This window comes from Burkholderia sp. AU30280 (assembly GCF_020420125.1).
Lineage (GTDB): Bacteria > Pseudomonadota > Gammaproteobacteria > Burkholderiales > Burkholderiaceae > Burkholderia.
The window spans coordinates 115,344-171,921 of record NZ_JAIZRY010000016.1 but is presented as its reverse complement, the minus strand read 5'-3'; the positions used below and the strand labels follow the sequence as shown (position 1 = coordinate 171,921).

The following is a 56,578-nucleotide window of genomic DNA, read 5'->3' as shown; positions in this document are numbered from 1 at the left end:
CGCGATCGACAACAATGCGGCGAGCATCGCACCGTCCGGCTTCGCGAGATCGTCGAGCACGTCGAAGTGCTGCATGCCGGGGAGCCCGACGTGGACGCTCCGCTCGCCCGCCGCTTCGCATGCGGTCGCGTACTCGCGTGCCTGCCGGACGAGTTCGGGCAATTCGGCTTCGCCGACCGCAACGACCGTCGGCGCGCCGGGGCCGATATGGCGCAACGGGCTGTACGCTTCGACCTCGTGCGCGGTGAGTTGCAGCTTGTCGTTCAGGCAGCACAGCGAGATCGGTTCGAGATCGACGAGCGGGCTGATCGCGAGCGCCGAGACGACGGCCGGATGTGCGCGGTGCACGGCCGTCAGGTGGCCGCCGGCTGAATGGCCGCTCAGGTGGATCGGCCGCTTCGCGGTGCCGAGCCCGTCGGGGTCGTTCGCGAGGTAATCGAGCAGCGCACCGATCTCGCCGACGATGCCGGTCATCGTCGCGACCGGCGCGAGCGTGTATTCGGCGAGTATCACGTCGAAGCCGCACGCGAGCGGCCCGCTTGCCGCGTAGGCGAAATCCGCTTTCGCGCAGTGCTGCCAGTAGCCGCCGTGGATGAACACGAACAGCGGCGCATCGGGCTGGCCGCACGACAGCCAGTCGAAACGCTGCGCCGGTTGCGCGCCGTAACGCAGGTCGCGCCGCACGGACGCGATGTCGTAGAACGCCGCACTGCGCGCCTGCATCGACGCGAGCAACGCGGGGAAATCGGGAACGGCCCGCGTGTTCAGATAAGCGGCGTCGAGCGCCGTGCGGTCCATGCCGCGATAGAGGATCGTCATCGGGAATTGCCTGGTTCGGGTTGCGGAAGCGCGGACGCAAGGTCCGGTGCGAAGGCGGCTTCTCAGTCGCCGATGCACGCATTATCCGCAGCGCGGCACGGGGCGGCTATCCGGAATCGGCGAGCGCGGAAACCGTCTGTCCGTTTTCGGCGGGAGATCGGCGCGGCATGCGGTCGCACCGTGATCAGGTTCGCATGCGCGAGCGTGAAGGCCCGATGCAGCCGGCGGTGCGCCGGGCGCTCAGATCAATTCGGAGATCTCGATCAGGTGCAGGCCGGGATCGCGCACGTCGACCGACCGGATCTTCCGCGTCGCGCCCGTGCGTTCGACGGGCCCTTCGACGATCGGCCCTTCGACGCGCTTCAGGTGCGCGATCACGTCGTCGAGCGGCACCGACGCGACGAAGCGATGCAGGCGCTCGCCGATCAGCTCGTGGACAACGTCGCCGCGTTCGTGGGCGGCGCGCCGCGGCATGGGGTGCGACGCACGTGGCGCATGGCATGGCGGGAGGCGATTTGAACCGCGCAAACTGAACGGCCCCGCTCGATGGCTCGAAGCGGGGCCGGCTGAATTCGGGGGCTGCTTACGCCAGCGACTCGGCACGTAACGGGTTCGTGCATCCGCCCTATCTTGCGGCCGGTTTCTGAATGCCTGATGGGCTCTACTTTAGGGAATCCGGACCGCCAACGCTGTAGGGCCAGTCTGAAACTGAATCGGACGACTGCTGAAAAAATCCGTTTCGATAGCCGCGCACCGCTATCGGCGCGAATCTCAGTACGCCGACATCTCGACGCAAGGATCGACCTTGGACGGCGAGCAGATGACCGAGTACTTGGCGCTCTCGCGCATCAGCGCTTCGCCTTCGTGCAGCGCGATCTTGATTTCGGGGTGACGCTCGTACGCGAGGAATGCCGAGCACACGACCGCGGACATCACGACGAGGGAAAACACAAATTTTTCAAGGGTTTGGAAACGTTCAGGCATGGTTCGACCTTTCTTCTAGGCCATGATTATAGCCGAAGATAAGGGTTTTCCCTATATCCCCGACCGCATGCCGGGGATCGCCGTGATCGCCCCCCTTTTCGTGGTCGTTTCGCCTGCCCGTTCGCACCGGGGGCACCGGACGGGACGCGCGAGCGTCGGCGCGTCGCTCAAGCGGGATCGCCGGGAGCGGCCGCTTCGACGGGCCGGACGGAAGACGGGCGAATGCCGACGCCGGCGGCGTCGATGCCTATCCGGTTGTGCAACATGCTGCGCTCGAACCGCTTGAACGACTCGGCGATGTGCGTGCGCAACAGCGCGACATCCCACGGTTTGATCAGGAGCTTCTGGACCGATCCGTCGCCGGGCGTGGCGGCGATCGACTGCCCTTCGCCATGGCCCGACAGCAGGATGCGCACGATGTCCGGATAGAGCGCCTTGACACGCTGCAACAGATCGATCCCGGACAGGTTCGGCATGCGGAAGTCCGACACGATCACGCCGACGCGATGTTGCGCGAGCAGGTCGAGCGCGTCGGCGGGATCGGTCGTGCCGAGAATGTCGTAGCCGTCGCGGCCCAGCGCCTGCCTGAGCGTCTGCAGGACGGCCGGGTCGCGGTCGACCACCAGCAGCGTCCGGTGCAGCAGCTCGCGCTGCCGGCAATGCTCGGGAAGCTCGGAGCCGGCGGAGAGCATGTCTGCGATTTCCGTGCCGGTGACCGGATGGCTGAAGTAATAGCCCTGCATCGCATGGCAGCGGTGCCGGTTCAGGAACGAAAGCTGTGCTTCCGTCTCCACGCCCTCGGCCACCGTCTCCATGTGCAGCGACTCCGCCATCGCGATGATCGAGCGTGTCAGCGACGCGCCTTCCGCGCTCGTGGTGACGTCGCTGAGGAACGACTTGTCGATCTTGACGACATCGATGGGCAGGTCCTTCAGGTACGACAAGCTGGAATAGCCGGTGCCGAAGTCGTCCAGCGACAGCACGACGCCGAGCGCCTTCAATTGGCGCAGCGTGTTCGCGATCGCGTTGCGGTCCTGCATCAGCACGCTTTCGGTCAACTCGAGTTCGAGCCAGGCCGGTTCCAGGCCGGTATCCCGCAGCGTCCTGCGCACCACGTCGGCCATGTTTTGCTGCCGGAACTGGCGTGCCGACAGGTTGACGGCGATCCGCAGCGGCGCATACCCGTCCCGACGCCACGCGACGGCCTGCGCACAGGCCGTGCGCAACACCCATTCGCCGATCGGCAGAATCAGCCCGGTTTCCTCGGCGATCGGGATGAAGCGGTCGGGCGGAATCACGCCGATTCCGGGGCGGCGCCAGCGAATCAGCGCCTCGACGCCGCTGATCTGGCCGGTCTTGAGATCGACCTTCGGCTGGTAGTACAGCTCCAGTTCGCCGTTCGCGACGGCCTCGTGCAGCGCGTTTTCGAGTTCGGCCTGTTCTTCCACGCGGGCGCCCAGCTCGCGCGTGTAGAAGCTGTAGCCATTTCGCCCGCGTTCCTTCGCGCAATACAGCGCGGCGTCGGCCGTCTTCAGCAGCGTCTCCGCGTCGATGCCGTCGGTCGGACAAACGCTGACGCCGATGCTCGTCGTCACGTGCAGGTCATGTCCGTCGAGCATGAACGGCGCACTGAAGGTGTTCAGGATCTTGCGAGCGACCGCGTCCGCATCCGTCGCGGTCGACAGGTTGACCAGCATCACGACGAACTCGTCGCCGCCGAGCCGCGCGACCGTGTCGCCGTCGCGCACGGCAGCCTTGAGCCGGGCCGAGACGGCTCGCAGCAGGCCGTCGCCGACCGAATGGCCGAAGGTGTCGTTGACGTGCTTGAAGCGATCCAGGTCGAGCACCATCACCGCGACCAGGTGCCCGGTGCGCCGCGCCTGCGACATCGCCTGCTCCATGCGGTCGCTCAGCAGGTTGCGATTGGGCAAGCCGGTCAGCGCATCGTGGTTGGCGAGGTATTCGATGCGCCCCTGCTGCGTCTTGCGCTCGGTGATGTCCTGCACGATGCCGCGCAGGATGATCGCGTGGTTCAGGTCGCGCCCCGCCTCCGCGTGGTGCAGCACGTGGCGCTCGGTGCCGTCCGGGTGAATCAGCCGATGCTCGAGCGAGAACGGCGCGCCCTCGGTGCGCAGGCTCGTGAACGACTGGATCAACAGCGGCTGCTCGTCGACCGGAACGGCTTGCAGCAGCCGATCGAAGGTCGGCGGCGTGCGCTCGGGGTCGAGGCCGAGGATCCGGTACAGTTCCGGCGACCAGCTGCCGTCGATCCGGCCGGCCTGATACTCCCAGTTGCCCAGATGCGCGAGCGCCTGCGCATGCGTCAGGCTGATCTCGGCGGTCGCGAGTTTTTCGAGCGTCGCGGCGGCGCGCAGCAGGTAGCGGATCCGGTAGCCGAGCAGCTTCCAGCGCATCGGCTTGGAGACGAAATCGGTCGCGCCGGCGTCGAAGGCATTGGCGATCGACGCGTCGTCGTCGTTGCCCGTGAGCATGACGATCGGCACGCGGCGGCCTTCCGGCAACGCGCGCAACCGGCGGCAACAGGCGAAGCCGTCGCCGCCGGGCATCTCGACGTCGAGCAGCACCACGGCGGGACGATGACGCAGGAACGCGTCGATGCCCTCCTGCGGCCCGGTTGCTTCCTCGACGCGAAAACCCTCCGGCTCGAGGGTTTCCACGACCAGCAGGCGCGTCATCGCATCGTCGTCGATGATCAGAATCACCGGTGCATCGACATTTTCCTCGTTCACGACCGTTCTCCTGTATTCGACCCGCCGGGATCGCCACCGCGATCGCCCGGCGGCCCGCTCAATCCTCCACCATGCGTTCCGCCGTCAATGCGGCCTGCGCGTGCTCGAATTCGGCGTCCATGCCGGCGACGAGTTCGGCTGCCGCGGCGACGTCGGCGGCGCGCGCCCGCTGCTCGATCGCCTTGCAGCGGGCCGACAGCAGGTGCGCGCCGACGTTCGCACTGCTCGATTTCAGCGTATGGGCGGCAAGCCTCAGCGCATCGGCGTCGCCCGCCACGACGGCCGCGTGCATGTCGCCGATCAGCCGCGGCGCATCCAGCGTGAACTGGTCGATGATGCGGGTCAGGATATCGGGGCGGCCCGGCCGCTGGAGCGCGCGCAATGCGTCGAGCGCCTTGCGGTCGATCACGTCGGCTTCCCCGTCCCGATCGGCGGCGGTCGCCTCGCCGGCTTCGGCGGCCGCTTCGATGCCCGCCCGGGTTACCGCGTCGCCGCTCGTGATTGCCGGCCCGGACGCCGCGCCGCGGGCATGGCGCGCGAGCATCTGCAGCAGCGCATCGCGACGGAACGGTTTTCCCAGGTAGTCGTCCATGCCGGCGGCCAAGCAGCGCTCGCGGTCGCCGCTAAGCGCGTTGGCCGTCAACGCGATGACCGGCAGACGCGGCGCGCCGGATGCCGCTTCGCGCTGCCGCAGCAGTCGCGTTGCCTCGAAGCCGTCCATCAGCGGCATCTGGCAATCCATCAGGACCACGTCGAACGCGTCGTCCGCCAGCATCGTCAGCGCCTGCCGGCCGTCTTCGGCCACGGCCACCCGATAGCCGGTGTCCTCCAGCATCGCGAGCGCGATCTGCTGGTTGACCATGTTGTCCTCGACCAGCAGCACGCGCGCGGAGCCGGCGTCGGGCGGCGGCGCCGCGTCCGGCCCGGCGTCGTCGGACACCGGCGCGGCCGACGGCAGCGGCGTCGGCCTCACGTGCATCGCCGACGCGATGGCCGTATAAAGCTCCGCGCCATGGAGCGGCTTCGTCAGCCGGGCGTCGATGTCGAGTTCGCGTGCGACCTGGATGCTGTCCATCATCTCGAACGCGGTCAGCGTGACGATCCTGAGCGCGCGCAGCGATGCGTCGTGGCGGATGTGCTGAACGAGCGAGATGCCGTCCATGCCCGGCATCCGCACGTCGACGATGGCCAGATCGAACGGCGCGCCGTCGGAGACGGCCGAGCGCAACTGCGACAGCGCGTCGTCGCCGCCGATGGCCGTCGCGACGCACAGCTGCCATTCGATCGCATGTTCGACGAGCACGCTGCGATCGGTCTCGCTGTCGTCCACGATCAGCACCTTCAATCCCGCCAGCGACGACCTCGCGCCCGCCGCGACGTCGACCACGCCGGACGCCGGCTCGAGCCGCGCGGTCACGGTAAACACCGAGCCCTTGCCGGGCGTCGATTCGAGCGTGAGCTGGCCGCCCATCATCTCGGCCAGCTGGCGGGAAATCACGAGCCCCAGCCCGGTTCCGCCGTATTTGCGCGCGGTCGAGCTGTCGGCCTGCTGGAACGGCTGGAACAACCGCGCAGCCACGTCCGGCGCGATGCCGATGCCGCTGTCGGCGATCGCGAACACGACGTGGCCGTCGTCCGCATACGACACGGCCAGCTCGACCTGCCCGCGCTCGGTGAACTTGATTGCATTGCCGATCAGGTTCGTCAGGATCTGGCGCAGCCGGACCGGGTCGCCGCGCATCCATTGCGGCACGGTATCCGTCTTGCGGAATACCAGCTCGAGCTCCTTGCGCTTCGCATTGGGCTCCAGCAGCGCGACGACATCGTCGAGCAATTGGTGCAGGTTGAAATCGATGTGCTCCAGCGTCAGCTTGCCGGCCTCGATCTTCGAAAAATCGAGTATGTCGTCGATGATGATGAGCAGCGTCTGACCGGATCGATATACGGTGTCGACGAACTTGCGTTGCTTCGACGTCAGGCGCGTGCGTTGCAGCAGCTCGGTCATGCCTAGCACGCCGTTCATCGGCGTACGGATCTCGTGACTCATCCTCGCGAGAAATTCCGACTTCGCTGAATTGGCGGTTTCGGCCGCGGCGATTGCCGCCTGCAGGTCGATGTCGCGACGCTCGATTTCGTCGAGCATCGTGTTGAAGCCGGCGATCAGGGTCGCGACTTCGTCGCGGCCCTGATGGGACATGCGCAGGGACAGGTCGCTGCCGCTGCGGATGCGGGCCATGGTGCGCGTCAGATTCCCCAGCGGGCGCGAGATCGACGTGCCGAGGCGATGACTGATCACGAGGCTGGCGATCGCGAGCAAATACGACACGGAGGCGATCATCACGATGGCGCTCGTCACCGCGCGATTGACCTGCGACACGATGCTGCGCTGCTGCAGATCGACGCGCACGGCCTCCTGTTCCGTATAGGCCGCGAGGCGATTCGCGGTCGTCTCCACGTCCGCGATGATGCGCTGCATGCTCGCGTCGTTGGACAGCATGTTCGACCTCACCGCCAGGATGCGGCGTGCGGATCCGGCCAGCTCCGCGGCCAGCGGAATCACCTCCTGCGCGCGGCTCGATTCGCGCTGCCCGCTGGCGACGAGCGCATCGCGAAGCGCGCTCGCGGCGGCGGCGAGCTTGCCGAGATTCTCCCGTGCGTCGCCGTCGGCGCGCTTGAGCGGTTCCGCGCTTTTGCTTTGCGCGACGATGCGAAGATCGGCCGCCAGCTCCTTGATGCCGCCGTTGACGACGGTCGACAGGTATCGGATCCGGGCCGCCTGCCGCTGGAGCGCGATCGTTTCGTCGAGACGCTGTCGCGCCTTGACGATCCGCAACGCGAACGGGTCGGCGATTTCCGCCAGCCTCGTGTCCAGTGCATCGAGGGATTGCCGGACCTTGTCCGCCCTGGCGTGGTAGCGCGTCGCGACGGACGGCTGAGCGAACATCCTGCCGCGCAGCGCGACAAGGCCGTCGTTGCCGTCGAGGAGGTCGGCCGCCACGCGCTCGAGCGTATTCGCGACGTCCTGCGTCGCGGCGGCTTCGAGGTTCGGCGCCGCGATCGTCAGCGCATTGCGCGCACCGTCGGTGGCCGCCTGCAGTTGCTCCCTCAGCGGGGCGAGTCGGTATCGGTTCGGCGCGGCGTCGACGCGAGCGGCAATGGCGATGATGTCCTTGACGTTCATGCGAACCTGATCGAGCGCGTGAATCGTCCCGTTGTACGCGGTGTTGGCCGCCAGCGCGTCGTTCACCGCCGCATCGGCCTGGCTGTCCAGCCGTTCGGTTTCGGCGCGGATCGTGGCCATGAATGCGTCGCCTCGTGTCTGGATGCGCTCGATCAGACGGCTTTCGGCGCCCAGCCGCGCCTCGTCCCGCAGACGCTGGCCGACGCCTTCGCTCATCGACCGCAGCATCGTGCGCAGGTCGGCGGACGGCGCGTCGCCGCCGTGCCCGTCGATCGCGCGCACGGCGGCCGTGAGGGCCGCGGTCCGCTGCAATTGCGTTTCGATCTCCGAGGTCGCCTGCTCCTGCTCGGACGCGTCTTGCGCCTGTTCGAGCCGGCTGAAATCCACCGCCAGTTCCGCGTACGCGCGCTGGAGTTCGTTGCTGCGCACCTGCAACGGCAGCGATTCGGTCGTCAGCGTGCGTACGCCGGACGCAATGCCGTGCACCGAGATCAGGCTGGCCGCGGAAATCGCCAGCGCACCCAGCAGCATCAGGCTGGTGCCGGTGACAAGCTTGGCCTTGATGTCCATGCAGCCTCCGGGATCGGGACGGCCCGCGCGCGGCCATCCGGCGGGTTATCTGGCCGATGCGTCCACGGGCGCGATGCGGCCGTGCGCGATCTCGGAGAGGAACACCGCGTTCAGCGCCTGGTGATTGTCCGCGCCCAGATCGGCGATCAGGCCGCCGAGGTCGAGATGCCTGATCGATTCGAGCGCCTGCTTCAGCGCCGCCCGGGTCGGCGACGGGCCGGCCCGCTCGAGGCCGATCAGCATGACCTTCGCGTCGATGCAGCCCTCGATGTGCACCACGCCCGCGTGTTCTCCCGGAAAGCGCTGCTCGATCAGCCGTACGCAGTCGCGGATCACTTCCCGGTCGTTCTGGGGAAGCGGCACGACCTGCGAGATCAGCGTGCCGTCCCCTTCGTCGCCGACCAGGCGCAGCAGGTCGTCGGTGCCGACGAACGATACCGATGCGAGCCGGGCCTTCAGGCCCTCGCGGCGCGCCGCGCGGATGAACGCGGCAATCGGCGTATAGGGGCCGGCCATGACGACGACGTCCGGTTGGCCGACCAGCAGCGACGCGAGGCCCGTGTCGACCGCCGTGGTCCCGCGGCGGAACGTGCCTGTCGCGACGACGTCGAGGCCATGGCGCTGCAGCGCCAGCCGCGTGCCCGCCAGCACCGCGAGCCCGAAGCCGTCGTCCTGATAGAACACCGCGAAACGTTTCGCGCCATCGTGCGCGATGAAATGGTCGACCAGCGCGCGGGTCTCGTCTTCATAGCTGGCGCGGATGTTGAAGACCTCCGGCACCACCGGCTTGCGCAGTGCCATCGCGCCGGTGAACGGGCCGACGAGCGGAATGCCGGCCTCCCGGATGATCGGCAGCACCGCGGAGGTCGTCGGCGTGCCGACATAGCCGAACAGCGCGAACACATTGCGCCGTTCGATCATCTCCAGCGTGCTGTCGATGGTTCTGTCGGGCTCGTAGCGATCGTCGCCGACCACCAGGTCGATCTTCCTGCCGTGCACGCCGCCGCGCGCGTTTGCGTCGTCGAACACGGCCTGCGCACCCGCCAGCAGCGCGCGCCCGAGGCCCGCCGAATTGCCCGATTGCGCGTTGACCATGCCAAGGCGGATCGTGCTGTCGGTCACGCCGGGCTCTGCCGCGAGGCAAGCGCCGGGGCCGATCGTCGCGGCGACGCAGGCCATGAGCGTCAGGGTCCGGCGCAACGTCGCGCGTCGCGCGTGACGGCGGATCGCGCAGCCGTGTCCGGGCTCGACGGCAGGCGCCGTCGAGCCCCGCCCGCGCCGGCCAAGGGATCGAACGATCGGCGCAAACGCCAGGCGATCGGCACGGGCAAGCGTGTGCAATACATGCGGAAACCGGGTACTGGAACACATTCGTGCGACAGACACGCTATTGCCCATGCTGGGTTCCCCCTCGCGCCGGCTTCTTGATTCTTTGATATCGGGTCGTGCCGCCGCATGCCGGACTACCGACGCGGCACGAAGCAATTAGTCATATATATAGGTTGCATCAAATGCGACTGCAAGCCGGAGGGCGAATAAACGCGGATAATCGACGGCATTGCACTTCACGTGAGGAGCGTTGTCGCGCCGAGCTGTGTTTCGTTGTGCTTTCGGAATTTCGATTCGATTTTTAATTCGCTATTTTCTTGCTGAAATTAGCGCATTCGAATCGCGATGAATACGCGCGGCAATGACGCGATTCGGGACCGCTGCAAAGACGGTATCGGCCTCCGACCTGCAACGCGGCCGGAAGCTCGCCGGTCCGGCGCGAATGTCCTGATCGCCGGAGGGGAAACCGGCGTCCGCGGCGTGCCGGAAGAAACGGCGAAATACGCGGCTACGTCACCGCGGCGCCGACGCGCCGCTCGCCGCGTTGCCGGGCCACGCCTTGCCGATTTCGTCGACCAGCGACTTCGCGGTGCCGGTCACGAGCGCCGCGTCGACGCCGGAGGTCTGCCACGAGCCGTCGGCGGCTTTCACGAAGGTCAGGTTCGCGCGCGAGGGCTTGTAGTCGGCGTTGCGCCACGTGACCACGACATCGCACGAGTACGTGCGCTCGCCGAGCTTCTTGCAGTCGCCGTCGGGCTTCGCCGACACGACATCGGCCGAGACAGGCAGCGGCTGGCCGAACAGCGCGTTCAGGCCGCCGTGGTTTTCCGCTTCGAGCGCGCGACGCACGGCGGTGTCGACGTCGCTCGATCCGGGGCCGTCGTGGAGCAGGTTGCAGGCGGCCAGCAGCGTCGATGCCCCGGCGAGTGTCAGCAGCGTGTAGAACTTCATGGGTATCCGTTATCGGGTGAACGCCGCGTAGTCTGCAACGTCCGCGTGCCGTGCGCGGTATCCATTTGTAACCAATTGCACGGATGCGCAAGCGGCGCCGCGTGCCCGGGTGTCGCCCTGGAGGTGAACAGGCCCTCGCCTATTGCCGCTCCTGCTTCACGCGGCTCACGAGCTGCGTCGGGCTCACGAACTGCAGCGCAATCACGACCCACACGAGCGTGATGGCCATGTAGATCATCGCCATCGCGTCGATCGACTGCGGCGCACGCACGCCGGTCGAGAACACCGCGTAATACAGCGCGACGACGAGCGTCTGCGTGCTCGGCCCCGCGGTGAAGAAGGTCAGCTCGAACATCCCGATCGTGCGCACCAGCACGAGCAGCCCCGCCGCGAGCATGCCGGGCACCAGCAGCGGCAGCAGCACGTGGCGGAAATAGCGCCACGTGTTCGCGCCGAAGATGCGCGCGGCGGCCTCGAGATTCGGATCGATCTGCTCGATGAACGGCGTCATCACGAGGATCATGAACGGCAGCGCCGGCACGAGGTTCGCGAGGATCACGCCGGGCAGCGTGCCCGCGAGCCCGACCTTGTACATCACGGTGGCCATCGGGATCCCGTACGTGACGGGCGGCACCATCAGCGGCAGCAGGAACACCAGCAGCGCCAGGCGCTTGCCGCGGAACTGCACGCGCGCAAGCGCGTACGCGGCCGGCACGCCGAGCGCGATCGACAGCAGCACGACCGCGCCGACGACCTCGACGGTCACCCACAGCACGCTCGCGAGCTGGAAGTCCTCCCATGCCTTCGCGTACCAGTGCAGCGTGAAGCCCTGCGGCAGCGGCGTGCCGAACCAGCGCGTCGCGACCGAATTCACCGCGACGGTCGCGATCAGCAGCATCACGTTCAACAGGAAGAACGCCATCAGCCCCCACACGAGCGCCTTCCATGCGCGGCCGGCGAGATGGCTTGTCATCTTCTGCGGTTTCCTCGCGTCGACGGGGCGCTCACCGCGCGCATCGGGCGCGTCGTGCTTCGGCGGCCACGTGCGGGCGGCATGGTGGTCGGTCGCCATCAGCCCTTGCCTCCCGTCACCGCGCCCGTATAGAAGAAGCGGCGCGCGCCGAGCATCGATGCGACCACCAGCAGTTGCACGAAGCCCATCACGATCGCGATCGCCGACGCGAGCGAATAGTCGTAGCTCTCGAACGCGGCTTCCGCCGCCGCGATCGAGATCACGCGCGTGGGCCCCGCCGGCGCGCCGAGCAGCACGGCCGACGGAAACACCGAGAACGCCTGCACGAACGACAGGCACGCGGCCATCGTCAACCCCGGCACGAGCAGCGGCAGGTAGATCCGGCGGAACTGCTGCCACGGGTTTGCGCCGAGCGTCGCGGCCGCGCGCGCGAGCGTCGGGTCGATGCCGCTGATGTACGACAGCATCAGCAGGAACGCGAACGGGAAGCCCGACACGATCAGCGACAGCAGCACACCCCAGTAGTTGTGCGTGAGCCGTACTTCGTCGGTGTACAGGTGCAGCCGCTGCAACGCCTGCGGAAACCAGCCGTTCGGCCCGAAATACGTGAGCATCCCGTCGGCGACGAGCACCGTGCCGAGCGTGACGGGAATCACGAGCAGCGTCGTGACGAACTTCTGGTACGGCGAATGGCGGCGCAGCGCGAACGCGACGGGCACCGCGATGCCGACGTTGATCAGCGTCGCCGGCACCGCGAGCTTCAGCGTGACGAGCACGGTCGGCCACATCGCGGTGTCGGTGAAGAACTGCACGTAGTTCGCGAGCGCGCCGCCGCCGTTCATCGGCTGGAACGACAGCACGAGGCCATACGCGAACGGATAGATGAACAGCGCGACGATGAACGCGAGCGCGGGCGTGACGAGCCAGGCTTTCGCGTCGCGCGGCGCGCCGGCCGGGAGCGTGCTCATGCGGCCTCCCGGGGTAACCGCGCCGCGGCCGCGCCGCTCATGTCGGCGCTCCCGGGTAGACGAGCGTGCGTGACGGCGCAACGCGCAGCCGCAGCGGCTCGCCTTCCGTGAATTCGCCGGCGACGCGCGCCCAGATCGCACCGAACGGCGTGATCGCGCGGATCAGCGAATCGCGGCCGCCGTACTCGACCGTTTCGACGGTCGCGTCGAACGTGTTGTCGCCGCCTGCGTCCGCGCGCTCGATGTCGTCGGGGCGCAGTGCGACCCAGACGTCCTTGGCGTCGAAGCCGGCCATCGGCACGCCCGCGAGTCGCACCCCGCCCGCGGCGACATTCACGTAATCGCCGGCCATCCCTTCGAGCGTGAACGGCAGCACGTTGCGATAGCCCGTGAAACGCGCGACATGCAGGTTGTGCGGGCGTGTGTAGACGTCCTTCGGCGTCGCGACCTGCTGCACGACGCCCTCCTTCATCACGACGATGCGGTCGGCCATCGACAGCGCCTCGTCCTGGTCGTGCGTCACGTAGATCGTCGCGCGTTCGAGCTGCGTGTGGATCCGGCGGATCTCGGCGCGCATCTCGATGCGCAGCTTCGTGTCGAGATTCGACAGCGGCTCGTCCATCAGCACGAGCGGCGGCTCGATCACGATCGCACGCGCGATCGCGACGCGCTGCTGCTGCCCGCCCGACAGTTGCCCCGGCAGCTTGCCCTCGTGGCCGACGAGCTGCACGAGTTCGAGCGCCTGCTGCGCGCGCCGCCGCGTTTCCTGCTTCGGCACGCCGCGCATCTTGAGGCCGAAGCCGACGTTGTCGAGCACCGACATGTGCGGAAACAGCGCGTAGTTCTGGAACACCATCCCGAAGCCGCGGCGCTCGGGCGGCAGCACGTCGATGCGCGTGTCGTCGAGCCAGATGCCGCCGCGCGTGAGCGGCTGCAGCCCCGCGATGCAGTTGAGCGCGGTCGACTTGCCGCAGCCCGACGGGCCGAGCAGCGCGATGAATTCGCCGCGCCGGATCTCGAGATCGAGCCCGTCCAGCGCGGCGACCTGCGCGCCTTGCGCATTGGTGAAGCTGCGGCACACGTCATCGAGCCGCAGCCGTTCGAAACTCTGCTTCATTGCGCGAACTCCGTCGACGCGGGCGCCGCGGCGCCCGCCGGTCCATGCGTTACTTCGACTTCTGCGAACCGATCTCGCGATCCCACTTCTGGAACGCGGCGACCATCGCCTGCGCGCCCAGCGGCTGCACGTGCGGGCGATCGGCGAGCAGCTTCGCGTACTCGGGGCGGCCGAACTTGCGGATCACCTCCTGGCTGTGCGCGGGCGCCATCTCGAGCGTCACGCCCTTCACCGCCGGGCCCGGGTAGAAGTAGCCGTCGTCGTAGGTCATCGCCTGTTGCGCCGGTTCGAGCAGGAAGTTCATCAGCTTGAACAGCACGTCGAGCTTTTCCTTCGGCACGCCCTTCGGGATCACCATGTAGTGCGCGTCGTTGACCCACGTCATGTTGTCGAATGCCTGGACCCTGAACTCGGCCGGCACGATGCCGAGTGCGCGCGGGTTGAGATCCCAGCCGGTGACGGTCACGGTCATGTCGCGCGTGCCCTCGCCGAGCTCCTTCATCACGGCCGACGTGCCGCCCGGGTAGTACGGCACGCAGTCGTTCAACGCCTTGAGGAACGCCCAGGTCTTGTCCCAGCCGTTGATCGGATCCTGCGGATTCTTGTCGCCGAGCACGTACGGCAGCCCCATCAGGAACGTGCGGCCGGGGCCCGAATTCGCCGGGCGCGCATAGATCAGCTTGTTCGGGTGCGCCTTGCACCACGCGAGCAGCTGGTCGGGCGTCTTCGGCGGATTGCCGACCTTTGCCGGGTTGTATTCGAGCAGCGGGCCGGCCGGCATGTAGGCGACTTCGAGGCCGTAGCCCTGCGCGAGATCCTGCATCTTGCGCGGGCCGGGCGCGTATCTGTCGAGCACGCCGGGGAACGCGGCCGCGTCGTCGGGCAGCAGCTTCAGCCACAGGTTCTGTTCGATGCCGGCGGCCAGCGCGTCGGTGCCCGTCAGCACGAGGTCGATGTCGGAGCGCCCCGCCGCCTGCATCGCCTTGATCTTGCCCGGCAATTGCGGCGCAGGCGCGTTCGTGAACGTGACGTTCGATACGAGGTTCGGGTTCTTGTCCCGGAAGGCCTCGATGGCCTTCTGCGTGAGTTGCAGGTTGCCCGCGACATCGACGATGTTCAGCGACACGGGGGCGGCAACGGCTGCCGCGGCCGACAGCGTGAAACCCAGGGCGAGTGCGATCCGGCGGACACGGCGAGCGATCGGGGTGGCGTTCATGTCTCCTCACTTCGGTCGGTGGATGGGACCTTTCTTTTCAGGAAATCATGACGGCGTTATACGATGTCGGTCAACAAAAAACCACGACGCGCGGGGCGGGACTTTCCCTGACAAAAACCCTTCTGCGATGGTGTGATCCAATAGGCCGAGCGGATGCCGGGTGTGTTGCGGCAGGTTGAGTGCAACGTGTTAGGACATCGTATGTTGGCGTAGGCCGGTGCGTCGGGAACGCCCGGCCAATGGCTGCGTGAGGCAGGGTTTCAACGGGACAGGGACAATTCCCAGACCGCACTGAAATATTCAGCCAGTTCCTCGCTCGTGACGCTGCCGTCGGCGACATCGACCATGAGGTCTTCGAGATCGGCAAGGCGAGGAATCGAGATACCTTGCAGCTCCATATACGTCAAGGCGCAAGTGAGGCCGGTACGCTTGTTTGCATCATTAAACACATGGCCGCGCGCGATTGCGATGGCTTAGGTCGCGGCAATACCGAACACGTCATCAAGGCCCGCGTAATGAACATGATTTTCGACGCGATGGAGAGCGGCCTCGACGCCGCCTCGCCGGCATGAGCGAAACCGCTGAGGCCGCCGAGGTCCCGGATTATCTCGTCGCGAATGGCGATGACGTAATCGAGATCCAGCAAATCAGCGGTCCTTCAGCGCGATCAGCACGTCCCGGTGTTCGGTAATGACTTTTCGTGCTGCACGCAGCACGTCGCCTTTCTCGGCTTCGGTCGAGACCTTGACCTCCGTCGTGGGGCGAATGATCGTGCGAGGTTTCAGCTCGACGCCGTACAGCGTTTTCCTTTTGGGAGCCATGACGGATTTCCGACAAAAATGATATTCATCAGCCATTTATCCCGCATTGGCATGCGGCGGCCACACTGCTGATAATCGTAGCATCCAACGAACCGCATCAGAATGTCTGCGCAGACACGCGATGGCGGCCTGTCAATCCGTCATATCGGAGCGGCTTTCGCCGAGCGCCACGACCTCGCCAATCAGCCGTTCGGCGTCATGCCACTCGCCGTAGCCGGACGCGGGGTTCAGGTGCCCGACCTCCCCCAGATCGACGAACTGGCTCCCCCACCCTGCCGCCAGCGCCTCGACGCGTTCGAAGCGCGCGAGCGGATCGTTGCGGCTCGCGGCGACGATGCTAGGAAACGGCAGCCGCTCGGTCGGCACCGGCGTCCAGCCGTTCGCGTCGATCGCATCGGGCGCGGGATAACCAGCGGGCATCGGCGATTCGAGATCGGCCGGCGCCGCGAGCAGCGCGCCGTGGATCTTGCGCGTGGCCTGCCGCGCCCAGTGCACCGTAATCATCACGCCGGCGCTGTGCGCGACGAGGATCACGGGGCCGTCGATCCCGGCCAGCGCCGCCTCGAGCGCCGCGACGCGCGCGGCACGGCTCAGCTTGTCGGCTTCCAGCGGTGCGACCGAGCGCGCGTTCGGCAGGCGCCGTTCGAGATGCGTCTGCCAGTGGTTTTCGACGTGGTCCCGCAAGCCGGGCACGATCAGGATGGTGGGTACGGTCGTCAGGGTCATGCAGTCTCCGAAGCATTCAGGAAAGGGAGGACGCGCGCCGTTCGCGTTCGACGCGCGCGAGATCGGCCACATAGCTCGCGCGTCCGATGGCGAACAGCACGGCGGCCATGAGCGGCACGACGGGAATCCATTGCAGCGCGCCGACGAGCCCCGCGCGATCGGCGACCCACCCCGTCAGCAGCGGGCCCGGCGCCATGCCGAGCAGGTTGTTGGCGAGCGTGAGCGTGGCGAATGCCGATGCGTGGATCGCGGCCGGCGTCAGGTTCGCGACCATCGCGCCCGATGCACCGGACGCGCCCGCGCCGACCAGCATGCCCACGCAGATCAGCGCGAGCTGCAGCGGCCCGGGCGGCAGCCGGAACGCAATCGCGAGGCACACGCCCGTCAGCACGCAATACGCGATCGCGGTCAGCCACTTGCGCTTGCCGTCGGTCTTGCCGACGCGGTCGGTGACGATCCCGCAGCCGACCATCCCGACGCCCGCGAGCAGCACGAAGCCGGCCGCGAGGACGGCCGCACGGCCGGGCGCCATCGCGTAGTAGCGGTTCAGGTAGCTCGGCAGCCACGCGAACAGCGCGCCCGGCACGAACAGGTGCAGCCCGCTGCCGAGATACGCGCAGATCACCGAACGCGATGCGAACAGGCCCGACATCAGCGCGCGCACGCTGCCGCGCAGGTCGCGCGGCGCGCCGGCGTCGCGCCGGCACGGTGCGATGCGATATGCGGCGAGCCGCCGTTCGGTCACGACGCAGCGATACGCGACGAGCAGCACGATGCCGAGCGCGGCCATCACGCCGAACGACCAGCGCCAGCCGAGATGCGCGCCGACCAGCCCGCCGAGCGCCATCCCGAACACGGAACCGAACGCGCCGCCCGCCATGAACGCGCCGGTCAGCGTCGCGCGCAGCCGGGCCGGAAAGATGCTGAGGATCAGCGCGACGCCGACGCTGCCGTACGCGGCTTCGCCGAGCCCGACGAGGCCGCGCGCGACCAGCATTTCCGCATAGTTGGTCGACAGCGCGCAGCCGAGCGTCGCGACGCTCCACAACGCGGCCATCAGCACGATGCTGCGCACGCGCCCGAAGCGGTCGGCGAGCACCGACAGCGGAAACGTCAGCAGCCCGACCAGCAGCGCGACGACGCCCGACAGCGAACCGAGCTGCGTGTCCGACAGCGCCCACGCGTGCTTGAGCAGCGGGAACACGGCGTTGAGCACCTGCCGCGACATGTAGTCCGACAGCAGCAGGCCGACGGTCAGCCCGAACACGAGCCACGCATACGCGGGCGCGCGCCGGCCGGCGGCGGCGACGTCCTGCATCGACGGCTCGACATGATGGATCAGCATGCGTGTCTCCTCCGGCACCGGAGCGGTCGTGCTCCGGCGCGGCTTGCGCGGCCCCGCTCCGTTGACCGGAGTCATCCCCCGCGCCACGCGCGGGGATGGGCGCCACGCCACAACGATCGGCGGGCGGCGGCCAGTACGGCCGCCTGCCCGGATGCGCGTCAGGCGGCCCGCAGCGGCACGTTCACCTGGCCCGGCCGGCGGTTCGGCGCCATCCCGAGGTGCGCGAGCGTCTCGTCGATGCCGTCGTACTGCACGCCGATCCGGTAGATCGCCTTCGCCTCCTTGCCGGTCGCGATGTCTCGGCCGAGTTCGCGCGCGATCCGTGCGCACTGCTCGACCTGCTGCACCGACGTCATCCGGTTGCCCTTCTGGTCGATGATCGTGTCCTCGATCCCGCAGCGCGGATGCAGGCCCAGCGCCATCGCGACCGTGTTGATCGGCAGCACGTTCTTCATCAGCGATTCGAGCGTGATGCACGCGCCGTCCGGGCAGCGCCGCACGAATTCCATGAAGTTGTACGGATTCGGCCCGTCGAAGCCGCCGCCGATGCCGACCCACGTGACGTTCAGCGGGCCGCGATAGACGCCGCGCCGGATGATCCGTTCGAGCGTTTCGAGCGCGTGCATGCCGGTAAGCTGGAAATGCGGCTGGATGCCGGCCGCCTGCAGGCGGCGCAGGTGCTCGTCGACCCAGCCGGGGCCGGCCGGCACGGTCATCTCGCGGTATGCGTCCCACAGCGCGGCTTCGTTCAGCGACGTGCCGGCGATGTCCTTGCGGTTCATCAGCTCGGTGATGTTCATCTGCACGGTGTTGATCGCGACCGTCACCTGGTCGGGCTTCGGCGTCAGCTCGGCAAGCATGTGGCGCGTGTCGTCGGACAGCCATTTCGCATCGGCGCCCTCGCCTTCCGGCGCGAACGAGATCGAGCCGCCCACCTGCAGGATCATGTCGGGCACCGCCTCGCGCAGCCGGCCGAGCAGCTCGTTGAACTTCGACAGCCGCTTGCTGCCGCGGCCGTCGAGCTCGCGTACGTGCAGGTGCAGCACCGTCGCGCCCGCGTTGTAGCAGTCGACGGCCTTCTGCACGTGCTCGTCCATCGTCACCGGAATGTCTTCCGGAAAATCGGCCGGCATCCATTCGGGGCCATACGGCGCGACCGTGATGACCACCTTGTCCTGGTTTTCCGGGTGCAGCGAATCGTCGAGAAATTGCATGTCGTCCTCCAGTGGAAATCGTTGTATTTCGGGCCTACGGGCGTGCGTATCCCGCCGCGCCGGGCGGCCGGCCCGGCGCGTCGTTCAGGGTTGCGGATCGGTTACGGCGCGAACGCGCTCAGAACGGCACGTCGCCGACGATGCCCGCGCGCTCCATCTTGCGCACGCAAGGCGGGTAGTCCATCACCGCGTAGTGCTGGGTGCTGCGGTTGTCCCAGATCGCGACGCTGTTCTTCCTCCAGCGCCAGCGCACCTGGTACTCGGGGATAGCGGCCTGGCTGACCAGGTACTGCAGCAACTGGCCGGCGCCGGGATTCGCGTCCTGCCCGACCCGCACGCGCGCCGGCGTGTGGAAGTTCGTGAAATGGGTGGTGAACGCATTCACGTACAGCACCTTCTCGCCGGTTTCCGGGTGCGTACGCACGACCGGGTGCTCGGCGTCGGGGTACTGCGCCTTCAGCGCGAGGCGCTTGTCGATCGGCATCGCGGCGCCGAAGCTCGCCTCGATGCTGTGCCGCGCGCGCAAGTCGTCGATCTGCTGCTTCACGTGCGCCGGCAGGCGCTCGTACGCGAGCACCATGTTCGCCCACATCGTGTCGCCGCCGACCGGCGGACCGTCGATGCAGCGCAGCACGCAGCCGAACGGCGGCGCCACGCGCCAGCTCGCATCGCTGTGCCACGCATTCTCGTAGCGGTCGTTCGGCTGGTCGGGCGACTTGTAGATCCGCACGAGCCCCGGGTGGTCGGGATCGCTGCCGGCAACCGGATGATCCTCGAGCTCGCCGAAGCGCCGCGCGAACGCGACGTGCTCGGCGCGCGTGATGTCCTGGTCGCGCAGGAACAGCACGCGATGCCGGAGCAGCTGCGCGCGGATCTCGGCGAACAGGCCGTCGTCGTGCACGGCGTCGGCGAGGCTCACATCCAGCAGTTCCGCGCCGATCGCGCAGGTCAGGGGTTCGACTCGCATGCGCGCCTCCTCAGACGATGAACACCGACGAACCGGTCGTCTTGCGCGATTCGAGATCGCGGTGCGCCTGCGCGGCGTCCTGCAGCGCGTAGCGCTGGTTGATCTCGATCCGGATCCGGCCGGCCGCGACGTGCGCGAACAATTCGCCGGCCAGGTCGTGCTTCTCGGCCGGATCGGCGATGTAGTCGGCCAGCGCCGGGCGCGTCAGGTACAGCGAGCCCTTCATCGCGAGGCGCTGCGGATCGAACGGCGGGATCGGGCCCGACGCGGTGCCGACGCACACCATCAGCCCGCGCCGCTTCAGCGAATCGAGCGAGCCTTCGAAGGTGTCCTTGCCGACGCTGTCGAACACGACGTCGACGCCCGCGCCGTCCGTCAGTTCACGCACGCGCTTCGCGACGTCCTCGCGGCTGTAGTCGATCGTATGGTCGCAACCGTGCGCGCGGGCGATTTCGGCCTTGCGTTCGCTCGATACCGTGCCGATCACCGTGAGCCCGAGCAGCTTCGCCCATTGCGAGACGATCAGCCCGACGCCGCCGGCGGCCGCATGCAGCAGGATCGCGTCGCCCGGCGCAAACGCGTGGATGCGGCGCAGCAGGTAGGCGGACGTCAGGCCGCGCATCGTCATCGCGGCAGCCGTTTCGCACGAAATGCCGGCGGGCAGCCGCACGAGCGGCGCGGCGGGGATCAGCCGCTCGGTGCTGTATGCGCCGAGCGTGTTCAGGAAGCCTGTGTAGGTCACGCGGTCGCCGGCGGCGACGTTCGTCACGCCGGGGCCGACCGCTTCGACCACGCCGGCCGCCTCGACGCCGAGGCCGGCAGGCAGCGGCACCGGATACAGGCCGCTGCGGAAATACGTGTCGGCGAAATTCAGTCCGACCGCGTCGTGCCGCAGGCGCACCTGGCCGGGGCCCGGGTCGCCGACCTCGACTGCCTCCCAGCGCAGGACCTCGGGGCCGCCGGTTTCGTGGAATCGCACTGCATGTGCCATGTCGTTCTCCGTAGGGTTCAGTCCGATGCGCGTCGCGCATCGTCGGGTTCGTTCGGTTCGTTCGGTTCGTTCGCGCGTGGCGGCGTCGCGGCTGCGCCGTCCGCCAGCGATGCATCCAGTCCGGCCCAGTCCGCGTCGCCGAGATAGCGCCGCGCGGCCGGGAAAATCACGCCTTCCATCCGCCCCATCTGCTCGAACGCGCCGTGCGCATAGCGGGCGAGCGCGGCGTCGAAGGCGGCCGACGGCAGCCCGTCCGACGCGATCCGCATGAGCGCATCGAGCGCCTGTGCGTCGCGCCGACGCTGGCGGTCGAGTTCATCCAGTTCGGCCGCGACGCACTCCGCACGCACGCGCAATGCCGCGCAGAGGCGCGCTTCGGCGGCCGTGCCGGCGCGGGCGCGCTGCAGTGCGGCGAGCGAGGTCAGCGCGTCCTTAGTCAGCGCGTCCTGCGTGTCGGCCACTTGCCGCGGCGGTGCGCCTACGCGTGCTTTTGCGCCGGACGCCGTCAGCGCCCGCAGCAACCCGCCGACCGCGCGATGCGCGTCGAAACAACGCGCCATCACGCGCGCCTCGGCAGGCGATCGCCGCGACGTGCACACGAGCACCGGCACGCTGCTCGTCGCGAGCAGGCGCTGCCGTTGCGCGCGGGCCGCCGCGTCGGCATCGTGCGGCAGCGCCGCGACGCCGATCAGGTCGCAGCCGAGTTCGGCTGCAAGCGTGCCGAGCGCCGCATCGCCGGCCCCCGGATGGCCGGCCCCCGCGATCGCATGGGACACCCCCTGCGCCCGCGCGGCGGCTTCCACTTTCGCACCGTGCTCCGGCAGCCGCGCTCCGGATAAACGCGAGTCCGGCGCGGCGCCGGGCAGCAGGAACGTGACCCGGGCGCCGACCGCGCGCGCCAGTTCGAGCGCATGGCCGATCGCGTCGATGCCGCCGGGCGCGCCGTCGACCGTCACGAGCAGATGGCGATACATCGCGCTGCTCCGTTTATCCGGCGAGCGGCGCGCCGCGCCGCGTGCCGGTCGATACGATGTTCATGGCCCCCTCCTCGTTGCGTTCGTGATGCATCGGAACCCATGCTATCGATGCGGCGCCGGGGCGGCCCCACTCGTCGCGGGGGGGATTGACGCGCGAACGCGGTTCGGCCGATCCTTCCCCCACGCCCACCCCGGACGCTGGCCCGCACGGCACCGCCGGATTCCGACTGCTGCCCCGATGGCCCACCCACCCGATCGCGCCGACGCGCCCCCCACCGAACTGGTCCTGAAGACGACCGCGCCGCGCGTACCGGCGCAGTTGCTGGCCCGCGCGCGGCTGAGCCTCGCCGCACCCGCGTTCGACGGGCGGCCGGTCACGCTCGTGCAGGCGCCGGCCGGCTACGGCAAGACGTCGCTGCTCGCGCAATGGCGCCGCGAAACCCTTGCGCTCGGCCGCGCGGTCGTATGGCTGTCGGCCGACGAGCGCGACGATGCGGCGCGGTTGCTGCAGGGGCTCGTGCAAGCGGTGCGGACCGGTTGCGCGCGGCCCGGCTTCGGGCGCCTGATCCCGGTCGGCGCGGCCGACGCGGCGCGCGCGCTGGAAGGGGTAACCGCGTGGCTGGCCGAGGTCACGCAACTGTCGATCGATGCGCTGCTGATCGTCGACGATGCGGAGCGGCTGCCGCCAGCCGGCCTCGATGCGCTGACGTATGTGCTGCACAACGCGCCGCAAAACCTGCATGTCGTCGTTGCCGCGCGGCGCGGGCTCGATCACGTGGCCGGCGACCTGCTCGCCGGCGGGCAATGCACGCTCGCGGGCCCCGACTGGCTGCGTTTCACGCTCGACGAGACGATTGCGCTGGTCGGCGTGCGCTTCGCGCACCGGGTCGACGCCGATGCGTGCGCGCGGCTGTTCGAACGCGTCGACGGCTGGCCGCTCGGCCTGCAGCTCGCGATGGCCGCGATGGCGCGCTCGGCCGATCCGCGCCAGGCGGTCGACGCGCTCGCCGCCCGCGTGGACGGCACGCGCGACCGGCTCGTCGAGCTGCTGCTCACGAACCTGTCGGCCGACGACACGGCTTTCCTGATCCGCACGAGCGTCGCCGATCGCCTGCATCCGTCGCTGTGCGCCGCGCTGCTCGACGACGCGGCCGCGCCCGACCGTCTCGCGCGGCTCGCACGCGACACGCCGCTGTTCATTGCGTCGGACGATTCGGACTGGTGCCGGCTGCATCCGCTCGTGCGCGACACGCTGCGCGACCGCCTGGCCGCGGGCCCGGAACCTGAGCGCAGCACGCTGCATGCGCGTGCGGCCGCCTGGCTCGACGCGCACGGGATGACCGAGGAAGCCGCCCGCCACGCGTATGCGGCCGGCCAGGTCGAGGTGGCGTATGGGCTTGCGCAGCGCTGTCTCGAGGATGCGATCAAGCAGGGCCGCATCAACGACGTGCTCGACTGGCTCGCGCTGCTGCCTGACGCGGAACTCGACAAGCGCCCGACGCTGCGCGTCGCGGTGGCGTGGGCGCTGGCGCTCGGCGAGCGCCATGTCGAGGCGCAGCGCCAGATCGCGGGCATCCTCGCGGATCCCGGCACGCCCGCGGCGATGCGCTACGAATGCGCGCTGATCCTCAGCGCGGCCGCGTATTACGCCGACGAAATCGACCGCTTCGTCGAGCTGTTCGAACCGTGGGCCGACTTCACGCCGCCGGCGGCGACGTGGCTCGCGCAAATGCACGCGAACCGGCTGTCGGCGCGCGCGATCATCGTCGGCGAACCGGCGCAGGCGCGCCGCTTCCAGCACGCGGCGCCGCGCGGCGAGACGGCGGCCGGGTTCGGCTATGTCGCGCGCTGGGGCGAGCTGATCACGGGCCTGAGCTACCTGTGCGAGGGCCAGGTCCGGCTGGCCGACGACGCGCTGTCGCCGGCGCTGGCGCGTGCGGAAGCCGATCTCGGGCGCCGCCATCCGCTGACCTGCATGCTCGCGGCGATGTGCGCGGCGCTCGCGTACGAGGCCGACCGCGTCGACCAGGCCGCCGCGCTGCTCGCGAACCGGCTCGACGTGCTTGAACATGCGGGCACGCCCGACACCGTGCTGCTCGGCTATCGCACCGCCGCGCGCATCGCGCTGCTGCGCGGGGTCGAGCACCGCGCGATCGACCTGCTCGAAGCGCTCGACGCGATGGGCGTCGCGCGCCGCCTGCCACGCCTGTCGGTCGCGAGTCTCGCCGAACAGGTGCGCATTCATGCGGCGCGCTATCGCGAGGCAACCTGCCACGCGCTCGTCGAGCGGATCGACGCGATCGCGGCGGCCGAGTTTCCGTCCCACGGGCCGCTGTGGCGGCGCCCCGTCGTGCTGCTGCAGGCAACCGCGCACGCGGGCGCGGCGCTGGCCGCGCGCCGCTGGGACGACGCGAGCGCGGCGCTCGACGAAGCAGCGGTGCTGGCCCGCGAAATGAGCATGGGGCAGGCGCGCATCGAGATCATGGCGCTCAGCGCGTTCGCGCTCGAACAGTCGGGCGGCGGCGGCCGCGCGCTGCTCGACGAGGCGATGAACCTCGCGGACCTGTTCGGGCTGACGCGCACGCTCGCCGACGCGCATCCGGCCATCGCCGACTGGGCGCGCCGCGCCGGCGACGAAGCGGCTCCCGGCGCCGGCCCCGCGCGGCACGCGCTGCCGCAGCCGCGCATCGTGCCGCCCGCCCCGCGCGCCGCGGCCAGCCCGCGCGCGGTGCCGAGCGTCGTGCTGACGCCGAAGGAGCGATCGATCCTCGAACTGCTCGCGCGCAACCTGTCGAACAAGGAGATCGCGGTGGCGCTCGCCGTCGGCGAGGAAACCGTGAAGTGGCACCTGAAGAACCTGTTCGGCAAGCTCGACGCCAGCTCGCGCAAGCATGCGGTACGCCGCGCGCTGGTGCTCGGCCTGCTCGAAAGCGCGCCGTAACGCCGGTTCCGCCAACCGGGCGTTGGGCCGCGCCCGCCTTCCTCCGATTCTCCGCAACCCTGCCCCCCGCGCATGGGGGGGAGCGGCCGCCCGCCGTTGCGTACTCTTTCCGCACGGCTCGCACGGGCGATGCAGGCCACGCCTTCCCGCCCGCCTCGATACATCCCCGCTTCACCCGGACGGGCTCGATCCCGTCCGGATCCAATACGATCCTGGAGACTTCATGAAGACGAAACTGGCCGCGCTCGCGGCGCTTGCCTGCTGTTCGGCGCTCGCGCACGCGCAATCCTCCGTCACGCTCTACGGCGTGATCGACTCGGGCCTGCTGTACCAGAGCACGTCGGCGGCGTCGTTCAGCCCGAGCGCGCCGAACACCGGCAAGGTGTTCCGCATGAAGGACGGCGGCATCTACTCGAGCTTCTGGGGCATCAAGGGCAGCGAGGACATCGGCGGCGGCTACAAGGTCAACTTCAAGCTGCAGGGCTCGTTCGACAGCGGCACCGGCAAGCTGCAATTGAGCGACACGCCGGGCGCCGTCGCGATCTTCAACCAGGTCGCGTCGCTCGGCGTGTCGGGCCCGTTCGGCTCGTTCACGGCCGGCCGCCAGATCGTGCCGATGATTTACGCGATGGCCGACACCGACGTGCGCAACGCGCAATTCTTCGGCAGCGTGCTGACCGCGTGGCTCGGCCTGAACACGGCGGCCGGCTGGCCGGGGACAAGCACCAACGGTGCGATCGGCGCGCTGTACGACAGCAATGCGCTCGTCTACCAGTCGCCGACCTTCGCGGGCGCGTCGATCGCGCTCGAATATGCGCCGGGCGGCGTGGCCGGCCAGTTCCAGGGCGGTACGCGCGAATCGGTCGTGCTCAGGTATGCGAACGGCGGGCTGAACGCATCGGCCGTCTACTACAACGGGCACGACACGAACCCGGCGCCGGGCGTCGCGCCGACCGGCGTCGACAACAACCGCTTCGTCTACGCCGGTGCGAAATACACGATCCACGATTTCTCGGTGTCGGCGTCGTATGGCAACGGCCGGAATCCGTCGCATGCGGACAAGGTGAACCTCGACATGCTGTCGGCCGGCATCGGTTATCGCTTCACGCCTTTCCTGCAGGTGAGCTCGGCCGTGTATTACCTGAAGGATCGCAACGTCTCGGCGAACAAGTCGACGGCGGTCGTGCTCGCGGCCGACTACAGCCTGTCGAAGCGGACGACGGTCTATGCGCAGGTCGGCCACGTGAACAACCGCGGCACGATGGACCAGATGCTCGTATACGGGCAGCCGGTCGCGCCGGGCGTCGGCACGACGGCCGCGATGATCGGGCTGCGGCACAACTTCTGACGGTTCCGGCGGCGTCGGGCGATGCGGCGGCGCACGCGTGCGGCACCGCCTGCATCGATCCGCGGGATCGGCTACAGTGGGCGTTTTCGGCGCGTTCCGCCCCGCCGCCGCGCCATCGACCGTGGCGCGCGGCAGCCGGGACGGAGCGCGGAACCTCCACTTCGACGAGCGAACCCCCATGCCCGACCTGTCCGCCTTCCCGATCACGCAAAAGTGGCCGGCCCAGCATCCCGACCGTCTCCAGCTCTACTCGCTGCCGACGCCGAACGGCGTCAAGGTGTCGATCATGCTCGAGGAAACCGGCCTGCCGTACGAGCCGCACCTCGTGCGCTTCGACACGAACGACCAGTTCTCGCCCGCGTTCCTGTCGCTGAACCCGAACAACAAGATCCCGGCGATCGTCGACCCGGACGGCCCGGACGGCAAACCGCTGCCGCTGTTCGAATCGGGCGCGATCCTGATCTATCTCGCGGACAAGACGGGCCAGTTGATTCCGAAGGATCTCGCGGGCCGCTACGAGACGATCCAGTGGGTGATGTTCCAGATGGGCGGCATCGGGCCGATGTTCGGCCAGCTCGGCTTCTTCCACAAGTTCGCCGGCCGCGACTACGAGGACAAGCGCCCGCGCGACCGCTACGTCGACGAATCGAAGCGCCTGCTCGGCGTGCTCGACGCGCACCTCGCGAACCGCCAGTGGATGATGGGCGATACATACACCATCGCCGATATCGCGATCTTCCCGTGGGTGCGCAACCTCGTCGGCTTCTACGAAGCAGGCGACCTGGTCGGCTTCAGCGAATTCCGGAACGTCGCGCGGGTGCTCGACGCGTTCGTGGCGCGTCCGGCTGTCGCGCGCGGGCTCAATATTCCGGCGCGAGGCTGATCGGCCAGGAAAGCGCAACGGCCACCGCCCAAGGTCGGCCGTTCGAGTTCGCCCATGCCGCGCCGTTCACGACCGGCGCCCGCATGGGCGTTCAAGTGCCCGGCGTGGCGCTTGCGGCGATACGCTCGAGACGTGTGGTGCGCTCGGCCGCACCCGGTTGTCTTCATCGCGGGCTTGCAGTGCGGCACAATGAGCGCCCTGTCGCGCGGGCGGTCCCGATGCGTGGCGCCCTGGAAGGCGTGAACCTTCCGGTCAGCGTGCCTTTGCCCGGATCGAACGCCGACGCCAGGCGGCGTGTTGCGCGGTGCGGATGCGAGGCGCCTGCCCGGGTGCGGCCCGTGCGACGATGTGCGATGACCGATATGAGAAATGGAATGACGACTACATTCGACGCGGCAACGACGGCGGCGATCGCCGCGTTTGCGCAATTGGATTTACACACGGCGTTGCAAGCGATGCGCGCCGAGGCCGACTACGACCACGAACGAGACCAGTGGATCTCGCGCTATATCGACGAGCATGGCGGTGGCGCGGACGATGCGGAATATGACGCGTTGCACGCGCAGGCCCAGGCAACTCCGGAGTACGCGCAGTTCGTCGATGCGGTGCGCCGCGAAATCCTGGAATACTTCGGCGTGACCGACGAGCAACTGGACTGGATGGTCGTGCTGCGCGAAGACGACAGCGATGAGCTCTGGGCGGAAGTCAACCGGCAGCGGAGCGCGCTGGGAACCGGCGAAGTGCGCGGAGATCTCTGATCCTTGCTTGCCGTCGGGGCCGCGAGTCTTGCCGGGTGCGTGGCTGGAGTCGGGGCAGTCACGTGGTGCGCGGGGCGCTTGGTAGCTGCAACCGATCCGCTGAGGCAGGACGCGCTTTCGGATCTTCGGAACGCGTGGCCGTCATGCCCTGATATGGGCCGTCGATCGTGCAACGGCTCGACCGGCTGCAATGGGGCGGACAGGCGCGTCGACAAGCGGCGTCCACGATAAATTCACGAAGCATGCTTTTTGCCCGCCACGCGCGTGTGCATCACGCGTCCGGCGGCGCTATTCGCCGTCCGCCCCTTTCGGCGCCCCGTCTGCCATCCCCGCCAGCAACCTTCCCAGCAGCTGTGACAACTGCGCCTGTTCCGCCTCCGACAGCACGGCCAGCAGCGCGCGCTGATTGTCGATGTGCGCGACGACCGCTTCGTCGATCAGCGCGCGGCCCGTCTCCGTCAGCGCGACGAGCGTGCCGCGCCCGTCGGCCGGGTTCGGCCGGCGCTCCACCCAGCCGGCTTTCTGCAACCGGTCGATGCGCGCGGTCATCCCGCCCGACGACATCATCAGCGCGTCGTACAGCGCCGTCGGCGTCAGCGCGAACGGCGCCCCGCCACGCCGCAGCGTGGCGAGCACGTCGAATTCGCCCGGCTGCATCCCGTAGCGCGCGAACAGCGGATTGAGACGGTCGCGCGCGATCACCAGCGCCGCTTCCTGCAGCCGCCCCATCACCACCATCGACGACGCGTCGAGATCCGGACGCTCGGCGCGCCATTGTGCGAGCGCATGCGCGGCTCGATCCATTAACCCTCCTCGGCTCACCAGTTATCTTGACGTCGAGATAAATCAGCATTTATCTTGATGTCGAGATACTTTACATGAAGAACGCGCCGCGCCTCACCGGGGCTCGCGCACCGATTTCGAGGGCCTTGCAATGAATCGCTTCTCTTCCCCCGGATGGCGGCTCGCCGCCATCGTGCTCGTCGGGCTGAACCTGCGGCCGGCGCTTGCCGCGGTCGGCCCGCTGCTCGACATGATCCAGCGGGCGACCGGCATCAGCGACGGCGCGGCCAGCCTGCTGACGACGATCCCGATCCTGCTGATGGGGCTCGGCGCACTGAGTGCGCGGCGCCTGCAGCGCCTGACCGGCATCGCGGGCGGCGTCTGGCTCGGCGTCGCGCTGATCGGGCTGGCCTGCGTGTCGCGCATCGGCGCGCAGCACGCATGGCTGCTGCTCGCGAGCGCCTGCTGCGCGGGTGTCGGGATCGCGATGGTGCAGGCGCTGCTGCCCGGCTTCGTGAAGGCACATTTCGCGACGCGGATCGGCGGTGCGATGGGCGTCTATTCGACGTCGATCATGGGCGGCGCCGTGCTCGCGAGCGTCGTCGCGCCGTTCGCCGCGGCGCGCTGGGGCTGGCTCCCCGCGCTCGCGGGCTGGGCGCTGCCGGCCGCGGTGGCCGCGCTGGCGTGGCCGCTGGCCAGTCGCGGCGGCGACGCGCTCGCCGCCGGGCCGACGTCGGCGTCGAACGCCCAGCCGGCACGCTCGGCGCGCGCGTGGCGGCTCGCGCTGTTCTTCGGCATCGCGACCGGCGCGTACACGCTCGTGCTCGCGTGGCTGCCGCCGTACTACATGCGGCTCGGCTGGTCGCCGACGGCGGCCGGCAGCCTGCTCGGCGGCGTGACGCTCGCGGAAGTCGTCGCGGGGCTGACGATCTCGGCGACAATCGACCGCCTGCCCGATCGCCGGCCCGCGCTGCATGCGGCGATCGCGTCGCTGTTCGTCGGCTTGCTGGTGATGCTGGCCGCGCCCGAAGCGCTGGCGTTGCCGGCCGCGCTGTTGTTGGGCGCGGGGATCGGCGCGCTGTTTCCGCTGTCGCTGATCGTCACCGTCGACCATGCCGCGACACCGGCCGATGCCGCGTCGCTGACGGGCTTCGTGCAGGGCGTCGGCTACCTGATCGCCGGACTGTTTCCGTTCGCGGCAGGCATCGTGCGCCAGCATCTCGCGGACCTGACGCCCGCCTGGATCGCGATGGCCTGCCTGTGTGTCGCGCTGTTCGCGCTGGCGGCGGGGTTTGCGCCGAAGCGGGTGCTGCACGCGGCGCGTGCGTAGCGCCGGCGGCCGCTCAGTTGACCGGCTCGCAAAACGGGATCTTGTCGCGCAGCGCGTTGCCTGCGGCGACCGGGTCTCGCCCTGCCGGCAGCGTGACGGAAACCGACGTCTGCCCGGTCTTGCTCCGGGGTTCCTGGCCTGGCCAATGACTCTCCTTCCAGGTGGCGATCCAGTCGAGATCGCCGGCGCTCGCACCGGGCACGAAGCGCAGCCGCAGCGAACCGTCGAAGTCTTCGCTGCAATGCGGCGAGTGCTGATAGTCATGCTCCGTGAAGCAGGCGCGAATCTGCTTGTTGCAGCTGAACGGGAGCTTCGCTGCACGGGGCGTGCGGGCATGCCCGCCGTTCGGTCGCAGTTCGACGAAGTCGGCGTTTTCCCAGCTTCCGCCCCCGCCGGAATAACTTTCGGACCAACCGGCCAGCACCGCGACCGCGAAGCGCTCGCCGCCCAGCGGATACAGCGCGGGGTAGATCCGCAGCGGCGGCGGCTCGCCATCGCCTTCGACCCGGTCAGTGGGCCGGTAGTCGGAGAAATTCCACTGCTGCACGACCTTCCAGCCGGTGCCGGACGCGAAACTCACTTTCAGCAGCTGCGGGCCCGGCAGGATCGCATAGTAGAGGCCCGCCGCGTCGTTCCTGGCCCGGTACAGCGACGGCGCGCTGTCCGCATCCCCTGACTCGCCCGAGGCGCCGCACGATGCCGACGCCAACGCGCAGACCTTGCGCGGCCAGTCGCGATCGGGCACGGCGGTTTTCGCCACCTCGACCAAGGGCACGGCGCGGGCTTCATTGGCTTCAGCGGCGGCGTTGGCCGTGGAGGCCGCCAGCAGAGCGGCCGTCAATCCCGCCAGGCCGAACCTGCGTGATCGAGTCAGGGTACGCATTCGACGTTGTCCTTGTCAGGTCGCTTGCACGGCGTGCCGTGATCGCGCGAAGTGGCCCATTCTGCCCGAACGTGGCCGGCCTGCGCGCGATCAGCCCGCGCTTGCGTACAGCGTCGAATCCGCGAACCCCTCGGCGTCGAGCACGCGCCCGATCAGGATCAGCGCGGTGCGCTCGATCTGCGTGCCCTGCACCTTGCCGACGATGTCGGCGAGCGTGCCGGTCACGCGTTCTTCATCGGGCCAGCTCGCGCGATAGATCACCGCGACCGGGCAATCGGCGCCGTAATGCGGCAGCACTTCGTCGACGATGCGGCCGAGATGGCGCACGCCGAGATGGATCGCGAGCGTCGCGCGGTGCGCGGCGAGCGAGCCGAGCGTTTCGCCTTCCGGCATCGTCGTCTTGCCCGCGAAGCGCGTGAGGATCACCGTCTGCGCGACGCCGGGCAATGTCAGCTCGACGCCGAGCGTCGCCGCGCACGCGGCCGTGGCCGTCACGCCGGGCACGATTTCGTATGGAATCCCGAGCGCCTTCAACCGGCGAATCTGCTCGCCGATCGCGCCGTACAGCGACGGGTCGCCCGAATGCACGCGCGCGACGTCCTGCCCTTTCGCGTGCGCGCCGGCGAGCAGCGCGACGATTGCGTCGAGGTCGAGCTCGGCCGTATTGACGACCTGCTCCGCGCGATGGCCGTCGAGCACGGCCGCCGGCACCAGCGATCCCGCATACAGGATCACCGGGCAGGTGCGCACGAGGCGCTGGCCCTTCACCGTGATCAGCTCCGGGTCGCCGGGGCCCGCGCCGATGAAATACACCGTCATCGAAAAATCTCCGTCAATTCATGGGGTGACCCGCCGTACCGCATCATGCGCGTGCGGCGGGATCGAGCGCGTCGATGAGCGCCGCGGCCGAGTCGAACGCGCGGTCGGCGTCGGGCAGCGCCGGCCGGCGCAGCATCACGACCGGCAGCCTGCGTTCGCGCGCGACGTCGAGCTTGGCTTCGGTGGCCGCGCCACCGCTGTTCTTGCTGACGACGACGTCGATGCCCATCAGCGCGAACAGCGCGCGCTCGCCGTCGAGGGTGAACGGCCCGCGCGCGGCGATGATCTGCGCGTGCGCGTTGCCGGGATGCGCGTCGAGGCAGCGCACGAGCCAGAACTGGTGTGGCGCAATCGCGTCGAGATGCGCGAGCGGTTCGCGGCCGAGCGTGAACAGCGGCCGCCTGAACGGCGCAAGCGCGGCCTCGATGCCGGCCCAGTCGTCGACCATGCGCCAGTCGTCGCCGGGTTGCGGCGCCCACGGCGCGCGGCGCAGCGCCCACAGCGGCACGCCCGCTTCACGCGCCGCGGCGGCGGCATTCGCGCTGATCCGCGCGGCATACGGATGCGTCGCGTCGATCACGAGGCCGATGCCGGCGCCGCGCAGATACGCGGCCAGCCCGGCAGCGCCGCCGAAGCCGCCGACGCGTACGTCGCAGCGCAGGTCGTCGGGTACCTTGCCGAGGCCGGCCAGACTGTAGACGTGATGAGGCCCGAGCGAGCGCGCGATCTTCAGCGCATCGCCGGTGCCCCCGAGCAGCAGGATGCGCGTCGTCATCGCGCCTGCCCGACGAAGCGGCCTTGCCGGTCGATCGCGAACATCTCGACGGCGACCGACGGCGGCACGATGTCGCGTGCGACGCGCAACGCGTGTGCGCAGACGAGATCGCCGAGCGGCACACCGTCGGCATGTGCGATCTTCAGTGCTTCCTGGCTCGTGTTCGCGGCGCGCATCGCGGCCTGCAGCGCATCGCCTGCGCCGGCCTCGGCCGCCCACTGCGCGAGCAGCGGCAGGTCGATGCTCGAATGGCGGCTGTGCAGGTCGAGATGGCCGGCCGCGAGCTTGCTGAGCTTGCCGAAGCCGCCGCACATCGACAGCCGCGCGACCGGCGCGCGCCGCAGGTGCTTGAGCACCGCGCCCGCGAAATCGCCCATCTCGATCAGCGCCATGTCGGGCAAGTGGTAGTGCGCGCGCATCGCGTCCTCGCTCGCGTTGCCGGTGCACGCGGCGATGTGCGCGATACCGTTCGCACGCGCGACGTCGATGCCCTGGTGGATCGACGCGATGTAGGCCGAGCACGAGAACGGCCGCACGATGCCGGTCGTGCCGAGGATCGACAAACCACCGACGATGCCCAGGCGCGGATTCATCGTCTTCAGCGCGAGCGCCTCGCCGTCTTCGACGCCGATCGTCACGTCGAAGCCGCCCGCATAGCCGTGCGCGATCGCGAGCGCTTCCAGGTGCGTCGTCATCATCTGGCGCGGCACCGGGTTGATCGCCGGTTCGCCGACCGGCAGCGTCAGCCCCGCGCGCGTGACCGTGCCGACGCCCGGCCCTGCATGAAACCGCACGCCGGGCGCCGACGCGAGCGCGACGCGCGCGAAGATCAGCGCGCCGTGCGTCACGTCCGGATCGTCGCCGGCGTCCTTGATCGTGCCGGCTTCCGCGCCGTCTGCCGTGGTGCGGCAAAACTCGAGCCGCATCATCACGCGCTGCCCCTTCGGCAACACGATCTCGACCGCGTCGTCCGCCCGGCCCGCGAGCAGCAGCCGCGCGGCGGCGAGCGACGTCGCGGTCGCGCAGCTGCCGGTCGTGTAGCCGAAGCGGAGCGGCGCGGGCTGTTCGGGGGTCTCGTCGCGCATCACGCGTCCGTTGCGTTCGTCGTGGCCGACGATGCGCTCGTGTCGGCCAGGCCGGCCGCGTCGGGCTTGCGCACGTCGTACAGCGTGACCGGCAACGGCTGCCGCCACGTATCGAAGCGGCCGAGCGGCTCGGCGTGCGCGAGCGACACGCGCGTCAGCGTGCCGCCGTGCGCCTCGCGCCATGCGGCGAGCGCCATCTCGCCCTGCAGCGTGACCGCGTTCGCGACCAGCCGGCCGCCGGGCTTCAGCGCTGCCCAGCACGCGTCGAGCACGCCGGTCGCGCTTGCCCCGCCGCCGATGAAGATCGCGTCGGGCGCGGCGAGCCCCGCGAGCGCATCGGGCGCGCGGCCGGCGACGAGCTGCAGGCCCGGCACGCCGAGCGCATCGCGATTGTGCTCGATGAAGCGCTGCCGCTCCGCATGCGCTTCGACCGCGATCGCCTGGCAGGACGGATGCGCGCGCATCCATTCGATGCCGATCGAGCCGCTGCCGGCGCCGACGTCCCACAGCAGCTCGCCGGGCGCGGGCGCGAGGCGACCGAGCGTCATTGCGCGCAGATCGCGCTTGGTGAGCTGGCCGTCATGACGGTACGCATCGTCGGGCAGGCCGGGCGTGAGCGCGCGGCGCGGCGCGTCGGGGCCGGCCTGGCAGTCGAGCGCCACCAGGTTGAGCTCGGCCGTTGCGTCGACGCGCCAGTCCTGTGCGAGCCCGTCGAGACGCCGCTCGCGCGGGCCGCCGAGATGTTCGAACACGCTGATGCGCGTCGGCCCGAAGCCGCGTGCGACGAGTTCGGCCGCGACGGCGGCCGGCGTGCGGCCGTCGGCGCTCAGCACGAACAGGCGGCGGCCGGGCAGCAGGTGGCGCGCGAGCGTCGCAAGCGGACGACCGACGAGCGAGACCGCGCCGACATCCTGCAGCGCCCAGCCGAGGCGCGCGGCCGCCAGCGACAGCGACGACGGCGCGGGCAGCACGCGCCATTCGTCCGGGGACAGCGTGCGCGCGAGCGTGGCGCCGACGCCGAACAGCATCGGGTCGCCGCTGGCGAGCACGCAGACGGGCGACGCGCGGCGCGCGAGCACGCCCGCGAGATCGAACGGCGACGGCCACGTTTCGCGCGCGGCCGGCAGCCGCGCGGGCAGCATGTCGAGATGCCGCCTCGCGCCGACGACGAGCGTCGCGTCGAGCAGCGCGCGGCGCGCGGCGCGCCCGAGCCCCGCGTAACCGTCGTCGCCGATGCCCACTACCGTCAGCCACGCCGTCATGCACCCTTCCTCATCGTTCGATTCCCTACCGTGTGTTGCGATGCGCGGCGGCCGGGCCGCCACGCGTTGATCCGTTGATGTGCCGAGCGTGGCCGGTGCGATACGGCGACGACGTCAGCCGCGCGGCACAGGGCCAATCAAGACCAGCAAGCCCAGATACATGCCGCCGATCGACGCGATCAGCAGCCACCCGAGCAGCAGCCACGTGAGCGGCCGCGCGCCGATTTTCCTGTACAGGAACGTGCCACCCGCCACGATCGGCACGCCGAGGCCGGCGAGCCCGACATTCTTCGGCCACTCGGCCGACGGTGCAAGCGGGATCAGTATGCACGCGAGCAGCATCCAGGCCGGGATGGCCAGCAAGCCCAGTGCAATGCCCATGCCGAACAGCTCCGTCCTGCCGAGTTTCATCGCGGATCCCGGCGGTCGCCGATCTGATGTCGAGCCGCCAATCGTACCATTTGCGAGACAGCGCAAAACCGGCTGCGGCCGTGCTGCGACGCGGTTGTGCGGCGCATCGCCGATGCCGGATCGTCGCGAAAATCGGGTATCCTACGGCCGTTCGTTCGCCGGTGCCCCTCGGGGCCGAAGAGGGAACACAGGGCGCGCCGCGCGCCGCTGTGGCTGCCCCCGCAACTGTAGACAGCGAGCCGATCTCCCCCTCATGCCACTGGTTCCACCGGGAAGGCCGGGAGCCGGCGCCGACCTGTCAGCCAGGAGACCTGCCGGCCAGAAAGTGCGTGCGTGCCAATCGGCGTCGGGCGGGGTGTACCGATGCGTTGGCCGCGGCGCGACACTGTCCCGCTACCCCGTTGAGTTCCGCCCCCGTTTCGATTCCTGCGTCGCCCGTCGTGCGCCCGTCGGCCTGCCCGGGGCTCGTGCGCGTGGTCGCGGCCGCGGACGGCGGGCTGTGCCGGATCAAGCTGCCGGGCGGGCGGCTCGACGCGCACCAGGCGCGTGCGATCGCCGCCGCCGCGCATGCCTGCGGCTCCGGCGCGATCGACGCGACCAATCGCGCGAATCTTCAGCTGCGCGGCATTCGCGACGGCGCGGCCGACGCGCTGACGCGCGCGTTGCTCGACGCGGGCCTCGGCCCGCGCGTCGACACAACCTCGAATGCCGCCACCGATGCGGCCGCGCTCGCCGCGAGCGACGACGTCCGCAACGTGATGCTCAGCCCGCTCGCCGGCCACGACCCGGCCGCGCTCGTCGACAGCCGCGCGCTCGTCGCGCCGCTCTTCGACCTGTTGGCGCGCGAGCCTCGCCGCGGCGAGTTGTCGCCGAAATTCTCGATCCAGCTCGACGGCGGCGAATCGGTTGCGGCGCTCGATCATCCGCACGACATCTGGCTGGCCGCCTGGCGTCGCGGCGACGGCGCGGTGCGCGTCGCTGCCGGGCTGGCCGGCTGCCCTCCGGTCGCGCACGACGACCCACCCGCTTCAGTCGATGTCGCGCCCGATCAAACCGCTGCACTGGTTCGCGCGCTGCTGCTTGCATTCCTCGATCTCGCGCCGGCGGACGTCACGCGGATGCGCGCGCTGCTCGCAACATGCGGCGAACGCGCGTTGCTCGAACGCGCGCAGCACTATCTGCCCTTCCCGCTCGCGGCCGATCCGGCGCTCGCCGGCTGGCGCCGCGCCCATACCGATCCGACGCTGCGTTTCGGCGTGCGTTCGTCTCTCGACGAGGCGCGCTGCAACGTCGGCGCGCAATTCGTGCTCGGCCGGCTCGACGCCGCACAACTGGAACGGCTCGCCGCGCTGGCCGAAGCCGACGGCGACGGCACGCTGTCGATGACGCCGTGGCAAGGCGTGTTTCTCCACGGCGTGCCGAACCAACGCGCTGCGGCCACGCTCGATGCGCTCGCGTCGCTCGGCCTCGTCTGCGCGTCGTCCGACCCGCTCGCGTCGCTCGTCGCATGCACCGGCAGCGCGGGCTGCGCGAAGGCGCGCGCCGACACCAAACACGACGCACTCGCGCTCGCCGCGCGCATCGGCCATGCGCTCGACGCGCACCTGACCGGCTGCGAGCGCCACTGCGCGTTGCCGCATCCCGCGACGCACACGCTCGTCGCGGTTGCGCCCGCGCACTACGACCTTTACCGGCGCGACGCCGCTGCGGGCCTCGGCGCCCCGCTCGCGCGCCATCTGACGATTGACCAGGCCGCGGCCCGATTGACGGGCGCGCGGCACAGCCAGGACACCACCGATGCTTGACTACATTCGCGACGGGCAGGAAATCTACCGCCAGTCGTTCGCGACGATCCGCGCCGAGGCCGACCTGTCGCAGGTTCCGCCCGACCTCGAGAAACTCGCGGTGCGCGTGATCCATGCGTGCGGGATGGTCGACGTCGTCCACGACCTGCGCTTCTCGGCCGGCGCCGGGGCGGCGGGCCGCACGGCCCTGGCAGCCGGCGCGCCGATCCTGTGCGATGCGAGGATGGTCGCCGAAGGCATCACGCGCGCGCGGCTGCCGGCCGGCAATCGCGTGATCTGCACGCTCGGCGAGCCCGAGGTGCCCGATCTCGCGCGCCATCTCGGCAACACGCGATCGGCCGCCGCGCTCGAACTGTGGCGTCCGCATCTGGCGGGCAGCGTCGTCGTGATCGGCAATGCGCCGACCGCGCTGTTCCACCTGCTCGACATGATCGACGCCGGTGCGCCGCGCCCCGCGCTGATCCTCGGTTTCCCGGTCGGCTTCATCGGCGCGGCCGAATCGAAGGCGCTGCTCGATGCCGACAGCCGCGGCGTGCCGTACGTCGCGCTGCTCGGCCGGCGCGGCGGCAGCGCGATGGCGGCTGCGGCGGTCAATGCGCTCGCGACGGAGGTCGAATGACGACCGCGCGCGGACGCCTGTTCGGGGTCGGCGTCGGCCCCGGCGATCCTGAGCTGATGACGATCAAGGCGCTGCGCGTGCTGCAGGCCGCGCCCGTGGTCGCGTATTTCGTCGCGAAGGGCAAGAAGGGCAATGCGTACGGCATCGTCGAAGCGCACCTGCGGGACGGGCAAACGCAACTGCCGCTGGTCTATCCGGTGACGACCGAGGCGCTGCCGCCGCCGCTGTGCTACGAGACGGTGATCGCCGACTTCTACGATACGGCCGCCGGGATCGTTGCCGCGCACCTCGATGCGGGCCGCGACGTCGCGGTGATCTGCGAAGGCGACCCGTTCTTCTATGGCTCGTACATGTACCTGCACGACCGCCTCGCGCCGCGCTACGACACCGAGGTGATCCCCGGCGTATGCGCGATGCTCGGCGGCACGGCCGTGCTCGGCCAGCCGCTCGTCTATCGCAACCAGAGCCTGTCGGTGCTGTCGGGCGTGCTGCCCGAGCACGAGCTGCGCGAGCGGCTTGCGCGGGCCGACGCGGCCGTCGTGATGAAGCTCGGCCGCAATTTCGACAAGGTGCGGCGCGTGCTCGACGAGCTGGGGCTCGCGAAGCGCGCGCTGTATGTCGAGCGCGCGACGATGGCGAGCCAGCGCATCGTGCCGCTCGACGAAGTCGATCCGATGGCGTCGCCGTATTTCTCGCTGCTCGTCGTGCCGGGGGAAAAATGGCAAGGATGACGACCCCGCCCGCGATCGTGATTCTCGGCGCGGGCGCGCTCGATACCGCGCGGCGCATCCAGGCGCGCTATCCGGGCGCCCTCGTGCATGGCCTCGCGTCGCGCGTCGCGGCGGACGTGCCGTTCGACGATCTCGGCGTGCACCTGCGCGAACTCTATGCGCGCGGGCTGCCGATCGTCGCGCTGTGCGCGGCCGGCATCGTGATCCGCTGCCTCGCCCCCGCGCTTGCCGACAAAGGCATCGAACCGCCCGTGCTCGCGGTGGCGGAAGACGGATCGGCGGTTGTGCCGCTGCTCGGCGGGCTGACGGGCGTCAACGTGATCGCGCGGGAAATCGCCGCATGCGTCGGCGTCGCACCGGCGATCACGACGAGCGGCGAATTGCGCTTCGGCGCGTGCGTGCTCAATCCGCCGGAAGGCTATGCGCTCGCCGATCTCGCCCAGGGCAAGCGCTTCGTGTCCGATCTGCTCGCGGGCGCGTCGACGCGCATCGACGGCGCGGCGCCGTGGCTCGACGATGTCGCGCTGCCGCGCGACGACGCGGCCGCGCATGCGATCCGCGTGACGCCCGATGCATGGCGCGGCACGCGCGACGAACTTGTGATTCATCCGCGCAGCGTGGTGGCGGGCGTCGATGCGCAGGCGATTCACGGCGATGAAGCGCTCGCTGCACGCATCGACGCCGCGCTCGATGCGCACGGTCTCGCACGGCTCGCGCTCGCGGCCATCGTGGCGCCCGCGTCGGTAATCGGCGATGCGGTGCTGGAGGACGCGGCGCGAACGCTCGACGTGCCGCTGCGTTTCGTCGATGTCGATTCCGAAGGCAACGACGAGGCAATCGCCGATGCCGCCGCCCTGCTTGGCCGCGCGTTGCGCGTCGCACACACGCTGCGCGCCACGGCGAACGGTATCGCGTGCGCGGTCGCGTCGCATCCGGTCGATCCCGCCACGCTCGGCCGTGCGCGCGGCCGCCTGACGGTGCTCGGGCTCGGCCCGGGCGGCGCAGCATGGCTCACGCCGGCCGCACGCGCCGCGCTCGCGCAAGCGTCCGACATCCTCGGCTACACGACCTACGTGAACATGGCGGGCCCTTTCCGTGCCGACCAGCGCGTGCATGGCACCGACAATCGCGAAGAAATGCAGCGCGCGCGCCACGCATTCGAACTCGCGGCCGACGGCCGGCGCGTCGCGGTCGTGTCATCGGGCGACCCGGGCGTGTTCGCGATGGCCGCGGCCGTGCTCGAAGCGCTCGACGAAGCGCGCGATCCGCGCTGGGCCGCGGTCGACCTGCGCGTGGAGCCGGGCATCTCGGCATCGCTCGCGACGGCCGCGCAGGCCGGCGCGCCGCTCGGTCACGACTTCTGTGCGATCTCGCTGTCGGACAACCTGAAGCCGTGGGACGTGATCGAGACGCGCCTGCGGCATGCGGCGCAGGCCGACCTGGTGATGGCGTTCTACAACCCGATCTCGCGTGCACGGCCGTGGCAGCTCGATCGTGCGCTCGATGTCGTGCGTGCGCACCGCGCGGCCGAGACGGTGGTCGTGCTCGGTCGCGACATCGGCCGGCCGGGCGCAACGCTCACGACGACGACGCTCGGTGCGCTGCGCAGCGACCAGGTCGACATGCGCACGATGGTAATCGTCGGCTCGTCGACGACGCGGCGTTTCGCGATCGGCAACGCACGAGAGTGGGTCTATACGCCGCGCTGGTATCGCTGAGCCCGGTTAGGGCCTGTTCACGCTAATGACGCACGTTCCCCTGTTCGGAAAAAATCATGCGTGGGGCTGGCTCCCGGAAGGGCCGATCGCCGCGTCATGCTCCTCGCGAATACGTCGAGTATTCGCTTCGCCGCGATCCTTGCGCTCGGCCCTTCCGGGGGCCAGCGCAAGCCCGTTATCAGCGTGAACAGGCCCTGGCGTCGGCGTGACGCTGCGGGCGTCAGCATGCGCGGAGCCGGCTGCACCGTCGGCGTGCCAGAACCGGTACACGAGCACGCCGACGACGGCCTGCGCCGCGACCACGAACGCGACGCAGCCGGCCCATCCCCATCGATGCCAGCCGGGCACCGGCAGGATCGAGCCGAGGCTGCCGCCGAAGTAATAGCAGGACAGGTAGAGGCCGATCGCCGTCGAGCGTGCGCTCGACGCCGCCTGCGAGATGAACGTGTTGGCCGACGCCTGTTCGACGAACACGGCGGTCGAGCTGAGCGCGAGGCCGGCCAGGATCACCGGCACGGTGTCGGACAGCGTGAGCAATGCCCCGCCGATCGCGAGCGCGGCCGCGGCAAGCCCCGGTGCGCGCGGGCCGCGATGCCGCGCGAGGCGCCCTGCCAGCGGGGTCACGACCACCGCCACCAGAAATACCGCATAGATCGCGCCGATCCCGACCGTGCCGAAGCCGAACGGCGCACGGGCTAGGCGCAGGCCGACGAACGTGAACGTCGCGACCTGCGACGCGAGCACGCACGCGCCGATCGCGAACGACGCGAGCAGCGGGCCGCGCGTGACGATGCGCCAGGACGGCCCCGCGCCGCTATCCGGCTCGCGGCCGACACGCCGCGCGCTCGCACGGGATGCCGGCAGGCTCGCGTAGATCGCGACGCCCGTGACGAGACACAGCGCCGCGACGACGTCGAGCGCATGCCGCCAGCCCCACATCGACGTCATCAGGTTGGTCGCGAAGCGGCCGGCGAAACCGCCGAGCGTCGTGCCGGCGACGAACAGCGCGCTGATCTCGGCCGACGTGCCGCGATCGAAGCGCTCGGCGATATAGGCGATCGACAGCGCGAAGACGAACGGCATGACGAGACCGGCGGCAAAGCGCGCGCCGAGAAACGACGCGAAACTGCCCGCATGCGCGGACCACACGACCGGCAGCGCGACGGCCGCCGCCGCCAGCGAGATCGCGACGCGCCGCTCGATGCGTGCAGCCAGCACGCCGACGAACGGCGCGATAATGGCGACGGCCGTCGTGGTGGCGCTCACGCCCTGCCCCGCACGCTCCGCGCTGACGCCGAAGGTGGCCGCGAGTTCGTGCAGGATGCCCTGCGTCGAATACAGATTGAGAAACGCGGCGAAGCCGCAGAGAAAGAACGCGATGCGCGTGGTCCTGTCGTTCATCGGAGCTGCCCGGTCGTCGATGCCGACAGTCTGACGAGCGCGCCGCGTGCACGCCAATACCGTTTACATCGCGATTGATACCGGAACGACAACAATGCTCGACCTGCGCCGCCTCCGCTATTTCGTGGTTGTCGCCGACGAACTGCACTTCGGCCGCGCGGCGTTGCGCCTGCGGGTCGCGCAGCCGCCGCTGACGCGCCATATCGCCGCGCTGGAAAGCGAGCTCGGCGTCCGTCTGTTCGAGCGTTCGACGCGCGCGGTGCGGCTGACGCCGGAAGGCGCCGCGTTCCTCGAACATGCGCGCAACGTCGTCAGCGCGGCCGCCGAGGCAGAAGCGGGCGCGCGCAAGATCGCGCAAGGCATCGCCGGGCGGATCGTGATCGGCTATGCGAGCTCGATCCCGATGTCCGACACGTTCCCGGACGTCATCCGCGTCGCGAGCCGGACGATGCCCGACGTCGAGCTCGCGTTCCGCGAGGCGGCGACTGCCAGCCAGCGCCAGCAGATCGCGGACGGCACGATGGACATCGGCTTCGGATGGGCGTGGAACGGTGCGCCCGGCGCGCCGGTGGCGTCGCTCGTCGTGTCGCGCGAGCCACTCGTCGCGGCCGTGCCGGCCGGCGATCCGCTCGCGGGCCGTGCGAGCGTCGACGTCGCGGAACTTGCGAACGCAACCTTCGTCACGTTTCCGCCCGGTTACGGCTCGGCATTGACCGCTGCACTGGACGACTTGTGCGCGCAGGCCGGATTCGCACCGCGGATCGGCGCGACCGCGGCCCAGATCACGACGCTCGTGTCGCTGGTGGCCGCCGAGCGCGGCATCGCGATCGTGCCGGGATTCACGGCGACGCTGCGGCGTCCGGGAGTCGTCTACGTGCCGCTTACCGGCACGCGCGCGGTCGAACAGATCGTGTCGTGGAACGAGCCGTTCGCGTCGGCGTGCGTCGAGCGCTTCGTCGCACTGGCACGCTCGCTTGCGCAGCCGGCATCGGCCTGATGCACGGCGAGCGAGGCGCGTCTGGGTTCGCGCGATCGATCGGGAAAATCGCCCGCGTCACGCGTGCCGCAACTGTGTGGAATCGGCAAGATCGTTACGTATCGGGAATCAAATAACAAAAAGAACTCCTGACTGTTCACTATTCGATGCGAATCCTCCAAGATGGGCACGCCGCCGGCCGGGCATGCCTGGTCGCACGACCGGCGGCGATACGCGGGCCAGCGTATCCCTCTTCCACTTGGAGAACACAATGAACAACAATGTGTTGCCGCGTTTCATCCCGCGCGCCTTTGCCGCGGGTTGTCTGCTCGCCGTGGCGAGCGTGTCCCATGGCGCCGGCGTCTATGCGCCCTATGTCGACGTGACGCTCTACCCGACGCCGCTCGTCGACCAGATCGGCGTCCGGCAAGGCATCCAGCAGTTCACGCTCGCGTTCGTGGTCGCGGGCAACGGTTGCGTGCCGTCGTGGGGCGGCGTGCAGCCGATCGGCAACGGCGCGAGCGGCGGCCTGCTGACCGCGCTGTCGACGTCGATCGCGAGCTATCGCGCGAAAGGCGGCGAAGTGGCCGTGTCGTTCGGCGGCGCGAACGGCACGCCGCTGATGCAGGCGTGCTCGACCGTCCCCGCGCTGGCGAGCGCCTACCAGACCGTGATCGACACGTACGGCCTCACGCACATCGACTTCGACATCGAGGGCGCGTCGCAGACGGACACGGCCGCGGTCGCGCGCAACTTCCAGGCGGTCGCGCAGCTGCAGGCGAGCTATGCGGCGCAAGGCAAGCCGCTGCACGTCACGCTCACGCTGCCGACGATGCCGACCGGGCTCACGCAGGACGGCCTGAACGTCGTCAACGCGGCGATCTCGAACAAGACCGCGTTCGATGCGGTGAACGTGATGGCGATGGACTACGGCCCGGCGAACATCGACATGGGCGCGGCCGCGATCAGTGCCGCGCAGGCGCTCTACTCGCAGCTCGATACGGCCTTCAAGTCGGCCGGCCAGCCGAAGACCGATGCGCAGCTCTGGCAGATGGTCGGCGTCACGCCGATGATCGGCGTGAACGACGTGCAAGGCGAAACCTTCACGCTCGCGAATGCGCAAAGCGTGCTGAACGCGGCGGTGGCCAACGGCTACGGCTTCTTCGGCAACTGGTCGATTGGCCGCGACCAGGCCTGCCCGTCCGGCGGCACCTCTGCGTCGCCGACCTGCTCGGGCGTCTCGCAGCAGCCGTACGCGTTCGCGACCATCTTCAAGCAGCTCGGCGGCAAGTGGGGTGCGGGCGTCACGCAGGACCCGAACTACGGCGGCGGCTCGGACGGCGGCACGCCGCAGCCGGGCGCGCCCTGGGTGGCCGGCCAGGTCTACACGGCCGGCGCGACGGTCACCTACCAGGGCACGACGTATCAGGCGCAATGGTGGACGCAGGGCGACGTGCCCGGCCAGGCCGCGGTGTGGAAGCCGGTCGGCGGCGGCACGCCCACGTGGTCTGCCACCACCGCGTATTCAGGCGGCACCTGCGTGATGTACCAGGGCGCGAAATACTGCGCGAAGTGGTGGACGCAAGGCGACAACCCGAGTGCGGGCGGTGTGTGGGTGAAGTCGTGATGCGGCGTAGCGGCCGTCGCTAGGCACCAGGCTTGCGCATCAGGGGCCGTTCACGGCGGTCGATAGCGGATCGCCGGCGGACGGCCCGCTGGCCGGCGGCACCCTGCCCGCTGTCAGCCGCGCGCGTGCTCCGCCAGCAGCCTGGCCTTCGCGCCGACGAGCAGCGCCGCATGCGTATCGCGATGCTGGCGAATCCGCTCGGTCGGCCCGACCACCGACAGCCCGTACCAGTCGCCGTCGAGCGTCAGCGCGACCGCGATCGCCGACAGTTCGGGCGCGCTCTCGCCTATGTTCTCGGCCCAGCCGAGTTCGCGAAACCGGGCGGTTTGCGCGACGAGCGCAGGCAGGTCCGCCACTGTCGTGTCGGTGAAACGTTCGAACGGCAACTGCGCGCCGAGCGCCTGCTGCGCGTCACCGTCCAGTTCCGCGAAAATCGCCTTGCCGATCGAGTTCGCATGCAGCGGGCGCAGCTCGCCCGGCGCGCGCGTATAGCGGATCGCCTGCTCCGATTCGACGACGTCGAGATAGGTGACGGATACGCCCTGGATCTTGCCGAGCACGGCCGTCTCGCGGCTCGCGTCGCGCAGCGCGACGAGATGCGGATGAACGATGTCGACGACCGGATCGGTCGCGTCGATCGCGGCGGCGATCGTCTGCAGGCGGCGCGTCGGGTAATAGCCGCCGCGCTTGCGCACTTCGTACAGGTAGCCGCGGCTCACGAGCGTGCGCGCCATCGCGAGGCAGCTCGACGCCGGCACATTGAGCAGGCGCGCGAGTTCGGTGAGCGGCAGCGGCCGCCGTTCGGCGGCGAACAGCTCGAACAGGTCGAGCGTGCGGGCAACGAGTTTGACGTCCATGACGAGCGCTTGAATCGGAACGGGAGATCGCGCACCGGGCCGGCCGCCGGAACGGTACGGTCAGTACGACTTCGGCAGCCCGAGCACCTTCTCCGCGATGTAGCACAGGATCAGTTGCGGACTCACGGGCGCGAGCCTCGGAATCATACACTCGCGCAGGTAGCGCTCGACATGGTATTCCTTCGCGTAGCCCATCCCGCCGTGCGTCGCGACCGCCGTCTGGCACGCCTGGAACGCGGCTTCCGCGCCGAGGTATTTCGCGGCGTTGGCCTCCGCGCCGCACGGCTGCCCCGCGTCGTAGCGCGTCGCGGCCTTCATCACCATCAGCCACGCGGCCTCGAGCTGCATCCACGCCTGCGCGAGCGGATGCTGGATCGACTGGTTCTGCCCGATCGGCCGGCCGAACACGACACGTTCGCACGCGTACTGCGTCGCGCGGCGCAGCGCGGCCTGCCCGAGCCCGATCGCCTCGGCGGCGATCAGGATCCGTTCGGGATTCAGCCCGTGCAACAGGTAGCGGAAGCCGTCGCCTTCGTTGCCGATCAGGTCGCCTTCCGGTACGCGCAGGTTGTCGATGAACAGCAGGTTCGAATCGACCGCCTTGCGGCCCATCTTCTCGATCTCGCGTACCTCGACGCACGAGCGGTCGAGATCGGTATAGAACAGGCTCAGCCCGTCCGTCGGCTTCGCGACCTGGTCGAGCGGCGTGGTGCGCGCGATGATCAGCATCTTGTTGGCCACCTGCGCGGTCGAGATCCAGATCTTGCGCCCGCTCAGCACGTAGTGGTCGCCGTCCCGGCTGGCCTGCGTGGTCAGGTGCGTGGTGTCGAGGCCCGCATCGGGTTCGGTCACCGCGAAGCACGCCTTGTCGCGCCCGGCGATCAGCGGCGGCAGGAAGCGCGCCTTCTGCGCGTCGTTGCCGAACACCTGCACCGGGTTCAGTCCGAAGATGTTCATGTGGACGGCCGACGCGCCGGACAGGCCGGCGCCCGATGCGCTGATCGTGCGCATCATCAGCGCGGCCTCGGTCATCCCGAGCCCGGCGCCGCCATGGGCGGGGTCCATCGCGATGCCGAGCCAGCCGGCCTCGGCGAGCGCCGCGTGGAAATCGTCCGGGAACCCGCCCGCGCGATCGCGTTCGAGCCAGTAGTCGTCGCCGAAGCGCGCGCAGATTTTCTCGATCGCGCTTTCGATCGCGCGCTGGTCGTCGGTCAGGTCGAACTGCATGGAATGCACTCCCGGAAAAAGGCGAGCGGTCGCGCCGCTCTCAAGAAAACGCCATGCGGCACCGAGGTTTGCCCGCCGAAGGATGTCCCCGTGCGGGATGGCCCGCTCGGCGCGTCGGCACGAAGCGGCCAGTCTCGGGCGCTCACAACGGAAACACGCCCACGATCACCGCGGCGAACACCATCAGCACGGTGGCGGCGAACAGGAACGGAATCGTGAATTTCTGATGCTCGGCCAGCTCGACGCCGGTCAGGCCGACGATCAGGAACGTCGCGGGCGTGAGCGGGCTCACCGGGAAGCCCGTCGTCATCTGGCCGAGCAGCGCGGCCTGCGCCATCTGGATCGGCGGCACGCCGAGCAGCTTCGCGCTTTCCGCGAGCACCGGCAGCACGCCGAAATAGAACGAATCGGGGTCGAACAGCAGGCTGAGCGGCATCGACAGCAGCCCGAGCACGAACGGCATGTGACGCGCATGCTCGACCGGCACGTGTGCGACGACCACGTCCGCCATCGCCTTCAGCATCCCGGTGCCGGACATGATGCCGGTGAACGCGCCGGCCGCGAGCAGCACGCTCGCCATCATCAGCGCGGCCTTGGCATGCGCGTCGATCCGCTCGCGCTGGGCCTGCACGTCCGGGTAGTTGATCACGAGCGCGGCGACCGTGCCGAGCATGAACATCACCATCGGGTCGACGATGCCCGACACGAGCGTGACGAGCACGACGAGCGTCAGCAAGAGATTGATCCGGAAGCGCTCGGGCCGGCGCAACGCGCGTTCGGCGTCGGTCAGCGCGCGCGGCGCAATCGCGAGCGACGCCGCGCCGGCGCGATCGAGCCCGAGCCGCTTCGCCTCGCGCACGCCGAGCACGTACGCGGTGCCGAACACGAACACGAGCCCGACGATCTGCACCGGAATCATCGGCATGAAGATCGCGGAACCGGGAAGGTGCAGCGCCGCCGACGCGCGCAGCATCGGCCCGACCCACGGCAGGAAATTGACGCCGGCCGCCATCGACGCCACGCACGCGAGGATGCGGCGATCCATCCCGAGCCGCGTATAGAGCGGCATCATCGCCGGCAGCGTGACGAGAAACGTGACGGCGCCCGAGCCGTCGAGATGGATCAGCAGCGCGAGCAGCGCCGAGCCCATCACGATGCGCGGCGGATGGCAGCTGATCACGCGCAGCACGCCCGCGATGATCGGGTCGAGCATCCCCGCATCGGTGAGGATGCCGAAAAAAAGAATCGCAAAAACGAACATCCCGGCGATCGGGCCGATGTTCTGTACGCCGTGCACGATGAACTTGCCGGTCGCGAGCCCGAAACCGGCCGCGAGCGACGCGGCCACCGGCACGACGATCAGCGCGACGAGCGGCGACAGCCGTTTCGTGATGATCAGGCCGAACAGCGCGACGATGGCGATCGCGCCGATCCATGCAAGCATGATGCGTCTCCTCTTCAGCCGGTGCGCCTGTGCAGCGCCCGGCAGGGTGTTCGAAGGGGCGTGCGGCACGCAGGGCCGTGCGGCGCCGTCGGGCGCGCGGCACGGCCGGCAGCCGCGAAGCCGGTCAGTCCCGGTGTGCGGCGCGATCGCGGCCGTCAGCGTCGGCGAATACCTGCGCCGCGTGTTCGTTCAGCGCGGGCGGCGGCCGCCGGTACGTGGCGGGCGTGCGACCGAGCTTGATCGGCGACGCGATGCCGCGATGCCGGCCCAGCTCGACCTTCATCTCCCGATGCGCGACATGCGGATGATCGAGCGCCGCATCGAGCCCGAGCACCGGCGCGCACGGCACGCCGCGGCGCATCAGTTGCTCGGCGAGCGCCGCGCCGTCGTGTCCGGCCAGCGCCGTTTCGAGCCGCGCACGCAGGGCGGCGCGATTCGCGCTGCGCGCGCGGTTGTCCGTGAAGCGCGGATCGTCGAGCCAGTCGCGCGTGCCGAGCACGTCGCACAGCCCCGCGAACTGCCCGTTGTTGCCGACCGCCAGAAAGATGTCGACGCTCGCCGTTGGAAAGCTGTCGTACGGCGTGATGTTCGGATGCGCGTTGCCGGTGCGCACGGGTGCCTTCCCCGAATGGAAGAAGTTCGGCGTATGGGGATGCAGGATCGACAGCGCGCAGTCGAACAGCGTCGATTCGACGAACTGGCCGCGGCCGCTCGCGTCGCGCTCGCGCAGCGCCATCAGCACGCCGAGCGCCGCGTTCAGCCCGGTGACGAGATCGACGATCGGCACGCCGACCCGCAGCGGCGCGCCGCCCGCTTCGCCATTGACGCTCATCAGCCCCGCGAGCGCCTGCACGGCCGCGTCGTAGCCGGGCAGCCCGCCGAGCGGGCCGTCCGCGCCGAAACCCGACACGCGGCAATGAACGAGGCGCGGAAACCGCGCATGCAGCGCGTCGAAGCCGAGCCCCCAGCGCTCCATCGTGCCGATCTTGAAGTTCTCGACGATGGCGTCCGCCTGTTCGAGCAGGCCGAGCAGCCGTTCGCGGTCGGCCGGTTGCGTCAGGTCGAGCGCGATGCCGAGCTTGTTGCGGTTCACGCCGAGGAAGTACGACGCGGTATCGCCGTCGAACGGCGGGCCCCATGTGCGCGTTTCGTCGCCGGACGGCGGTTCGACCTTGATCACTTCCGCGCCGTGGTCGGCCAGGATCTGCGTTGCATACGGGCCGCCCAGCACCCGCGACAGATCGATGATGCGCAATCCCGCCAGCGCGCCCTGCTGCTCGTGTTCCGCCATGCGTCCCGCTCCTGGTTCCGGTTGATCGGACGGCCGGTTCCGGTCGCCGCGCATCTGCGGCGCGGCTTCCCGGATTCGACGAATAATTCTTGTGTGTGAATTTATATTCACACTCGGGAATTATGTTGTCAACCCCGGCGGCACCCTGAGGCCGGGCGGAAGGTGCCGGCGTGCGCAAGTGGGGCCGACACCGAACACGACGCGGTTGCGATGGCGCCCCGCCATTCGCTAAGCTGGCGGGCCATCTTCATCTCGAAAAACAAGGCGGACGATTCATGAAACGGATGCTGCTCGCGGCCTTTGTGCTGGCGTCGACGCTGGGCGTCGCCCACGCGCAAAACCAGACGTTCCATTTCGGCGAAGGACAGACGCAGATGCCGGGGGGCGCGCCGCAGGCGGCCTCACCGACCGCACGGCCCGCGCCCGCGCGCCGGCACGTCGCGCCGCCGTCCCACCATCGGCGTGCCGTTCACAAGCGCCGCCAGCCGCGCCACGCGAAGCCGGCGCGCAGCGGAATCTATACGCACGCGTGACCCGTGTTCCATTCCGCGAAGCCGTGCACGGAACTGTCATGAACGGCCGCTAAGATCGGTACGGGCGCCTGTACGCCGTCGCGGCCTGCTGCCGGGCAGCGAGCCGCCGACGCGCATTTTCTCCACGATTCAGCACCTGCTTTACCGAATATGAGTACCGGGCTGGACACTCTCGCCGTCATCAAGGAACGCGCCACGATCGTGTGCCGTCAGCGCAGCAGCGTGCTGCTGGTTGCCCGCGCCGCGTCGCGCTGGTCGCTGCCGGGCGGCACGATCCGGCGTGGCGAGACGCCGCTCGATGCTGCGCTGCGGGAGCTCGCGGAGGAAACGCGGCTGGAGGGGCTTGCGCTCGACTACGCGGTGCAGTTCGGCGGGCTGACCAAGCTCCATCACGTGTTCGTGGCCGACGTGCCGGCGCACCTGACGCCGCGCGCGAGCAACGAGATCGCCCGCTGCAAGTGGTTTACCGTCGACCGGCTCGACACGCTTCATGCGAGCGTGCCGACGCGCAAGATCATCGAGCTGCTGCGGCTCGAGTGTTTCTCGGCGAGCGCGAACGGCCGGCCGCGCTGACGCCGACATCACCCGCACCGGTCACTTGCGCAGGAACGGGCCGGCCTTGCGCTCGAGCAGCGTGACGAGTTCGGGTTGCATGCAGGCGTAACGGTCGGGAATGTCGAGGCACACGATCTTCTTGTGCCGCAGATGCGGGCCGAATTGCGCCGCCAGCCGCGCCTGGTGGGCACGCTCCATCACGAACACGACATCGGCCCAGTCGAGCTGCTCGGCGGACAGGCGCGTATCCGCATCGGGCGAGAGGCCCGCCGAGTCGGTTTCGACGTCCGGCCACGCGGCGAATACTGCTTCGGCGGTCGGGCTGCGCAGCCGGTTGCGGCTGCAGATGAAGAGCGCCCGCATCATGTCGCTTCGCGATTGCCCGACACCGCCCTGCTCACCCTTGCGCAATCGTGCCCGGCCGGATGTACGCGAGCATGTGCGGCACGTAGTCGGCCTTGCCGAGTTCGACGCCATGGTGGCGCAGGATCGCGTACGCGGCGATCGCGTGGAAGTAGAACTGCGGCAGCGCCCAGTCGCGCGCGTACTGTTCGCCGGTCAGGTCGAACGCGATCCCGTTTGGCATCTCGAGCGCGATCGGCAGCGCGGCGCCGCCGTCGAGCGCATCCGGCGCGAGTTCGCCGAGAAAGGCGAGCGTGCCGGCGATGATCGCCTGCGCGTCGGCAAGCGAGCCGGGTTGCGCATCCGCCTTCCATCCCGCCTCGCGCAACGCCAGCAGCGCAGCCGGCACCGGTTCGCCACGCAGCCGGTGGACGGGCTCCATCGCCTGGAAACACGAGAAGCGTACCTGTGCCGCGAGCGGATACATGTCGGGCGCCAGCTTCAGCGACATCGCCGCGTCGGGCGCGTCGCCCGCGGCCTGCCGGTGCGCGGCAACCTTGTCGAGCCACGCGGTCTGCGCGCGCAGCAGCTGGGTGAAGGTCGGAACGAGAAGTTCGGTCGGCGTCACGCGTGCGCTCCTGTGTTGTGGTTGGCGCCACGATAGCAGCGTCGGCACGAACCTGCATCCTGGCTCAGGGCGACGAGCGCGATGCGATGCGGATCGGCGATGTGGCGCGTGACACGGGTGAGTGCACCCCGACGCGGGACGATGACGGCGCACGGCCGCGTCCACGCGACCTCAGGGCTTGCCGTGTCGCGCCAGGAACCGGTCGAGCTGCGATGCGAACGCCTTGCCGTCGCGCGCGCTGAACGGCGCCGGCCCGCCCGTGTCGATGCCCGCGCTGCGCAACTGATCCATCATCGCGCGCGTCGACAGGCGTTCCTCGATGTTCTCGCGGCTGAACCAGTTGCCGCGCGGGTCGAGCGCATGCGCGCCCTTGTCGAGCACGGCGGCGGCCAGCGGGATGTCGGCGGTAATCACGAGGTCGCCCGCTTCCACCAGCTCGACGATGCGCGCATCGGCCACGTCGAAGCCGGCCGGCACCTGCACCGCCTTGATGAACGGCGACGGCGGCGTGCGCAGAAACTGGTTCGCGACCAGCGTCACGCCGATTTCGGCACGACGCGCGGCGCGAAACAGCATGTCCTTGATGACGGAGGGACACGCGTCGGCATCGACCAGTACTTGCATGGTGGAGTGTTCCAATGGGTTGAAGCAGAAGCGGCGATCATAGCGCACCGCCGGCCGGCCATCAGCCTGCTAGCCCGCGCACAGCGCGTCGGCCGTCACCCACTGCGCGCCCCACGCCGCGGCCAGCCGCGCGCCCCGCCCGATCCGTACGGCCGCATCGTCGAAGTCGACGAACACGACGTGATCGGCCGCCGCGGGTTTCGCGGGCATCTCGCGCGTGCGTCCGTCGGACAGCACCCACAGCCAGCGCTGCTTGCCGGGCTCGCGCCGCGCCGCGCGCGCCAACAATTGCGCGGCGGCCGCGATGCCGTCCGCGAGCGGCGTGCCGCCGCCGCCTTCGACGGGTTCGAGCCAGCGCGCATTCCACCAGCGCGGGACGGCCGGGCCAAAGCGTCGCGCGGCGCCGTTGCCGCCGAAGCAGATCAGCGCGGTTTCGACCCGGTCGCGCGCGGCCTGGTCGAAATACGCGACGATCAGCCCCTTCGCCAACGCGAGCCGCTCGTGCGACAGCATCGACGCCGAACAGTCGAGCACGAAGCAATGCAGTGCGGGCGGCGTGCCGGCGCGTTTCCGGAAGCGCAGATGATCGCGATGCAGCGGGCCGCCGCGTTTCGCGGCCAGTGTCGCCGGCCACGCCACGGCCGTGCCGGCGCGCGCCGTGCCCGGCACGCGCACGCGCACGGCTGCGCCTGATTGCCATCGAGGACCGCGAACGAGGTTCGCGGCGGCGCCGGCTCGATGGCTCAGCGTTTTTTTAGCGGCAGCGGCACGACGCCTTTGACGTTGCGCAGCCCGGCCGGCTCGGGCGGCAGGTAGCCCCAGTCGCCCTGCGATGGCGCGGCATCGTCCTTCGCCGCGCCCGATGGATCGCCGGCGCGCTCGCGCGCATCGGGCGGCGCGTGTCCGTCGCGTTCGTCGTCGGGTTGCGACGCGCCGGACGAGGGTGGCATGCCCGCATGGCGCCGGTGCCGCAGTACCGCTTCGGCCACCCGCTCCACATGCGACACCGTCACCGCATCGGCCTGCTCCAGCGCGGCGAGCGCGCGCGCCGCGCGCAGCATCACGAGATCGGCGCGCAGCCCGTCGACGGCCGCGTCGATACACAGCGCGCTGACGCGCGCATGGACCGCATCGTCGAAATCGAGCGCCGCCAGCCGTGCGCGCGCCGCGTGAATCCGGTCGCCGAGCTCGCGTTGCGCGGATGCATGGCGCGCGCGAAACGCATCCGGATCGAGATCGAATGCAAGCCGTGCCTTCACGATCCGCTCGCGTTGCGCGGCGTCGAAGCAGTTCTCCAGCTCGACCATCAAACCGAAGCGGTCGAGCAGTTGCGGACGCAGCTCGCCCTCCTCCGGATTCATCGTGCCGACGAGCACGAAGCGCGCATCGTGCGCGTGCGACACGCCATCGCGCTCGACGATGTTCACGCCGCTCGCGGCGACGTCGAGCAGCGTATCGACGAGCCCGTCGGCGAGCAGGTTCACTTCGTCGACGTACAGCACGCCGAGATGCGCCCTCGCGAGGAGTCCCGGCCGGAAGCGCACGCCGTTTTCCGCGAGTGCATGCGCGAGATCGAGCGTACCCGTCACCTGCTCGTCGCTCGCCGACAGCGGCAGCGTGACGAACTGCCCTTCGGGCAACAGCTCCGCGAGGCCGCGCGCCGCGGTCGATTTCGCGGTGCCGCGCGGCCCGCTCACGAGCACGCCGCCCAGCGACGGGTCGATCGCGGCGAGCAGCAGCGCCTGCTGCAGCGCCTCCTGCGCGACGAGCGCCGCAAACGGAAAGACCGCGCGGGCGCGGTGCGTCGTCGGATCGGTCATCGCCGCCCCCCTTCCTGGAATTGTTCGCTCGCGAGCCAGACCGCCTCGATCCGGTCGCGATAGTCGCCCGGCTGCTGCCACAGGCCGCGCTGCATCGCTTCGACGAAGCGTTCGCAGATGCCGTGCAGCGCCTTCGGGTTGTGCCGTTCGAGGAATGCGCGGGTGGCGTCGTCGAACAGGTACGCGTCGGCGACGAGCGCGTACTGGTGGTCGGACAGCACGCGCGCGGTCGCGTCATAGCCGTACAGGTAGTCGACGGTCGCCGCCATCTCGGCCGCGCCCTTGTAACCATGGCGCTTCACGCCGTCGAGCCATTTCGGGTTGACGACGCGCGAGCGGATCACGCGCGCGATTTCCTCGCGCAGCGTGCGCATCTTCGGCGCGACCGGGTTCGCATGGTCGCCGTGGTAGATGCTCGGCTGCTGCCCGGACAGGTGCCGCACGGCCGCCGTCATCCCGCCCTGGAACTGGTAGTAGTCGTTCGAATCGAGGATGTCGTGCTCGCGGCTGTCCTGGTTCTGCACGACGACGTCGATCGTCGCGAGGCGCTCGCCGAACACGTCGGCCGCGGCGTCGCCCGCGCTGTTCTGCGCGTACGCATGGCCGCCCCACCGGCGGTAGGCCTCGGCGAGATCGGCGTCGGCCTGCCAGCGGCGCTGGTCGATCAGGTCCTGCAGGCCCGCGCCGTAGCTGCCCGGCCGCGCGCCGAACACGCGCCAGCCGGCACGGCGCCGCGCCTCGTCCGGTGCCACGCCCCGTGCGATCCACGTCTCGCGTTCACGCTCGATGCGCGCACGGATCGGGTTCAGGTCCTCGGGCTCGTCGAGCGCGGCCACGGCCTGCACGGCCGCGTCGAACAGGTGCATCAGGTTCGGGAACGCGTCGCGGAAGAAGCCCGACACGCGCAGCGTCACATCGATGCGCGGCCGGTCGAAGATCTCGATCGGCAGGATCTCGAAGTCGGTCACGCGGTGGCTGCCGTGCGCCCATTTCGGCCGTACGCCGAGCAGCGCGAACGCCTGCGCGATGTCGTCGCCACCGGTGCGCATCGTCGCCGTGCCCCATACCGAAAGGCCGATTGCGCGCGGATAGTCGCCGTGATCCTGCAGATGACGCTCGATCAGTTGCTGCGCGGATTTCAGGCCGAGCGACCATGCGGCCTGCGTCGGCACCGCGCGCGTGTCGACCGAGTAGAAGTTGCGGCCGGTCGGCAGCACGTCGGGGCGGCCGCGCGACGGCGAGCCGCTCGGCCCCGGCGGCACGAAGCGGCCGTCGAGCCCGCGCAGCAGCTGACGCATTTCCTCGCCGCCGCATGCGTCGAGCGCGGGCAGCAGCGTCGCGCGAACGCGCTCGATCACGGCGAGCGTGTGCGGCCAGTCGCCGGGAGGCGTCGAATGGGTATCCGTATCCGCGCACAGCCCGTCCAGCCAGTGCTGCGCAAGCCGCTCGAGCCGCTCGCGCGTGTCGCCCGCATGGCGCCACGGCGATGCGTCGAGCGCCTGCAGGATCACCGGGCGCGGGCCGACCCACGGCGCGGCCCAGTCGGCCGCGAGCGGATCGAAATCGTCGCCGAGCGCGAGATCGCGCGCGAGCGCCCCGATCAGCCCCGCACGCGCACCCTTGCCGTCACCGACCGGAAAGCGTGCGAGCGCGAGCAGCGTGTCGCGCCGCTGGCGCGCGGCCGGCGATACGCCGAACACGTGCAGCCCGTCGCGAATCTGCGCTTCCTTCAGCTCGCACAGCCACGCGTCGACACGCGTGAGCAGCGCATCCTCGTCGCCCGTATCGCGCGGCGGCGACACGCTCAGTTCGTCATGCAAACGATGCTCGGCGATCGTCGCGAGGATCGTCTTGCGCAGCAGCTTCGCGCGCCGCGCATCGACCATCAGCGCTTCGTAGTATTCGTCGACCTGCCGTTCGAGATCCTGCAGCGGGCCGTAGTTTTCCGCGCGGGTGAGCGGCGGCATCAGGTGATCGACGATCACGGCCTGCGCGCGGCGCTTCGCCTGGCTGCCCTCGCCCGGATCGTTGACGATGAACGGGTACAGGTGCGGCAGCGGCCCGAGCGTCAGGTCGGGCCAGCACGCGTCGGACAGCGCGACGCTCTTGCCCGGCAGCCATTCGAGGTTGCCGTGCTTGCCGAGGTGGATGACCGCGTCGATGCGATACGCGTCGCGCAGCCAGAAATAGAACGCGAGATACGCGTGCGGCGGCACGAGATCCGCGTCGTGGTAGCTCGCGTAATCGTTCTCGCCGCGCGAGCGCGACGGCTGGATGCCGACGAACACGTTGCCCGCGCGCCAGCCGGCGATCGTGAAGCGCCCTTGCCGCAGCGTCGGGTCGACTTCGGGCGGGCCCCAGCGTGCGTTCAATGCGTCGCGCACGGCCGCCGGCAGCCGCGCGAAACGGGCGACGTAGTCGGCCAGCGGGAAGCTCTGGAATGCGGGGCGCAGCGCGTGCACCGCCGTGTCGTTGGTCACGCCTTCGGTGAGCCGTGCGATCAGCGCGTCGCCGTCGGGCGGCAGGTCGGCCACCGCATAGCCCGCGTCGCGCAGCGCCGCGAGCACGCGCAGCGCGGACGCCGGCGTGTCGAGCCCGACGCCGTTGCCGATCCGCCCTTCGCTTTGCGGATAGTTCGCGAGAATCAGCGCGATGCGCTTGTCGGCGTGGTCGAGCGTGCGCAGCCGGCACCAGCCGCGCGCGAGCGCCGCGACGAACGCGATCCGCTCGGCATCCGGCTGGTAGCGCACGACGTCGACCTCGGTGTGCGGGCAGCGGTACGCGAGCCCCTTGAAGCTCACCGCGCGCGTGACGATGCGCCCGTCGACCTCGGGCAGCGCGATGTGCATCGCGATGTCGCGCGCATGCAGACCCTGGTTGTCGGCCACCCACGCGTCGCGATTGCCGCCGGACAGGATCACCTGCAAGACCGGCGCGTCGCCGGCGAGCACGTCGTGTTCGGGGCTGTCGATCGCGCCGGCCGCGAACGCGGTCGTGTTCAGCACGAGCGCGACGTCGTGCGTGTCGCAGAGCTGCGTGATGACTTCGCGGCTCACCGCGTCCTTCAGCGACGTGACCGCGATCGGCAGCGGATTCAGCCCTGCGTCGACGAGCGCATCGGCCAGCGCGTCGAACACGGCCGTGTTCGCGGCCTGCCAGTGCGCGCGATAGAACAGGATCGCGACGACGGGCGCACCGGGCGT

At 69.6% G+C, this 56,578-nt stretch carries 50 protein-coding genes, 1 pseudogene and 1 riboswitch (2 of these 52 only partly in view); of the genes and pseudogenes, 14 read left to right on the top strand and 37 right to left on the bottom strand.

Annotated elements, in window-relative coordinates:
- The 12 genes and pseudogenes from LGN17_RS30415 to LGN17_RS30360 all read right to left on the bottom strand — a co-directional run.
- Positions 1 to 819 carry the 5' portion of an alpha/beta hydrolase gene (locus LGN17_RS30415; protein ID WP_226200738.1) on the bottom strand. Its footprint begins 9 nt before the window's first position, so 819 of the gene's 828 nt are visible here — the first part of the coding sequence; the start codon lies at positions 817 to 819; the stop codon falls past the left edge of the window.
- 240 nt (positions 820 to 1,059) lie between these two features.
- Positions 1,060 to 1,224, bottom strand: a pseudogene (locus LGN17_RS30410) (VOC family protein); the annotation flags it as partial.
- Between the two features lie 366 nt (positions 1,225 to 1,590).
- Positions 1,591 to 1,803: a hypothetical protein gene (locus LGN17_RS30405; protein ID WP_006497261.1), complete on the bottom strand. Its 213-nt coding sequence runs from the start codon at positions 1,801 to 1,803 to the stop codon at positions 1,591 to 1,593.
- A 167-nt stretch (positions 1,804 to 1,970) separates the two neighbouring features.
- Positions 1,971 to 4,553: an EAL domain-containing protein gene (locus LGN17_RS30400; protein WP_226200737.1), complete on the bottom strand. Its 2,583-nt coding sequence runs from the start codon at positions 4,551 to 4,553 to the stop codon at positions 1,971 to 1,973.
- A 58-nt stretch (positions 4,554 to 4,611) separates the two neighbouring features.
- Complete coding sequence (locus LGN17_RS30395; protein WP_226200736.1) at positions 4,612 to 8,304, bottom strand: hybrid sensor histidine kinase/response regulator; 3,693 nt, start codon at positions 8,302 to 8,304, stop codon at positions 4,612 to 4,614.
- 45 nt (positions 8,305 to 8,349) lie between these two features.
- A complete protein-coding gene (locus tag LGN17_RS30390) occupies positions 8,350 to 9,483 on the bottom strand; it encodes an ABC transporter substrate-binding protein (RefSeq protein ID WP_226200735.1) in 1,134 nt (377 codons plus the stop codon).
- Positions 9,484 to 10,146: 663 nt separating this feature from the next.
- Positions 10,147 to 10,584: a hypothetical protein gene (locus LGN17_RS30385; RefSeq protein ID WP_226200734.1), complete on the bottom strand. Its 438-nt coding sequence runs from the start codon at positions 10,582 to 10,584 to the stop codon at positions 10,147 to 10,149.
- 139 nt (positions 10,585 to 10,723) lie between these two features.
- Positions 10,724 to 11,656, bottom strand: a complete 933-nt coding sequence (locus LGN17_RS30380; RefSeq protein ID WP_226200733.1) for an ABC transporter permease — start codon at positions 11,654 to 11,656, stop codon at positions 10,724 to 10,726.
- Positions 11,656 to 12,525: an ABC transporter permease gene (locus LGN17_RS30375; RefSeq protein ID WP_226200732.1), complete on the bottom strand. Its 870-nt coding sequence runs from the start codon at positions 12,523 to 12,525 to the stop codon at positions 11,656 to 11,658. Before LGN17_RS30375 ends, LGN17_RS30380 begins: the two co-directional genes overlap by 1 nt.
- A 37-nt stretch (positions 12,526 to 12,562) precedes the next feature.
- Positions 12,563 to 13,642 carry an ABC transporter ATP-binding protein gene (locus tag LGN17_RS30370; protein ID WP_226200731.1) on the bottom strand — a complete coding sequence of 360 codons (1,080 nt, stop codon included), beginning with the start codon at positions 13,640 to 13,642 and terminating at the stop codon, positions 12,563 to 12,565.
- Between the two features lie 49 nt (positions 13,643 to 13,691).
- Complete coding sequence (locus LGN17_RS30365; RefSeq protein WP_226200730.1) at positions 13,692 to 14,858, bottom strand: ABC transporter substrate-binding protein; 1,167 nt, start codon at positions 14,856 to 14,858, stop codon at positions 13,692 to 13,694.
- Positions 14,859 to 15,118: 260 nt separating this feature from the next.
- Entirely contained in the window at positions 15,119 to 15,307 is a 189-nt protein-coding gene (locus LGN17_RS30360) for a hypothetical protein (protein WP_319000876.1), read from the bottom strand.
- Here LGN17_RS30360 and LGN17_RS36595 point away from each other — a divergent pair, their 5' ends adjacent.
- Positions 15,308 to 15,430: a hypothetical protein gene (locus LGN17_RS36595; protein WP_264166111.1), complete on the top strand. Its 123-nt coding sequence runs from the start codon at positions 15,308 to 15,310 to the stop codon at positions 15,428 to 15,430.
- A gap of 75 nt (positions 15,431 to 15,505) precedes the next feature.
- On the opposite strand, the gene LGN17_RS30355 is transcribed toward LGN17_RS36595, so the two are convergent.
- The 7 genes from LGN17_RS30355 to LGN17_RS30325 all read right to left on the bottom strand — a co-directional run bounded on the left by LGN17_RS30355 (position 15,506) and on the right by LGN17_RS30325 (position 21,896).
- Entirely contained in the window at positions 15,506 to 15,679 is a 174-nt protein-coding gene (locus LGN17_RS30355) for a hypothetical protein (RefSeq protein WP_226200729.1), read from the bottom strand.
- 132 nt (positions 15,680 to 15,811) lie between these two features.
- Positions 15,812 to 16,405 (bottom strand): RBBP9/YdeN family alpha/beta hydrolase, encoded by a 594-nt coding sequence (locus tag LGN17_RS30350; protein ID WP_226200728.1) that lies wholly within the window; start codon positions 16,403 to 16,405, stop codon positions 15,812 to 15,814.
- Positions 16,406 to 16,421: 16 nt separating this feature from the next.
- A complete protein-coding gene (locus LGN17_RS30345) occupies positions 16,422 to 17,750 on the bottom strand; it encodes an MFS transporter (RefSeq protein ID WP_226200727.1) in 1,329 nt (442 codons plus the stop codon).
- Positions 17,751 to 17,908: 158 nt separating this feature from the next.
- Positions 17,909 to 18,964, bottom strand: coding sequence for a 3-keto-5-aminohexanoate cleavage protein (locus LGN17_RS30340; protein ID WP_175955311.1), 1,056 nt, complete (start codon positions 18,962 to 18,964; stop codon positions 17,909 to 17,911).
- 118 nt (positions 18,965 to 19,082) lie between these two features.
- The gene (locus LGN17_RS30335; protein ID WP_226200726.1) at positions 19,083 to 19,931 is read right to left on the bottom strand and encodes a TauD/TfdA dioxygenase family protein; all 849 of its coding nucleotides are present in this window, start codon (positions 19,929 to 19,931) and stop codon (positions 19,083 to 19,085) included.
- Positions 19,932 to 19,941: 10 nt separating this feature from the next.
- Positions 19,942 to 20,922 (bottom strand): quinone oxidoreductase family protein, encoded by a 981-nt coding sequence (locus LGN17_RS30330; protein ID WP_226200725.1) that lies wholly within the window; start codon positions 20,920 to 20,922, stop codon positions 19,942 to 19,944.
- 17 nt (positions 20,923 to 20,939) lie between these two features.
- Positions 20,940 to 21,896, bottom strand: coding sequence for a universal stress protein (locus LGN17_RS30325; RefSeq protein ID WP_226200724.1), 957 nt, complete (start codon positions 21,894 to 21,896; stop codon positions 20,940 to 20,942).
- Positions 21,897 to 22,137: 241 nt separating this feature from the next.
- Between LGN17_RS30325 and LGN17_RS30320 the strand changes: the two genes are divergently transcribed.
- The 4 genes from LGN17_RS30320 to LGN17_RS30305 all read left to right on the top strand — a co-directional run bounded on the left by LGN17_RS30320 (position 22,138) and on the right by LGN17_RS30305 (position 27,829).
- Positions 22,138 to 24,840: a helix-turn-helix transcriptional regulator gene (locus LGN17_RS30320; RefSeq protein WP_226200723.1), complete on the top strand. Its 2,703-nt coding sequence runs from the start codon at positions 22,138 to 22,140 to the stop codon at positions 24,838 to 24,840.
- A gap of 223 nt (positions 24,841 to 25,063) precedes the next feature.
- Entirely contained in the window at positions 25,064 to 26,188 is a 1,125-nt protein-coding gene (locus LGN17_RS30315; protein ID WP_226200722.1) for a porin, read from the top strand.
- 178 nt (positions 26,189 to 26,366) lie between these two features.
- On the top strand, positions 26,367 to 27,071 hold the full coding sequence (locus tag LGN17_RS30310) for a glutathione S-transferase N-terminal domain-containing protein (protein ID WP_226200721.1): 705 nt from the start codon (positions 26,367 to 26,369) through the stop codon (positions 27,069 to 27,071).
- Positions 27,072 to 27,445: 374 nt separating this feature from the next.
- A complete protein-coding gene (locus LGN17_RS30305; protein WP_226200720.1) occupies positions 27,446 to 27,829 on the top strand; it encodes an ATP-dependent protease in 384 nt (127 codons plus the stop codon).
- 288 nt (positions 27,830 to 28,117) lie between these two features.
- On the opposite strand, the gene LGN17_RS30300 is transcribed toward LGN17_RS30305, so the two are convergent.
- Positions 28,118 to 28,633, bottom strand: coding sequence for a MarR family winged helix-turn-helix transcriptional regulator (locus LGN17_RS30300; protein WP_226200719.1), 516 nt, complete (start codon positions 28,631 to 28,633; stop codon positions 28,118 to 28,120).
- Between the two features lie 130 nt (positions 28,634 to 28,763).
- On the opposite strand from LGN17_RS30300, the gene LGN17_RS30295 reads away from it, so the two are divergent.
- The gene (locus tag LGN17_RS30295; protein ID WP_226200718.1) at positions 28,764 to 29,942 is read left to right on the top strand and encodes an MFS transporter; all 1,179 of its coding nucleotides are present in this window, start codon (positions 28,764 to 28,766) and stop codon (positions 29,940 to 29,942) included.
- Positions 29,943 to 29,955: 13 nt separating this feature from the next.
- On the opposite strand, the gene LGN17_RS30290 is transcribed toward LGN17_RS30295, so the two are convergent.
- The 6 genes from LGN17_RS30290 to LGN17_RS30265 all read right to left on the bottom strand — a co-directional run bounded on the left by LGN17_RS30290 (position 29,956) and on the right by LGN17_RS30265 (position 35,177).
- Complete coding sequence (locus LGN17_RS30290) at positions 29,956 to 30,825, bottom strand: hypothetical protein (RefSeq protein ID WP_226200717.1); 870 nt, start codon at positions 30,823 to 30,825, stop codon at positions 29,956 to 29,958.
- A gap of 90 nt (positions 30,826 to 30,915) precedes the next feature.
- Positions 30,916 to 31,644, bottom strand: a complete 729-nt coding sequence (cobM, locus tag LGN17_RS30285) for a precorrin-4 C(11)-methyltransferase (protein ID WP_226200716.1) — start codon at positions 31,642 to 31,644, stop codon at positions 30,916 to 30,918.
- Positions 31,645 to 31,687: 43 nt separating this feature from the next.
- Entirely contained in the window at positions 31,688 to 32,419 is a 732-nt protein-coding gene (locus tag LGN17_RS30280; RefSeq protein WP_226200715.1) for a cobalt-precorrin-6A reductase, read from the bottom strand.
- Positions 32,416 to 33,504, bottom strand: a complete 1,089-nt coding sequence (locus LGN17_RS30275) for a cobalt-precorrin-5B (C(1))-methyltransferase (protein WP_226200714.1) — start codon at positions 33,502 to 33,504, stop codon at positions 32,416 to 32,418. The genes LGN17_RS30280 and LGN17_RS30275 overlap by 4 nt, the downstream gene beginning before the upstream one ends.
- Positions 33,504 to 34,766 carry a precorrin-6y C5,15-methyltransferase (decarboxylating) subunit CbiE gene (cbiE, locus tag LGN17_RS30270; protein ID WP_226200713.1) on the bottom strand — a complete coding sequence of 421 codons (1,263 nt, stop codon included), beginning with the start codon at positions 34,764 to 34,766 and terminating at the stop codon, positions 33,504 to 33,506. Before cbiE ends, LGN17_RS30275 begins: the two co-directional genes overlap by 1 nt.
- Positions 34,767 to 34,880: 114 nt before the next feature.
- Entirely contained in the window at positions 34,881 to 35,177 is a 297-nt protein-coding gene (locus LGN17_RS30265; protein ID WP_174931460.1) for a hypothetical protein, read from the bottom strand.
- A gap of 142 nt (positions 35,178 to 35,319) precedes the next feature.
- Positions 35,320 to 35,511: riboswitch (cobalamin riboswitch) on the top strand.
- 106 nt (positions 35,512 to 35,617) lie between these two features.
- Here LGN17_RS30265 and cobG point away from each other — a divergent pair.
- From cobG to cobJ, 4 genes are read left to right on the top strand one after another with little or no spacing between them, the layout of a single operon-like run.
- The gene (gene cobG, locus LGN17_RS30260; protein WP_319000878.1) at positions 35,618 to 36,982 is read left to right on the top strand and encodes a precorrin-3B synthase; all 1,365 of its coding nucleotides are present in this window, start codon (positions 35,618 to 35,620) and stop codon (positions 36,980 to 36,982) included.
- Positions 36,975 to 37,601, top strand: a complete 627-nt coding sequence (locus LGN17_RS30255) for a precorrin-8X methylmutase (RefSeq protein ID WP_226200711.1) — start codon at positions 36,975 to 36,977, stop codon at positions 37,599 to 37,601. The genes cobG and LGN17_RS30255 overlap by 8 nt, the downstream gene beginning before the upstream one ends.
- Positions 37,598 to 38,332 carry a precorrin-2 C(20)-methyltransferase gene (locus tag LGN17_RS30250; protein ID WP_175955337.1) on the top strand — a complete coding sequence of 245 codons (735 nt, stop codon included), beginning with the start codon at positions 37,598 to 37,600 and terminating at the stop codon, positions 38,330 to 38,332. Before LGN17_RS30255 ends, LGN17_RS30250 begins: the two co-directional genes overlap by 4 nt.
- The gene (cobJ, locus tag LGN17_RS30245; RefSeq protein WP_226200710.1) at positions 38,329 to 40,050 is read left to right on the top strand and encodes a precorrin-3B C(17)-methyltransferase; all 1,722 of its coding nucleotides are present in this window, start codon (positions 38,329 to 38,331) and stop codon (positions 40,048 to 40,050) included. Before LGN17_RS30250 ends, cobJ begins: the two co-directional genes overlap by 4 nt.
- Positions 40,051 to 40,104: 54 nt before the next feature.
- Here cobJ and LGN17_RS30240 read toward each other — a convergent pair whose 3' ends face one another.
- Positions 40,105 to 41,451: an MFS transporter gene (locus tag LGN17_RS30240; RefSeq protein ID WP_226200709.1), complete on the bottom strand. Its 1,347-nt coding sequence runs from the start codon at positions 41,449 to 41,451 to the stop codon at positions 40,105 to 40,107.
- 94 nt (positions 41,452 to 41,545) lie between these two features.
- Here LGN17_RS30240 and LGN17_RS30235 point away from each other — a divergent pair, with 94 nt between their 5' ends.
- Both LGN17_RS30235 and LGN17_RS30230 read left to right on the top strand, forming a co-directional pair.
- Positions 41,546 to 42,448: a LysR substrate-binding domain-containing protein gene (locus tag LGN17_RS30235; protein WP_226200708.1), complete on the top strand. Its 903-nt coding sequence runs from the start codon at positions 41,546 to 41,548 to the stop codon at positions 42,446 to 42,448.
- 250 nt (positions 42,449 to 42,698) lie between these two features.
- Positions 42,699 to 44,054, top strand: coding sequence for a chitinase (locus tag LGN17_RS30230; protein WP_226200707.1), 1,356 nt, complete (start codon positions 42,699 to 42,701; stop codon positions 44,052 to 44,054).
- A gap of 113 nt (positions 44,055 to 44,167) precedes the next feature.
- On the opposite strand, the gene LGN17_RS30225 is transcribed toward LGN17_RS30230, so the two are convergent.
- The 4 genes from LGN17_RS30225 to LGN17_RS30210 all read right to left on the bottom strand — a co-directional run bounded on the left by LGN17_RS30225 (position 44,168) and on the right by LGN17_RS30210 (position 48,873).
- Positions 44,168 to 44,911 (bottom strand): IclR family transcriptional regulator, encoded by a 744-nt coding sequence (locus LGN17_RS30225; protein ID WP_226200706.1) that lies wholly within the window; start codon positions 44,909 to 44,911, stop codon positions 44,168 to 44,170.
- Positions 44,912 to 44,971: 60 nt separating this feature from the next.
- A complete protein-coding gene (locus tag LGN17_RS30220; protein WP_175955350.1) occupies positions 44,972 to 46,138 on the bottom strand; it encodes an acyl-CoA dehydrogenase family protein in 1,167 nt (388 codons plus the stop codon).
- Between the two features lie 142 nt (positions 46,139 to 46,280).
- Positions 46,281 to 47,582, bottom strand: a complete 1,302-nt coding sequence (locus LGN17_RS30215; RefSeq protein WP_226200705.1) for a CitMHS family transporter — start codon at positions 47,580 to 47,582, stop codon at positions 46,281 to 46,283.
- A gap of 124 nt (positions 47,583 to 47,706) precedes the next feature.
- Positions 47,707 to 48,873, bottom strand: a complete 1,167-nt coding sequence (locus tag LGN17_RS30210; RefSeq protein ID WP_226200704.1) for a CaiB/BaiF CoA transferase family protein — start codon at positions 48,871 to 48,873, stop codon at positions 47,707 to 47,709.
- A 275-nt stretch (positions 48,874 to 49,148) separates the two neighbouring features.
- Between LGN17_RS30210 and LGN17_RS30205 the strand changes: the two genes are divergently transcribed.
- The gene (locus LGN17_RS30205; RefSeq protein WP_226200703.1) at positions 49,149 to 49,406 is read left to right on the top strand and encodes a hypothetical protein; all 258 of its coding nucleotides are present in this window, start codon (positions 49,149 to 49,151) and stop codon (positions 49,404 to 49,406) included.
- A gap of 150 nt (positions 49,407 to 49,556) precedes the next feature.
- Positions 49,557 to 49,979, top strand: coding sequence for an NUDIX hydrolase (locus tag LGN17_RS30200; RefSeq protein ID WP_175955358.1), 423 nt, complete (start codon positions 49,557 to 49,559; stop codon positions 49,977 to 49,979).
- A 21-nt stretch (positions 49,980 to 50,000) separates the two neighbouring features.
- On the opposite strand, the gene LGN17_RS30195 is transcribed toward LGN17_RS30200, so the two are convergent.
- The 6 genes from LGN17_RS30195 to cobN all read right to left on the bottom strand — a co-directional run.
- Complete coding sequence (locus LGN17_RS30195; RefSeq protein ID WP_226200702.1) at positions 50,001 to 50,327, bottom strand: low molecular weight protein tyrosine phosphatase family protein; 327 nt, start codon at positions 50,325 to 50,327, stop codon at positions 50,001 to 50,003.
- 31 nt (positions 50,328 to 50,358) lie between these two features.
- Positions 50,359 to 50,931, bottom strand: coding sequence for a DUF1993 family protein (locus LGN17_RS30190; protein WP_226200701.1), 573 nt, complete (start codon positions 50,929 to 50,931; stop codon positions 50,359 to 50,361).
- A gap of 171 nt (positions 50,932 to 51,102) precedes the next feature.
- The gene (locus LGN17_RS30185; RefSeq protein WP_226200700.1) at positions 51,103 to 51,555 is read right to left on the bottom strand and encodes a YaiI/YqxD family protein; all 453 of its coding nucleotides are present in this window, start codon (positions 51,553 to 51,555) and stop codon (positions 51,103 to 51,105) included.
- A gap of 69 nt (positions 51,556 to 51,624) precedes the next feature.
- Entirely contained in the window at positions 51,625 to 52,224 is a 600-nt protein-coding gene (locus LGN17_RS30180; protein ID WP_226200764.1) for a vWA domain-containing protein, read from the bottom strand.
- 74 nt (positions 52,225 to 52,298) lie between these two features.
- Positions 52,299 to 53,375, bottom strand: coding sequence for an ATP-binding protein (locus LGN17_RS30175; protein WP_226200699.1), 1,077 nt, complete (start codon positions 53,373 to 53,375; stop codon positions 52,299 to 52,301).
- On the bottom strand, positions 53,372 to 56,578 hold the 3' portion of the coding sequence (cobN, locus tag LGN17_RS30170; protein ID WP_226200698.1) for a cobaltochelatase subunit CobN. 591 nt of this gene lie beyond the right edge of the window; only the last 3,207 of its 3,798 coding nucleotides appear in the window; its start codon lies beyond the right edge, outside the window; its stop codon occupies positions 53,372 to 53,374. Before cobN ends, LGN17_RS30175 begins: the two co-directional genes overlap by 4 nt.

Bases quoted from the DNA above. Each gene is read 5' to 3' on its own strand.
- LGN17_RS30220 (WP_175955350.1), bottom strand. From the start codon at position 46,138: ATGCAGTTCGACCTGACCGACGACCAGCGCGCGATCGAAAGCGCGATC.
- LGN17_RS30200 (WP_175955358.1), top strand. From the start codon at position 49,557: ATGAGTACCGGGCTGGACACTCTCGCCGTCATCAAGGAACGCGCCACG.
- LGN17_RS30380 (WP_226200733.1), bottom strand. From the start codon at position 11,656: ATGGCGACCGACCACCATGCCGCCCGCACGTGGCCGCCGAAGCACGAC.
- LGN17_RS30280 (WP_226200715.1), bottom strand. From the start codon at position 32,419: ATGACGACGCGCATCCTGCTGCTCGGGGGCACCGGCGATGCGCTGAAG.
- LGN17_RS30340 (WP_175955311.1), bottom strand. From the start codon at position 18,964: ATGCAATTTCTCGACGATTCGCTGCACCCGGAAAACCAGGACAAGGTG.
- LGN17_RS30235 (WP_226200708.1), top strand. From the start codon at position 41,546: ATGCTCGACCTGCGCCGCCTCCGCTATTTCGTGGTTGTCGCCGACGAA.
- LGN17_RS30375 (WP_226200732.1), bottom strand. From the start codon at position 12,525: ATGAGCACGCTCCCGGCCGGCGCGCCGCGCGACGCGAAAGCCTGGCTC.
- LGN17_RS30175 (WP_226200699.1), bottom strand. From the start codon at position 53,375: ATGACCGATCCGACGACGCACCGCGCCCGCGCGGTCTTTCCGTTTGCG.
- LGN17_RS30300 (WP_226200719.1), bottom strand. From the start codon at position 28,633: ATGGATCGAGCCGCGCATGCGCTCGCACAATGGCGCGCCGAGCGTCCG.
- LGN17_RS30345 (WP_226200727.1), bottom strand. From the start codon at position 17,750: ATGCTGATCCATCATGTCGAGCCGTCGATGCAGGACGTCGCCGCCGCC.
- LGN17_RS36595 (WP_264166111.1), top strand. From the start codon at position 15,308: ATGGCCGCGCGCGATTGCGATGGCTTAGGTCGCGGCAATACCGAACAC.
- LGN17_RS30385 (WP_226200734.1), bottom strand. From the start codon at position 10,584: ATGAAGTTCTACACGCTGCTGACACTCGCCGGGGCATCGACGCTGCTG.
- LGN17_RS30275 (WP_226200714.1), bottom strand. From the start codon at position 33,504: ATGCGCGACGAGACCCCCGAACAGCCCGCGCCGCTCCGCTTCGGCTAC.
- LGN17_RS30305 (WP_226200720.1), top strand. From the start codon at position 27,446: ATGACGACTACATTCGACGCGGCAACGACGGCGGCGATCGCCGCGTTT.
- LGN17_RS30355 (WP_226200729.1), bottom strand. From the start codon at position 15,679: ATGGCTCCCAAAAGGAAAACGCTGTACGGCGTCGAGCTGAAACCTCGC.
- LGN17_RS30255 (WP_226200711.1), top strand. From the start codon at position 36,975: ATGCTTGACTACATTCGCGACGGGCAGGAAATCTACCGCCAGTCGTTC.
- LGN17_RS30225 (WP_226200706.1), bottom strand. From the start codon at position 44,911: ATGGACGTCAAACTCGTTGCCCGCACGCTCGACCTGTTCGAGCTGTTC.
- LGN17_RS30390 (WP_226200735.1), bottom strand. From the start codon at position 9,483: ATGGCCTGCGTCGCCGCGACGATCGGCCCCGGCGCTTGCCTCGCGGCA.
- LGN17_RS30365 (WP_226200730.1), bottom strand. From the start codon at position 14,858: ATGAACGCCACCCCGATCGCTCGCCGTGTCCGCCGGATCGCACTCGCC.
- LGN17_RS30315 (WP_226200722.1), top strand. From the start codon at position 25,064: ATGAAGACGAAACTGGCCGCGCTCGCGGCGCTTGCCTGCTGTTCGGCG.
- LGN17_RS30250 (WP_175955337.1), top strand. From the start codon at position 37,598: ATGACGACCGCGCGCGGACGCCTGTTCGGGGTCGGCGTCGGCCCCGGC.
- LGN17_RS30230 (WP_226200707.1), top strand. From the start codon at position 42,699: ATGAACAACAATGTGTTGCCGCGTTTCATCCCGCGCGCCTTTGCCGCG.
- LGN17_RS30330 (WP_226200725.1), bottom strand. From the start codon at position 20,922: ATGGCACATGCAGTGCGATTCCACGAAACCGGCGGCCCCGAGGTCCTG.
- LGN17_RS30210 (WP_226200704.1), bottom strand. From the start codon at position 48,873: ATGGCGGAACACGAGCAGCAGGGCGCGCTGGCGGGATTGCGCATCATC.
- cobM (WP_226200716.1), bottom strand. From the start codon at position 31,644: ATGACGGTGTATTTCATCGGCGCGGGCCCCGGCGACCCGGAGCTGATC.
- LGN17_RS30310 (WP_226200721.1), top strand. From the start codon at position 26,367: ATGCCCGACCTGTCCGCCTTCCCGATCACGCAAAAGTGGCCGGCCCAG.
- LGN17_RS30335 (WP_226200726.1), bottom strand. From the start codon at position 19,931: ATGCGAGTCGAACCCCTGACCTGCGCGATCGGCGCGGAACTGCTGGAT.
- LGN17_RS30325 (WP_226200724.1), bottom strand. From the start codon at position 21,896: ATGTATCGCCATCTGCTCGTGACGGTCGACGGCGCGCCCGGCGGCATC.
- LGN17_RS30265 (WP_174931460.1), bottom strand. From the start codon at position 35,177: ATGAAACTCGGCAGGACGGAGCTGTTCGGCATGGGCATTGCACTGGGC.
- LGN17_RS30405 (WP_006497261.1), bottom strand. From the start codon at position 1,803: ATGCCTGAACGTTTCCAAACCCTTGAAAAATTTGTGTTTTCCCTCGTC.
- LGN17_RS30320 (WP_226200723.1), top strand. From the start codon at position 22,138: ATGGCCCACCCACCCGATCGCGCCGACGCGCCCCCCACCGAACTGGTC.
- LGN17_RS30290 (WP_226200717.1), bottom strand. From the start codon at position 30,825: ATGCGTACCCTGACTCGATCACGCAGGTTCGGCCTGGCGGGATTGACG.
- LGN17_RS30395 (WP_226200736.1), bottom strand. From the start codon at position 8,304: ATGGACATCAAGGCCAAGCTTGTCACCGGCACCAGCCTGATGCTGCTG.
- cobJ (WP_226200710.1), top strand. From the start codon at position 38,329: ATGACGACCCCGCCCGCGATCGTGATTCTCGGCGCGGGCGCGCTCGAT.
- LGN17_RS30195 (WP_226200702.1), bottom strand. From the start codon at position 50,327: ATGATGCGGGCGCTCTTCATCTGCAGCCGCAACCGGCTGCGCAGCCCG.
- LGN17_RS30205 (WP_226200703.1), top strand. From the start codon at position 49,149: ATGAAACGGATGCTGCTCGCGGCCTTTGTGCTGGCGTCGACGCTGGGC.
- LGN17_RS30295 (WP_226200718.1), top strand. From the start codon at position 28,764: ATGAATCGCTTCTCTTCCCCCGGATGGCGGCTCGCCGCCATCGTGCTC.
- cbiE (WP_226200713.1), bottom strand. From the start codon at position 34,766: ATGACGGCGTGGCTGACGGTAGTGGGCATCGGCGACGACGGTTACGCG.
- LGN17_RS30240 (WP_226200709.1), bottom strand. From the start codon at position 41,451: ATGAACGACAGGACCACGCGCATCGCGTTCTTTCTCTGCGGCTTCGCC.
- LGN17_RS30215 (WP_226200705.1), bottom strand. From the start codon at position 47,582: ATGCTTGCATGGATCGGCGCGATCGCCATCGTCGCGCTGTTCGGCCTG.
- LGN17_RS30370 (WP_226200731.1), bottom strand. From the start codon at position 13,642: ATGAAGCAGAGTTTCGAACGGCTGCGGCTCGATGACGTGTGCCGCAGC.
- LGN17_RS30350 (WP_226200728.1), bottom strand. From the start codon at position 16,405: ATGACCCTGACGACCGTACCCACCATCCTGATCGTGCCCGGCTTGCGG.
- LGN17_RS30185 (WP_226200700.1), bottom strand. From the start codon at position 51,555: ATGCAAGTACTGGTCGATGCCGACGCGTGTCCCTCCGTCATCAAGGAC.